Below are 57671 nucleotides of genomic sequence, written 5' to 3' on the forward strand. Positions count from 1 at the left end.
AATCTCGAACACTCGATGATACGCTCGTAAATATCAATAGTTACTTCCGCAAGACTCACGGCGTGAAGCTTTTTGAGCAAGATGCATTCAAAGCGTTTGGTGCTCGTAAAGCCGAACATGTCAAAGCCATAAATACCTACGACTTTCTAACCGATGTCGGGAAGCAATTCGGGAAACAAGCCGAAATGGTCACCAAAGAATACAAACATCCGATCAGCGGACAGATGGTGAAAAAAGAGACTGCAAAACCAATCTTCGACAATGGAATGCGGTATATCGAAAGTACTGTGCCTCAACTCAAAGGCGTACTTCTGCCCGAGCAGATCGTGAAGCATGTTGAGGAAACTTATAAGGTGCTGACAAGCGATGAAGCGACAAAGGGATTCCTTAAAATCTACGACAAAGCTCTCGGATTCTGGAAAGGGTCAGTGACCGGATGGTTTCCAGCATTCCATGTTCGAAACTCAATTGGTGGAATTTTCAATAACTTTATAGCCGGAGTCAAAAACCCTGCTCGGTATCTCCAGGGCGATCAGATTGCTCGAGGAGTCAAAGGAACGATCACAACCAAGCTGGGTACGAAATACACCTATCAGCAAATAAAAGAAATTGCCGAAAGGCTGGGAGTGGTAAACCAGCCAGGTTACTTGGATGTGATGCGTGAGGTCGAAAAAGATGTCAACAAAGGTGCTGTCGGTAAACTTATGGATTTGCCTAAAAACGCAATGGAGATCACTGAGAACCGATTGCGTCTGCCTCTATTTGTGGATCGTTTAGTCAAAGGTGATGCACCAGAGCAAGCCGCGAAGTCAGTATTCCAATTCCACTTCGACTACGCACCGGAAGCACTCGCACCTTTCGAGCAAAACATTATGAAGCGACTGTTGCCATTCTACCGATGGACTCGTGGCAACATCCCACTTCAGCTTGAGCAAATAGTAAAGCAACCCGGTAAGTACGCTTCAATCGGCAAGCTTGTAGACAACCTTCAAGTCGACAAAGAAAAAGCCAAAGAGGAATTCCAATATCTACCTCCATACATGAGAGAGGGATTGCCGGTCCGACTTGGTGAGAAAAACGGATTCTCACAATATCTATACGGTCTCGGTCTGCCAGTCGAGGATATAAACCGCCTCTACAAAGGAAGCCCACAGAGAACCTTGGCGAGCATGGTCGGTGAACTATCACCAATTCTGAAGTACCCGATTGAGGCGGCCACAGGACAGAACCTATTCACTGGTGAGCCGATCAAAGAAGGAAGCCGTGTCTATCCATTCGTGAATGCGATTCCCGGACTGCGTGACTGGTTAGAGGTTAACGAACATAAAGATAAAAGCGGAAATGTCAGCTATCGAGCGAATGCTTATAAACTTCATTTCTTGAACACAGCTCTTGGTCGCTTCTACACCACAGCCGGAAAACTCTCCGATGACAACACATCAGGAGTCGTGAAGTTTCTGTATGGACTCGTCGGTGCAAAAGCAAAATCAGTCGATATGGAAAAAGAAAAATTCTGGCGTGATCGTGATGTCCAAGACCGAATCGAGGAAAAATTGGAGGGTAGAGGTCTCATCAACAGATTCGACTCGGTATATGTACCGAAATAATTATATGGAAAGAACAGCCTACCAAAACAAAATACAAGACGAGCGTCTCGACCGTGTAGAAAAGACGGTGAATGAAATCAAAGACAACCATCTCATTCACATTAAATCTGACCTCACTAAAGTCGGAACTGATGTTGATTGGCTTAAGCGTTTCTTTTGGATTATCGCCACCGCATCGATCGGCGGTCTCATTACAGCTGTCGTCAATTTATTACTAACCATTAACAAATAACAACATGAACATCATTCAAAAAAAGTCTCCTAACTGCTGGGCTGGTCGCAATGGTTACCGGCCGGAAGCGATAGTCATTCACATTATGGACGGCACGCTGGCCGGAACCGATGCGTGGTTTACAAACCCAGCATCGCAAGTAAGTGCTCACTATGGCATCGGGAAAAACGGCGAAGTTCATCAGTATGTCAAAGAGGAGGATACTGCTTGGCACGCTGGTCGTGTCGATGCACCAGTTTGGAAGTTTATAAAACCAAAGATCAATCCTAACCTCTATACGATTGGGATCGAACACGATGGAAAACCAAACGACATCTGGACTGAGGCAATGAAACAAGCGAGTGCGATGATGATCCACGAGATATGCCAACGCTGGCAAATTCCGGTCGACCGTGATCACATTGTTGGCCACTTTGAGATTTATTCTAAAAAGCCCAATTGCCCGGCAACCGACAAAAGAATATTGGACGAACTTGTTGCCCTTGCCGGAGGCCACACACCAAACACTTCAGTCGAGGAGGGTGTGAGAAAAATTGAGGAAGGACTGGCAATCATTAAAAAGATAATTTATTAAACCACTATGACAACACCACAAAAAGAAGCTTTAAAGCACCTAGCGATCGTTTTTCTTTATTCCGGAGTATCGGCAATTCTGCCGATCATTTTGGCCTATGTAGAGAATGATCCTCGATGGACATTACTAATACCGATCATAAACTCGGCTTGGTATGCTGTCAGCCGATACCTTAAGGAAAGGAAGCTGATTGAGGAAATGGATATGAAGGGTGACGCTTTTTAGCTAAATTAAGCAATTTTGAATTAGTAGACCTTTTGAGCAAAAGCCGGAACCTCAAAGGAGGCTGGATTTTCCTTGTAAAATAACCTTAAACGGCGTATAATTTTATCAATACGGCCATAAGATAAGGCCTTTAAGGCGAATACCGGTTCAAACTTCCGGACATCGCCACCGCATAGTGAGATTTTCGTAATTGTCAGGAAGATTTTTCAGAATTCGCCAACCGGTTTTGGCCTGAAATTCAAATTTTTTGGCTTCCAAAATGAAGTTCGAGCCGATATTTTTTAGAAATGCTCGGATTTGCGAATTGTCGCCCCGCGACAATAGAATTTTGGCTTGGCTACTTGCTAAAATCATTTCTTTCATGGGTTCGAGCCAATTATTTCCTTTTTGGGCAAAATCTTTGATTTGTTGATTTAACTCAAGCTTCTCAATGAGAAGTTTTTGTTTTTTAGTGTGGTATTCCTCTGGCTCGATATTCTTGCCTTCAATAAACAAATCAAGCAGGCGCTCCATGGTTTGCTCGATTTCTGTTTTTCTCACCTCAAGTTTTTGCCCAAAAATATCGCCATCTTTTCTGGCTTGCTCTTTTTCCAACTCAATCTCGGCCAGCATATTTTTTGCCCAATCATCAGGCAAAGAAACTTTTTGAATCATCTCTTTCATTTGTTCAACAAGTGATTCTTCACGCAAGTATTTTTCATCGCAAGCTTGCTTTTTCTTGGTACAGCGATAATAGTTGTGGCCTTTCTGTTTTTCCGCAGTGATGAGGCAATCGCACTTGCCACACTTCATCAGTCCAGAAAAAGCAAACTCGTGCTTTCGTTTTCTTTTCTTCTTGCCTCGGTTGCTCATCACTTGTTGAGCTTCATCAAAAAGTTTCTTGGAAATAATCGGCTCATGCGTTCCCTCATGTATTTCGTCGTTAAACTTGAATAGTCCGTAGTAAATTGAGTTCTTGAGCATTCTTTGGACACAGGCCACGGCCAGAATATTGCCTCGGTAGCTTCTTAGTCCCGCTTGGCTAACGACATCTCTTAAGGCCTTTAGAGTGTATTCACCCGTAGCGTAGAGCTCAAAGCATTTCTTGACCAAAGGCGCCCTTTCTCGGTCAAGATCAATGCCTTTGGTCTGGTGGTTGTTCAGATAGCCAAGCGGGGCAAAGACTGGCCAAATCCCTTTCCTTAGCTTAGCCCGATGACCTCGCCGTATATTCTCACTTAGATTGTCGATGTAATACTTGCTTTGGCCAAAGGCAATGTTCATCATGAATTTTCCTTGCGGCGTGCTGTCAAACCAAAAGGTGGGGAATTTGAGGTCTTTAATCTGGCCTGTGTCCAAAAGATAAATGATTTTGCCCCCGTCGATTGAATTCCTAGCGAGTCGGTCCGGGTGCCAAGCCAAAATTCCTCCGGCTTCGCCGGCGCAAATCCGATCCAGCATTCCCCCGAACACCGTTCGGCCAGGTTCTTTGGCGGTTTTCGCTTCGCAGAGCGAAGCGGCGATTTCCAGTTTTTCCTTGGCGGCAAATTCCTTTAATTCAGCAATCTGGGATTCAATGCTTAAGACCTGTCGTTCTTCGCTATCGGTGGACTTGCGAGCGTAAATAAAGTACTTCATATTATTTGAGATTAGACTAATAATTTTTTAAAGCCCGCTTTTGGCAATTCTTTAAGAATTAGAAGCCAAAAAATTTGAATTTCAGGCCAAAACCGGTTGGCGAATTATGAAACTTCTGCCCGAAAACTGGGCAAATACCGATTGGCGGAGTGTTTACGAAAAAATTCGAACCGATTTCACCCCCAAAAATTGATGAGCGGGCGGATTTCCTCCCCCACCCCCTCCATCCGCCCGCCCTTTCGGATTGAAAACCGCCAAAGAACCTGGAAAAAATATCGGCTCGAACTTCATTTTGGCCAAAAGCGGGCTTAAAAAAATTAAAGACAAATGCCATAGTTGTATTATACATCAACGTTGATATATCACGCAAGAAAAGAGTATAATATACCCATACCTTATGAAAGACATCCATCAAAAATTCGTTCAAAACTTCAAAAAATACCGCGAGTTAAAGGGCTGGTCGCAAGGCGAGGTGTCGCGCAGATTAGGCGTTGACAAGAGTTACATTTGTCGCATAGAAAAAGGCGAAGTCAATCCGACTTTGGATAGTATTAATAAATTAGCTCATGTCTTAGGCGTTGAGGCGTGGGAGATGTTAAAATAAATATATGCTGGAAAAATACAGGACGAACGAATCTAATATGATCAATGAAGCTGAAAAGTTTTCGTCTGCACAGGAAGAAAATATTCATATCGTAGAAAATAAGGAATTGGGTATTTCTTATCAAGACACTCTTCAAGAGTTGCCTTCTGAAATACAAGAAAAAACTGGGGTTAAGAGAATAAGAAGGAGAGAAGTGTTAACTTATCCTGAGGGATTTTGCTCTGACGGCTCTTGGACGGCTGAAAATTCTCTTTGGCTGTTTTTAACAGATGGGAGATTCCCGTCATATAAAACATGGAATCATGTCATGTCTGCTGATTGGCAAAATCCCAATGGGGAGGCTGCTATTAGAAGATTTAATGAGCGAGAAGATGGAATCTTTGATGAATTCTTTCCGGCTCAAGAATTTCGAACCAACCGAGCCCAAAGTTTTTTTGAGAGAACGGAGGGTAAAATTGAAATGATTGATCGTGACGTACAAATTGAAGACGCAAGAGAAATGCCTTCATATTTCCCAATGAGTATTATGGACGGAGGAGAAATATGGGGTTCTGTTATTAATGCACCAGTTTTTGTCTTTGGTGGTCAAAATAAGTTATTTGTTGATTACATTAATTCCATAACTAATAATTCAGAAACGAGAAAAATGTTAGAGTTAAGTGGATGGGTTGCTGGTTCACCAAGGGAGTTGATTACCAGAGACTCCCCAGATTTTGAGAAATATAAAAGGTTGTTTCGTGGTCATGAAGCCATTATTCGACCTAAAATTGATTTTCCCCAGGAATATCTTTCTGATGGATGGGTTAATTATCCTGAATTTGATACTGAAAACGATAGAAGAGAATTCAAAAGAATTAAAAACGCGGTAAGAGTTGCGATAGAAAGTTGTAAACCCTATGATATTGAGATTAGTTCATGTAGATGGCTTTTTGAAGAAAAAGATGTTCTGTATTATCAGAGTTTCCCTCCGCATATTCCCGTAATAAGACACCCAGATATAAAACCGCTAAGATGGAGTCATTCAGAATTAGCCGTAATTCCAAAAGAAAAGAAGTTAGAAATAGCATTTTTTGAAACGGAATAAAAGAATTTCCCGCCAAAGAAAAACTGGAAATCGCTAATTCGAAAGGACGGGCGGATGGAGGGGTTGGGGGAGGAAATTCGCCCGCTCATCAATTTTTGGGGGTGAAATCGGTTCGAATTTTTTTGTAAACACACCGAAAAAAAAATAAAACATCCGTCGTAGCGGATGTTTTTGGTTAAGGTTCGATGGTTATAGTCTATCTTCCGGATTCTTGGTACTATTGCGTGGTTTTTTTTGAAAGGCTTCAGATAGTAATTTATCAACATCCACCCTCTCGGGTAGGGCGGTTTCCATCTCATAATTAATGTTTTCTTGCAATAGCGGATCAGTTTCTTCTATTTCTCCCGGTTCAACTAGTTGGTCTTCTTTCATGAGCCGTTTTATATCATCCTCAATAGCCTCATTTAATTCTCTATAAGCATCTTCCATGATTGTTTCGATTGAGATGATAACCTTTTCTCCTTCGTCGCCATTTTTATAATCCGTTCCTTCCGGTAGCTCCTTGCCTTGTTCTTGATTTTCTATAACCTCTCCGGTTAACTGTATGATATGATCAAGAATATTAAGCCAAAAGCCTAGGGCCGAAATAATAGCTAAAGACGGATCGACGTGGTTAGCATGTATGAAGATACTCTCCTCAACCAGTGGCGTTGTAATGGCGGTGGCAAAGAATGATTGGGAGTTTTTTAACCCCGGCAGTTGAGTGACGCTAATGGCAATTTGGATAGCAGTAAGATTATAACGATCCGTAAAAAGAGGACCAAAATTATCAACAACTTGCTTCATTACCTGGGCATTCAAGCCGTTGTGCGTAACCGCAGTTATTAACACTCCCGTCTGTCCCCAGGCAAACCGTGTTTCCTCCATCTTCATATCCCTACCTCCTATTTTTGTTTGATTTTTCGTTTTAAAGGGCGTTATTGATTTGTAATATTATATCCTTCTCAGTAATATTTTGTCAATAATTTTCAAAAGTGTTATAATAAACTAAGACGACTAAGCTTAAACTCCAAACATATGATCTGTTTTAATTGTAAACGCCAAATACCGGATAACGTACCTAACTGTCCTAACTGTGGCGCGCCCGTAGTGCCTCAAGTTCAAGTGGGTAAGGAAATAAGATTCAGACGTTGGCAAAGATGGTTTTTTTACGGCGTGATCATTGTTTTATTTATCGCCGAGACTGCTTATGCGGCTAAAATTTATACCGATAACGCCGCCTTGCTGTCTGCTTCGGTGCAGTTGCAGTCATCACTAAGGCAATCTCAAACCGAATTGGAAACAGTTAATCAGACTCTGGCCAGCAAGGATGCCCAGCTGACTAAGAGCTTGACTGATCTGGCTAAAATGCAAGAAGACGTTAATGCCAGCCAGAGCGCCATTGCCTTGCAGACCCAGAAAGTTCAGGACTTAATCCAGCAAAAAGATGAGGCCGTTAGGATTTATAATACTTTCAAGTCGGCCTTGGCTAATATTGATCCCGATGCTTTTTATACGATTTTAAATCGTGGTGTGGCTATTAGCGCCAAGGATTTGGTGCGTATTCCTTTAGGTCAGGCCGGAACCAGTGGCGAAGATGTCAGTATCAAACAGCCAGTTGATTTGAAATTCGCGGCGAATTTTAAAGGCAAGATCCTTCTGCTTGATGGCGGTAAAACTGGTGCCTGGTATGTTTCGCCGGTTGACGGCAAACGTTATTTCTTGGGTCGAGCCGCCATTGATTTGCAAGCGCTTAAAGGCATCAGCGAGATAATCTCCCCTGCCGTATCCGCGGCTGCCGCTAACAGCGCCTTGACGCCTTCTTCTGCTGTATCTGTTACCGCAACTTCTACCCGTTAATTGGATTATGCCGGGAGACGTTGCGTATCTCAGCAGCGTCTCTTTTTATTTGAATTTTATTCATTTTATGCCCTATGAAAGATAACACCAAAAAAACTTTACGCCATTATTGGCAAGCTTCCAAAAAACATCCCTGGACCATGTCCTTGGCTTTTGGCGGCATTATCGGCGGCACTATTTTAGAGGTGGTCTCGCCCCTGTATTATAAACAATTATTTGATTTATTGACTTTGCCGGCGGAGAAAACTGATATTTTTCCCGGCATTGTTTGGGTTCTTGTTATTATTGCCGTTATTTCTTTGGTCCGTTGGTTATTGAAGCGAATTAATGTTTTTTCCGCCAATCATTTTGAGGCTAAGGTAATAACCGAGCTGAATAATTCTTGCTTTGAATATCTGCATAGGAATTCCTTCAGTTATTTTAATAATAATTTCGTTGGTTCGTTGACTAAGAAAGTCAAATGGTTCGTCTCTTCTTATGAGAGTATTGCTGACCGCATAATTTGGAGTTTTGCCCCTCTGGTCGTTATGCTTGTTTTTATCACTATTGTTTTATTCGGCGTTAATACTTGGTTGGGCATATTGGTTATCGTCTGGTTGGTGGTTTTTCTGGCCATCAATTGGTTTTTTACTAAATTCAAACTCAAGTATGATATCAAGCGAGCGGAATTAGACACTAAGAGCACCGGCATCTTGGCTGATACCATTACCAATAACGCCAATGTTAAATTATTCAACGGCTATAAGCGCGAGGTCAAAGCTTATGCTCAAGCCAATGAAGAATTGCGTCGGGCTAAGGTTTGGGCTTGGGATTTGGGCGCAGTATTTGATTCGGTTCAGGGGTTTTTAGTAAACGGCCTGCAAATCGGCATCTTGGCCTATGCTGTTTACTTGTGGTACCATGGCGAATTCACTATTGGTGATTTTGTTTTGGTTCAGTCTTACTTTAATAGCATTACCGATCGTATTTGGGATTTCGGCAATAATATCAGGCGTATTTACGAAAATCTTTCCGATGCCGAGGAAATGACTATTGTTTTGGATACGCCTCATGAGATAGTGGATATTCCCAAAGCTAGAAAATTGCAGGTTGACAAGGGGCAGATTATTTTTGATCATGTGTCTTTCGGTTATAGTGATGGCGCCGGAGTGCTTAAAGATTTTGATTTGCATATAGCGGCGCATCAACGTCTGGCAGTGATTGGGCCGTCCGGCTCAGGCAAATCAACTATTGCCAAGCTGATTTTACGTATGCATGACATTAACGGCGGCGAGATTCTAATTGATGGTCAAAATATTTTTCGCGTAATGCAGGAAAGCTTGTGGCAGAATGTCTCATTAGTGCCTCAAGAGCCCATGTTGTTCCATCGTTCGCTTATGGAAAACATCCGCTATGGCCGGCCGGAAGCGACTGATGCCGAGGCGATAAAGGCGGCTAAGGCCGCGCATTGCCATGAATTTATCGCTAAAATGCCCCAAGGTTATGAAACTTTAGTGGGGGAACGCGGGATTAAACTGTCCGGCGGTGAACGCCAGCGCGTTGCCATTGCCCGAGCCATCTTAAAAGATGCTCCAATTTTGGTAATGGATGAAGCCACTTCCTCGCTGGATTCGGAATCGGAAATGTTTATCCAAGATGCTTTGAGTAAATTAATGAAGAATAAGACTGTGATTGTCATTGCGCATCGCTTATCTACTATTCGTAAAATGGACAGGATTATTGTAATTGAAAATGGTCGGATCATTGAAGATGGCAGTCATGATGATTTATTAAAAAAATCCCATGGGGTTTATGGCAAGCTGTGGGGCCTGCAAGCCGGCGGTTTCATCGGCGGTAACGATTAAAGGCGTTATGACTAATTGAAATCATTATTTTTCATCCCATTCGCTGAATTGCGATTGGGATGTTTTTATTTTTAAATATTTTTTTGATTGATTTTGAGAAGCAAGTTGTTTTGTGTTATAATATAGGCAGACAATATTATTACAAAACATTTTTTATCATGAAGAGCAAGAACAAAAAATCTAAAACTGTTTTACAGCCGTCGACGAAAGTTGAAAAGGGGATTGATGGTTATTTAACTGATGATAATTGGCATAATCTGGAAGCGAAGGCTTGTTTTAAGCTTTTGAATTCAGCTATTGACGGATTATCGGCTGAAGAGGCGCAAAAACGATTGGATCAGTTTGGCAAGAATGAGTTGAGTCGGGCCAAATCAGCTTCATCTTTGATGATTTTTTTGTCTCAATTTAAATCACCCTTGGTTTATATTTTACTTGTCGCTGTCGTTATTTCTGTTCTATTGCAAAAATGGCCCGATGCCGTAGTTATTGCGGTAGTAGTGGGTATCAATGCCTGGTTCGGCTGGTTTCAAGAAAATAAAGCCAATCGGGCGTTGGAAAAATTGCGAGCTATGGTTGTTTATTATGCTACGGTTTTTCGCGATGGACGGCCATTAGTGTTGCCAGCTACCGGGCTTGTCCCTGGTGATGTCGTCGCTTTAAAAAGCGGGGATAAAGTTCCGGCTGATTGCCGTCTACTGGAGATTTTTGATTTGCAGACCTCGGAAGCAACCTTAACCGGTGAATCGAATCCCGTAAGCAAAGAAATAAAAAAATTAAATCAGCAGACAACTCTGGCCGACAGAAAGAATATGGTTTATTTGGGTACGACTGTGGCGCGAGGCAAGGGGCTGGCTGTTGTTTGCGCTACCGGTGGTAGAACGGAGTTTGGGAAAATTGGTAAAATGCTAGAGGGGATCAAGGAAGAAAAGACATTGCTTTTTAAACAATTGGAGCAATTCAGTCGCTTATTAGCTTTGGCAGTCGTTGTTATCTGTTTGATTATATTGGTTATGGGATTGTTCAGGGGATACGGAATCGGGCAGATGCTTATTATTGCTGCCGCTCTTGCCGTCGCCGCCATTCCTGAGGGATTACTGATTTCTTTGACTATTGTTTCTGCTTTGGGTATGCAACGGATTTTACAGCACCATGCTTTAGTACGTCATTTGTCGGCCACAGAGACCCTGGGTCGTATCTCAGTGATTCTAACGGATAAGACCGGAACTCTAACCGAGGGACGCATGAAAGTAGCCCGTTTGCTTACAGCTGAAAGAGAGTTTTCTATTACACCGCTTCAAGAGTCGTTGGAGGGAGGGGATGAAGCTAAAGAACTGGCATTATTAGCTAAAATTTCCCTATTATGCAGTTCTGCTCGGATTGTTAATCCGGAAGCCGCATTAGCCGAGTTACAGATTATAGCCGATCCCACTGAACAGGCACTGGTTTTGTCCGGCTTGGCCGCCGGTTTCAATAAAGAGGAATTGGATAGCGAATATCCTAAAATGGCGGAAATACCCTTTGATTCTTCGCGTAAGTATATGGCCACCTTGCATCGGCATAAAATTGACGGGCATAGTCATATCTTTGCTAAAGGTGCGCCGGAAAAGATTTTGCCTTTTTGCAACCGAGTCCTGATCGGCGGAGATAAACGGAAAATGTCTCCAGAGCAGACGAAACTTCTGAAGGTCAAAGTTGAAGAATTAGCCAAAGAAGGTTTACGTATCTTGGCTTTGGCCTATGATACAGCCAATCATTTTAATCGGTTGGATGAAAAATTACATGATCTGGTTTTTGTCGGCTTTGTCGCTCTAAAAGATCCCCTGCGGGCAAATGCCGCTAAGGCTGTGATTGATTGTCGCAATGCCGGTATTAGGACGGTTATTGTAACTGGCGATCATAAAATTACAGCGCAGGCGATTTACGCTGAATTGGGATTGGGGCGAGGTCGGATTTTGACTGGTGAAGGAGTGGATAAATTGACTGAAGTGCAATTGATGCGGCAATTGCCGGAGATTGATGTTTATGCTCGGGTGGAGCCGCGGCATAAGTTACGCTTAGTTAACGCTTGGCGCAATTTTGGGAAGGTAGTGGCGATGACCGGCGATGGCATTAATGATGCGCCCGCCCTAAAAGCCGCTGATGTGGGCATTGCTTTAGGTGGTGGCACTGACGTGGCCAAGGAAGCCGCTGATGTGGTTTTACTGAATAATGGTTTTGACGTGATAGTGGAAGCGATCAAGGAGGGGAGGAACATTTTTGATAATATAAAAAAAGTCACTCTATATCTTTTTTTAGGCAGTTTTTCAGAAATTATTTTGTTGGTCGGAGCTTTATTTTTAGGATTACCCTTACCGTTAATCGCCATACAAATGTTGTGGATTAATTTAATTGATCATGGCTTGCCTAACTTGACTTTGGCGGCTGAAGCCGGCAATGGCGATGCGATGGCCTATCCTCCAGCCCCGCGAGAACAGCCGATTTTGGATAATAAAATGAAGTGGATGATTATTGTAGCGGCGTTGATGACTGATGTTTTACTTTTATTGATTTATATTGTTCTAGAGATGCAAGGAGCGCCCTTGGCTCATATCAGGACGATAATTTTGGCTACTTTGAGCGCTGACGCCCTGCTTTACGCTTTCAGTTTGCGCAGTTTGTATCAGCCGGTTTGGCGGCAAAATCCTTTGGGCAATCAACCGTTGTTTTGGAGCGTCGTCGTATCTTTTGTTCTGTTATTTGTTGTTATTTATACGCCGTTTTTTTCCAGTATCTTCGGATTAACCCCATTAGATCTTAATGATTGGCTGATAATTATGCCCTTAGCTGTCTTCAAGTTAATTATGGTGGAGATTATGAAAGATTTATTATTTCACCGAGAACCAAATGGCAACATCATTAAGTTTGCGGCTTAGAAGAGCTTTATGTTATAATAACTATGTCGTTAGAAAATTCTGAAGCAAAACAAAAATTGTTTTTTAGATTTTTGTCGATTGTCGGCATCGTTATTATTTTACTTTTAGTTGTTTCTTTAATTCGCGAGGTAATTAATCGGAATAAGATTTCTTCGCGGATTAGTGATTTACAAACTCAAACTGATGATTTGAGAAGGCAGAATGACGATTTGCAATATAGGATAGATAATTGGAATTCCACCAGCGAGTTGGAAACCAGCGCTCGCATTCAGTTGGGATTAAAGAAAGCAGGGGAGAAAGCTTTTGTAGTCATGCGGCCGGAGAATCTTGGTGTTTCAACCACTTCAATCGAGGAAGTAGTTATCAGGGATAATCAGGATTTATTGGAGTTGGTTGAAAATTCCAGTCAAGTTAAAGAATCAAATCCGGAGAAATGGTGGAGATATTTTTTTAACTAATCTTAACAAATATTCTTTATAATATTATATGCCTAAAAAATCTAACCTTTCCCCGGCAAAAAAGGCGCAACTGAAGCAAGAAATAATGACTGCTTTAGAACCCAAGACCAGCCGGGCATCCAGTGAAAAAAATCCCACATCGGAGTCGGCGCCGACCAAAGCATTTGTTCTGGGGTCAATTAAGCCTAAGCCGATTTACCAAGTTAAGAGCGGGTTAGCTCAAATTAAAGCGACAGCAAAGCCTGTCTCGCCGATTGGCAGTCAGCCGGCAATAACAGCAGAAAAGATCCTGGCAGGTCAAACAGCATCCGTAAAAGCCAAGCCACTGTCCAAGGCCAAAGCCCAGAACGTCGTAATCGCAAAAACAAAAATCAAACCGGCCAAAATAAAGAGAAATCCAGCTAAGTCGATTAAGCGAAAATCAAAAATCAAGCCAATAAAGCCGGCAGAGCCGGTAAGTGCTGTTTCTGCCATAAAAACTCCGGCTATTGCAAAAATTGTTACCAAGCCGGAAAAACACGCTTTTTCTTTCGGACCGCGTGTCGCCCCCGATTTATCTTGGGCTAAACCGAAGAAAGAAGAATCGTTAGAAAGCTTATTTAAACGTCCAGTGTCGCGATCAATGCAACCGGCTAAGGAGAAAGCCTTCTCAGTCGGCAAGGATGCGAGGAAAAAATCCCATCGCTGGATCAAATTATTAGTTTTTTTCCTTTTAGCCGTTGTTCTAGTAACAATTATTGATTTAATCGGCATTTATCGTTTCGGTTTTAATGATTCAGTCAGCGTCGAGGCGGCTAAAGTTTTGCATTTGCCGGCAGGCAATGTGGACGGTCAGATGATTTCCTTGAGTGATTATTACAGTGATGCCAAACTGTTAGACGCCGCCTTAGCCCAGAAGCGTGAAGGTTTGGATGTGTCATTATGGACTCAAGAAAATGACAAGATCTTTTATCGTTTAGCAGTAGAAGAATTAATGGCTAAGGAACTCAAACGTTATAACAAATCAATTACCGATAAGGAATTAAATGAGAATTTGGACGCTCTGATTGCCCAAGCCGGATCGCGTGAACAGGCCGAATCCATGGTACAAAGTAACTGGAATCTCACCCTGGAGCAATTTAAGGATAAAATCCTTAAACCGGTGATGATGCGGGAGTATCTGCGTGAGGCCATAGTAGGCGACGAGTCTTTACCGATAAGCCAAACGGCCAAGCAAGAAGCGGAGCAGGTGTTGAAATTAGCTTTAACCACGACCACTGCCACTACTACTGATTTTGCCGCCTTAGCCAAACAATATACCGATGATGAAGCGGGAGTGAATACGGGCGGAGAATTTGGCTGGGTGGTCAGAGGCCAACTTGATCCTCAATGGGAGGACGTTTTATTCGGCGTCGCCACTAATACGGTTTATAAGCAATTGGTTAAAAGCCGCTACGGCTATCATATAATTAAAATTGAAGGCAAACTGATAGACAAGACGACCGGCAAGGAAAGTATCAATTTGCGTCATATTTTGATTGAAGTCAATGTTGACCAGTATATCAAGAGTTTATTAGATAAAGCCAAGGTCGTTAGATATATCAAATAAAAAAGAAACGCCCGATCAGGCGAATCTTATTCAATCTTTATCTAAGCCAAGAGGGAGATTCGAACTCCCGACCCACGGTTTACGATACCGTTGCTCTACCAACTGAGCTATCTTGGCAAATTTATTTTTTATTTTTAGCGGGTAACGAGAATCGAACTCGTGCCTCAACCTTGGGAAGGTCACATTCTACCACTAAACCATACCCGCAATAACAATATTATTATAGCAAATTTACTTAAAAAATCAACTATGGGAAAAATCGGAAATCATTGTTTTAGCCGGAGGGAAGGATTACTTTTTATTTTATTGATTGTCAGTTGCACCGTGTTTGGTTTAACCTGTCACTTTGCCCAAGCCGAGGATTTGACCGTAATTGATTTAATACCGGCTGTCAGAAAAAGCAATTATATCGTTAAGTCGCCGGACGGCGTTTTGACTTTCCAGGTGGCTAAGGGCACTAGTACGGCGAGCGTCTCTTTTAAACTATTATCTTTGGTTTCGCAAACAGCTATCGCTAGCTCGACTTACGTTTTGCCGGAAAAAACCGAAGCAGCGTCAGACATTTATTTTTTGGATATTTCCACTTCCTCCGATTGGAGTTTTATACCGCGAGTAATAATGTCGTATCCGGGCGATAGCAACTTACGTAATATTTATTATTGGAATGATGCTGATAATCAATTCAGGAAGCTTGATTCAATTAAAGATTTAAAGAAATATACGGCTACCGCCGATATTGCTTTTCCCGGCAAGTTGATTTTTGTTCTGCTTAAAGAAGTGGAATCAGTCGGACGCGCTTCCTGGTACGTGCATCCCAAATATCGTCAGGAGTTGATGGCCGCTTCCACTCAGTTTTCTTGGGGCGCTAAGGTGCTCGTGACTAATTTAGCCAATGGCAAGCAGGTCGTAGTAACAATTAAGGATTGGGGGCCGGATCCGGCCGTTCATCCCGATCGGGTAATTGACTTGGGTAAAGAAGCTTTCAAGAAAATTGCTTCTACCAGAATGGGAGTTATTGATGTGAAGGTTGAACCGTACCAAAATCCGACTGCAACCGTAGCAGTCAATAAACAATAATACGGTTTTGTCTTGTGTCGAAAACTGATAACCAAAATTAATTTCCATGATCCATCTTGTAGACGTCTCAAAAAAATTTCCACCTACCACTGAAGCGCTCAAAAGTGCCAATATTCATATTGAACCAGGAGAATTTGTTTCTATTGTCGGTCAATCCGGCTCGGGCAAGACTACTATAGTCCGTCTGCTTATTGCCGAACTCCCGCCCGATAGCGGTCAGGTGGTAATCGGCGGTTGGGATATCACTAATATTAAAAAGCGCAATATATCGTCATTGCGTCGGCAAATCGGCGTGGTGTTTCAAGATTTCAAGCTGTTACCCAAGAAAACTGTTTTTGAAAATGTGGCTTTCGCTTTGCAAGTCGCCGGCGCCACTAAGAGCCGTATTCAGACGGTGGTGCCGCAGGTTTTGTCCATTGTTGACCTGCAGGACAAATTGGCGCGTTATCCGTATGAATTATCCGGCGGAGAAAAACAACGCGTGGCTATCGCTCGCGCCTTGATCCATCGTCCCAAAGTGCTTTTAGCCGATGAACCGACAGGCAATCTGGACGCCCTAAATACCAAAGATATTATTGATCTGCTATTAAAAATCAATGAATTCGGCACCACGGTTGTGATGGTGACCCACAATAAAGAAATTGTTAATTCCCTTAAACGACGCGTTATTACTTTGGACGACGGCCTAGTGGTCGGAGATCAAAAAGTAGGGAAATACGTAATTTAATTTATGTTTCTTCTGACTTTAAATCGCTCTATTCTCTTTGCTCTGCAATCTTTTTGGCGTAATATCTGGCTATCTTTAGCTACGGTTTTTGTTATCTTTTTGACTTTGATTTCGGTTAATTTGCTTTTGGTAGTTAATGTTATTTCCGACTCAGCCATCGTGGCAGTCAAAGATCGTATTGATGTTTCGGTTTATTTTAGACCGGAGGTTAGGGAAAGCAAAGTCGCCGAAGTCAAATCTCATTTGGAGGGGTTGCCTCAGGTTAAAAGCATTATTTATCGTTCGTCCGAAGATAATTTGGAGGCGTTTAAAGAAAAGCATGCCGGTGACGTCAAAATCCAAGAAACGCTTAAGGAGTTATCCACTAATCCCATGAGCGCCACCCTGGTAATCAAAGCCAAGGATCTCAAGGATTATCCGGAAATCCTGAAAGCGATTGATGACCCGTCTTTCGCTGGATTGATCGAGGAAAAAAATTATGATGATAATCAATTGGTTATTTCGCGCATCAACGGCATCGCCGATACGGTGCGCCGCGCCGCTTATTTTGTTATCGGCATTTTTGCCCTTATTTCTATTTTGATAATTTTTAATACGGTTCGCGTGGCCATTTTTACTCATCAGAACGAAATCGGCATTATGAAATTGGTTGGGGCTTCCAATTGGTTTATCCGTTCGCCCTTTGTCCTGGAGAGCGTTATTGCCGGAATTGTCGCAGTCTTTATTACTATAATCTTTTTCTACCCCTTACTATCAGTATTACAACCGTATGTTTCCAGTTTTTTTGTCGGCGCCACTTTTGATTTGACCGGTTATTTTAATACTTATTTTGTTTATATTTTCGGTACGGAATTGCTGGCCATAACCGCAGTAAATATTATTTCTTCTTCAATCGCTATCGGTAAGTATTTAAACGTCTGAATTCAGCCGAGGTTCAGTCGTATTGCTGTCGGAATTTTTCGACAGTTTTTTATTTGACAGGCGGGATTTTTTATGTTAGGATGATTTGAACTGTACATTTATAGTTTTAAGGGTAACAATCGGAATAAGGAGAAAATCAATGAGTTTGTATAAATGGTGGTCTAAGCTTATTGCCGCTTACAGTGGTAGCGGTCTTAGCTACGTACCGTGTATTGAGTCAGGCCGGCAAAGGCGGAGAGCGGCTAAGCGCCATAAGCATGGGGATAGTTAATATGTGGCCGGTAGTTTGTAAGCTGATTATGGAGCTTCTATGCATTTTGTTCGCGCTTTTTGTCTTTGTCTTTTTTGTCGGTATCAAAGTCAAATGCGCGGAATGCCATACCGAATTTTACAGTTATTTATCGCGTTGCCCGTCCTGCGGTCTGAAGGCAGGCGATTTGCCCGAGGAAACACCGCCTCCTCCGTCCGATAAAGCGGAACAGCGAGGCGAATAATAGCAATAGCACTTTATTGGGATCAGTTTGACTGGTCCTTTTGTTTTTCTTGAATTTTAGCCAAGATTTTTGTATAATTATGGCATGAACGATAATGATTTCATCATTTATTTTGGCGCTATTTTGCTGTCTTTCTTGTTGGCTGTCGGCCTGACTCCGTTAGTCAAACTGGTGGCCCGGCGTTTTGATATTATGGATAAACCGCAGACAGCCGAACGCAAGATCCATCATAATCCGGTGCCTTTTATGGGCGGTTGGGCGATATTTTTGTCGGTTTTTGTCGGCGTTTTTGTTTTTCAATTTTTTAATTTGGCGGATTTTTCTTTAATTAATGACCGCCTGTTATGGGGGATTTTTATTTCTTGCTTAATATTGATGATCGGTGGCACAATTGACGACAAATACAGTCTCAAACCGGAACAGCAGATATTTTTCCCCATTATCGCTGTTGTTGTTGTCTTATTGTCGGGGTTGCATATAACTTTTATCACTAACCCCTTAAGCCAATCCGGAGCCATTCTGTTTATCGGTAAATATCTGGGCATAGCCATTGTATTCTTTTGGCTTTTGGGCATGGCTTATACTACTAAATTTTTGGACGGTTTGGACGGTTTGGTGGCCGGTATTGCCACTATCGCCGCCTTATTTATATTCTTAGTTTCTCTGCGTTGGGATACGGCTTTATCGGCGACAGGCATTTGGGCTTTGTTGCTTTTGGGGGCATCGCTTGGTTTTTTGATTTATAATTGGCGTCCGGCTTCAATTTTTTTGGGCGAAGGAGGATCTGTATTTATCGGTTTTTTGTTGGGTATTTTATCCATCGTTTCCGGTTCTAAAATTATTACCACATTACTGGTGATGGGTTTGCCGGCCTTGGATGTTTTATTGGTGATTGTCCGTCGCTTGATTTCCGGCAAATCGCCGTTTGCCGGCGATCGCAATCATTTGCATTATCGTTTGCTTAATTTAGGTTTGTCGCACACCCAGGCGGTTTGGCTTCTGTGGCTGATCGCTTTGGCTTTTGGTTCGTTAGGCATTATTTCTACCAGTTACGGCAAAATGATTTTAATCATCTGCTTGATGCTGGTGATGGCTATAATTTCCACCGCTTTATGGGTCAAGTCAAAAAAATCTTAGCCGGTTCATTTCTATTTGCCATTGGCCTTGTTTTAGCCGGTTGCGTGTTTGATTCTCCTGACAAATCTTTGACTCTCGGCGGACATGAAATTAAAGTGGAGATAGTAGATACTGCCGTTAGTCGAGTTAATGGTTTATCCGGGCGCGAATCTTTGTGCGCTTCTTGCGGTATGTTGTTTGTTTATGACAATTCCGCCAAGCGCGCCTTTTGGATGAAGAATATGAATTTCCCCCTGGATATTATCTGGTTGAATGATAATAGGGCTGTGGGTTTCAGCGAGGCGCTGGAGCCGGAAGGGGAGGAACCGTCAAGAACCTACGCTTCGCCCGAACCAGTTGATATGGTTCTTGAGGTTAATGCCGGCTTCGTCGCCAAAAATGGGATTAAAGCAGGCGATCCAGTTCAATTAGGCAATTGATGATTGATTATAATTTGCTCTCAATAGAAAAATACTATGTTAAAGATTTACAACACCTTAACTAAGTCGCAGGAAGAATTCAAACCGCTCAAGAATAAACAGGTCGCTTTTTATCAATGCGGGCCGACCGTTTATTGGATTCAGCATATCGGCAATATGCGCGCCATGGTACTGGCCGACTTGATTTGTCGGTCGCTGGTTTATCTTGGCTATAAAGTGAAGTTTGCCCGGAACTATACTGATGTCGGTCACTTGACCAGTGACGAGGACGAGGGCGAGGACAAGATGATTAAAGCGTCTAAGCGCGAAGGACTAACGCCGGAGCAGATAGCCGATAAGTATATCGCGCAGTTTGAAACTGATGTGACTGACTTGAATTGCTTGCCTCCTGATTATAAACCACGAGCTACGGAATATATTAAGCAAATGCAAAAAATGGTGCAAGTGTTTTTGGATAAGGATTATGCTTACGCCACTGATTTGGCAATTTATTTTGATATTACCAAGGCCCGGGATTATACCAGGTTGTCCGGTCAGAAATTGGAAGAAAATCAGGCTGAAGCCGGTAGGGGCGAAGTGGGTGATTCGGGGAAGAAAAATTCGGCGGATTTTGCCGTGTGGTTTTTTAAGGCGGGCGCGCACCAAAATGCCTTGCAGACTTGGCCGTACAAATTTAGTGTTCAAGATAAAATAATAGAGGGTGAGGGGTTTCCCGGTTGGCATCTGGAATGTTCGGCCATGAACTACAAGATTTTTGGTTCGACGATTGATTTGCATATGGGCGGTATCGAGCATGTGCCCGTGCATCATACCAACGAGATTGCCCAAAGCGAAGCTTTTTCCGGCAAAAAATTTGTGGATTATTGGTTGCATAACGAGCATCTTAATGTTGATGGCGGCAAGATGAGCAAATCTGACGGCACGGCCTATTCGGTAGCCGATGTCAAAGCCAAAGGCTATGATCCGCTGGCCTTGCGTTATTTTTTCTTAGGCGCACATTATCGCAGTAAGCAGAATTTTACCTGGGAGGCGCTTGATGCCGCTCAATCCGCTTTGAATAATCTTCGCACGCAATTATTGTCATTCCGACCGAGCCGGCCGGACGGCGGGCGAGTGGATAAACCGCTTAAAAACAGATTCATCGCCGCTTTGGAAGACGATTTTAATATTCCTCAAGCCTTAGCGTTGGTTTGGGAAATACTCAAGGACGACCTGCCTGATGCGGAAAAACATGCAACGATAATTGACTTTGATCAAGTTTTAGGTTTGGATTTATCGCAACTTAAAGCGGAAGAAATTCCCGCTGAAATAAAAACTCTCGCCGAGGCGCGTTGGCAGGCTCGACAAAGTAAAAATTGGGCAGAATCTGATCGTTTGCGTGACGAGTTATTGCAAGCTGGTTGGCAAATGGAAGACGGCAAGAATGATTATAAGTTAAAAAAATCTAAATAAAAAACACGGCTAAATCGTCGTGTTTGGTTAAAGTGCCTTCTAGCTTAACTTTTTCTTTTTCTCTTAATAGTTCTTTTAGCGGCTAACAGTGAATCACCGCGAAAACCAAGGAGCCTCAAACCGAAAATTATATTGCCATGGATTATATCTTCAATACTTCTAAAAGGGGTGACAGGCTCCCCAAAAAATCCCCTTTTATTATAGCAGTAATCAAGCCAGGTTTTTTCGCCATGCAAATTGATGAATTCTTCCTTAGTCATCAGTAGCCTCCTTTCCGTAGCGTTTTTAAAATTCAATTAATCCTTTCCTTGAATCAAATAATGTTTCAAGACCTCTTCACTCCTAATTCAGTAAGTATTCTCCAGAGATCGGCGGCAGATAAGAATATTTGCTCACCCCTCAACGATCGGGAATTAATTGATAGGGAATAAGCCGGCTGTGACCTGCCATCGACTACTTCTAAGGTGTTTCTAATGAATCCGGCAATAATAGCTGTATCGCCAAAAAATCCCCCCTCAATTCCCTTATTGGCTCGGACAAATTGGAATTCAATTTTCCAATTACCGCCGGCAGTCTCCGCTTCCTTACCGACATTATTTCCTGTAGTGGCAATAAATTGCCGTACAGGAGCTTCTTCGTAGGTTACCTCCCACATTAAGACAGATGGTTCGGCTTCGCACCATGCTTCAAATTTTCTAAATAACATGCTTCCCGATACGGTATTGTTAGTGACTTCAACCTTAGTAAAAGCTCTTTTGGAGATCTTGGAGTTCATTATTAACCTCCCTTCGCTTATTCTTATTATCGGTTAGTGTTTATTCCAAGTTTTTTAAGTTTTAAGGTTCTTTTTGCTGATTATTCAGTTTACTTAATAATAGTGAAAAAGTCAAGCCTGCGGTTAGCGGTAATTTTTGTCAATCTGCCTTATTAATCTTGCCAGCAATGCTGGCATGTTTTGGTATTTTAGTTCTGATTTACAGGTTATTTTTATCTTCTTTTATGCCCATAATTATTGCGCCCGCCACTATCAGGATAATTAAAATTATAATTATGATATTTATCATATTTTGCAAGTTAAAAAGTAATAGTTGACGCCGAATTATATTTTACAGAGAAAAGCGAATCTGGGAAAAACTCGAGCTGAGAGTTTTTCCGCATACTTGGTGTTAAACGATCCAAGCCCTGCCTACGTTATATGTTTTCAAAAGAAAAAGGCAGAGCGAGAGCGCAGCGTGGCTTTAGCGTATTTTTGAGATTTTTTACATCGATTAAAGAAAAATTTCTATTCATTAATAAGTCTCTTTTAGATACTCCTCTAACTTTTCCAATGCTTCTGGCATGTTTTTACGGGCAAAACCAATTCTAAAGTAATTACCTTTGAAGTCATAAACTTTGGAGGGGAGCAACATTACTCCTTTCTTTTCAACAAGATCAAGGCAGAAGTCTGAAATATCAATATTTGCTTTTAACGTCGGAAAGCCAATCGGCCCAGCCTTTGGTCTATGCCACTCAAAAAGTTTTGCGTGTTTGGCAAAAAATTCATCCAGTATTTTGAGATTGTTTTCAATAATCCCTATGTTTCTTTTGAGAATTTTATCTTTTGCTCTCAAAGCCATAATAGCCAAAATTTCACTCGGCGCGCTACTGCAAATAGTTGTGTAATCTTTGTAAGTAGCAAAACTTTTGAGTAAATCAGAATTTTTTGTAGTCAGCCAGCCAATTCTCAACCCAGCTAAAGCAAAACTTTTTGACATCCCGAATAGAGAAATGGCGTTATCATATAGGTCGCATGCTGATGAAGTCCGATTGGCTTGATCGTGTTCAAGAAATCTGTACATTTCATCAGAAAACACGATGATATTTTTTTGCCTTGCTAAATCAATAATCTCTTTCAATTCTTTTTCTTGTAATGCTACTCCCGTTGGATTATGGGGAAAGTTTATGACGATGAGTTTTGTGTCATCTCTAATCAGGCTTTTGAGGTCGTCAATATCGAAAATCCAACCATTTTCATTTTTCGGTGTCCATTTTGATACTTTGCAACCGAGAGAATTCGCGATTTCATACAAAGATTGATAGCCCGGAAATGTGGTAACAACATGATCGTCTTTTTTAAGGAGATTATTCATGGCAATAAAAATTCCTTCTTCTGGTGTTATCACTAACACCTGTTCAGGTTTGATGTTTTGATGAAGCTTGGCAATCTCCTTGCGCAAAAGTGGATGTCCTTGAGATTCTGTGTAGCCGAGCTTGAGTTCGTTCCATAGTTTGAGCGAATTCTCGTCAGCCATTGCCAGAAGTTCTTTTTGGGTAAGAGCTTCGCAATCAGAACAAGACAATAAATAAGGAGCTGAAAACTCATATTTTGCGAAGTATCTTTCTAATTTGAATGGTTGGATTTTCATTATCATAAAGTCAGAGGAGTGTATATAAAAATTTTTCTTAATTTCATATAACTAGTGATTATACGAATTGTTTTCGCATAATATGTATATATTGATTATTTTACGAATAGTTGATATAATCAATTAGTATATAATAGTATATAAATTATAACCTTTTTGTCTTATTTATGCAAAATTATTTGGATAAAACAATAATTGAGCTAAAAATCAGGAATTATAGTCAAAAAACCATCAAGAGTTATATCCATTATTTGGGTGACTTTCTAAATTTTGTTAATAGTGATCCTGTAGCGGTAAATTCTGCTAAAATTAAAGAATTTATTTTACTTAAGCAGGGGAGCGGCTATTCCTCCCAGACAGTTAATTTGTGCCTTAATGCCATTAAGTTTTTTTATCGCGAAATTCTAAAAAAACCTCAATATATTGATTTGAAATTAGCCAAAAAAAATAAGCGGTTGCCGGTGGTCTTGAGTCGGGGGGAAATAGATTTAATGATAAATAATACTGATAATGAAAAACATAAGTTGATCTTAGCTCTGGCATATGGCGCCGGTCTTAGGGTTAGCGAGGCGGTTAATTTAAAAATCAAAGACGTTTTTCTTGATGAATTGACGATTAAAGTGGATCAGGGCAAGGGCAGGAAAGACCGCCTGACGATTATGCCGGAAAAAATTAAAGGTAAATTGGCCGCACTTATCGGCAATCGCTCAGGCAACGAGTATCTGTTTGAGAGCGAACGCGGCGGCAAATTGGCGGAAAGAACTTTGCAGGCGATTTTTGCTAAAGTGCTTGAAAAATCAAACATCAAGAAAGAAGCCACCTTTCATAGTTTGCGTCATAGTTTCGCCACTCATTTGTTAGAAAACAGCACCGATGTCCGTTATGTGCAAGAACTTTTAGGGCATCAGAATATTCGCACTACGCAGATCTACACTCATGTTACTAATCCAAGTATTAGGAATATCAAGAGTCCCTTGGTATAACGCAAAAAATAATTAATTTAAAAAATGACTGAAGATAAAATTATCATTCGCAATGCGCGAGTGCACAACTTAAAGAATATCTCGTTGGAAATACCGCATAACAAACTGACGGTAATGACCGGCGTATCCGGCAGCGGCAAGTCGTCGTTGGCTTTTGATACGATTTTTGCCGAAGGTCAAAGGCGTTATATTGAATCGCTATCGCCTTATGCTCGGCAGTTTTTGGGTCAGATGAAGCCGGCTGATGTGGATGAAATTATCGGTTTGGCGCCGGCCATCAGCATTGACCAAAAAGCCTTGTCGCATAATCCTCGCTCTACTGTTGGCACTTTGACTGAGATTTACGATTATTTGCGTGTCCTATACGCTCGCTTAGGTGAAGTATTTTGCCCTGTTTGTGGCACCAAGATCGCTAAAATGTCTTTAGATGAAATGATAGAAATCATCAAGAATAAAGCCGAAGAATCAGGCACGGACAACGTTAGGATTTTGTCGCCAGTGGTGGTGGATAGAAAAGGTGAATACTATCAGATGCTTTATGACTTTCTGGCCTTAGGCTTCAGTGAAGCGCGCGTTGACGGCAAGATTTATCCGTTACGCGAGCGTATTAATCTGGCTAAAAATAAAAAACACTCCATTGATGTCGTTATTGACAAGGTCAGGATAGCGGATGAGTCGCGCCTGACTGAGGCCGTGGAAAGCGCTCTGGATCATGCTAAGGGTTTGGTGCGCGTGATGTTTGATCAGAAAGATGAAGAATCAATAGAAATCCTATTGTCTTCCAATTGGACCTGTCCCAATGACGGTTTTGCTTTTCCCGAAGTAGAACCGCGCCTGTTTTCGTTCAATAGCCCGCATGGCGCTTGTCCCGAATGCCACGGCTTGGGCCGGAAGGAAAAATGGGTGGAGAGGGAAAGGACCGATGAAGATGATGATGGCAATAAATACGAACGTATAGTGGAGGAGTGCCTGACTTGCCACGGTTTGCGTTTAAATGAAAACGCCTTGTCGGTGCGGGTTAACAGCAAGAACATCGCCGAGACCTCGGCTTTATCGCTGGATAAGGCCCATAAGTTTTTTTCCGAGTATTACAATAAGATGAGTGAACGGCAGAAAACCATCGGCGAGACCGTAGTCTATGAAATCAGCGCTCGCTTGGATTTTTTGCTTAAGGTCGGTTTGAATTATTTGACATTGGATCGCGAGGCGGAAACATTGTCCGGCGGTGAGGCTCAGAGAATCCGTCTGGCCTCCCAGATCGGCTCGCATTTGTCGCATACTTTATATGTACTTGATGAGCCGACTATCGGCTTGCACGAAAGGGATACGGAAAAACTGATCGAAACCCTAAAATCATTAAAAGATCAAAATAATACCGTTATCGTAGTGGAACATGACGAGCGGACGATCATGGCTTCGGATTATCTGGTAGACTTGGGGCCTTTGGCCGGACGCCATGGCGGGGAAGTGTCGGCTATCGGAGAAACCAAAAAATTACTCAAAGGCAAAGATTACCCTGATTCTTTGACGCTACAATATTTACGCGGTGAAAAAGAAATCAATCTGGATCGCAGTCGCCGGATCAAGGAAGCGGAAGCGATTAAGGTCATCGGCGCCAAGATCAATAATTTGAAAAATATTGATGTGGAGTTTCCTTTGCGGAAATTAATTGTCATTACCGGCGTCTCCGGTAGTGGCAAATCAACTTTGCTCTATGACGCCTTATATGAAAATTTATTGAAAATCAAGCACGGCTTTCGGAAAGAAATCAGGGGTGTGGCCAAAATTATCGGCAGTGAATATGTTAATAAAGTAATCATTGTTAATCAGTCGCCCATCGGCCGGACGCCACGGAGCAATCCCGCCACTTATACCGGAATTTTTACCCCGATTCGCGAATTTTTTGCCCAACTGCCGGCCAGCCGCGAGCGCGCTTATACTGCTTCGCGTTTTTCTTTCAATCGCCCGGGCGGACGTTGCGAGTCCTGCAATGGCGCCGGATTCAATCTAATTGAAATGCATTTTTTGCCGGCTGTACTGGTGGAATGCGAGGTTTGTCGCGGCAAGAGATTCAACCGCGAGACATTGCAAGTCAAATATAAGAACAAAAACATCGCCGAAGTTTTGCAACTGACGATTGATGAGGCGATTGATTATTTTGACGGCCAGTATCTGATTACCGATAAATTGAAAGTTTTGCAAGAAGTCGGCCTGGGTTATTTGCAGTTGGGCCAATCGGCCACCACCCTTTCTGGCGGGGAAGCGCAGAGAATTAAACTGGCTCGCGAATTGACGCACACCTTGGGCGCTAAGACTCTGTATTTGTTGGACGAGCCCTCGGTCGGTTTGCATTATCATGATATAGAGCTGTTGCTTAAAGCTTTGAATAAGCTGATTGATAAAGGCAATAGTGTGGTTTTGATTGAACATAATATGCATATCATCAAAGAAGCGGACTGGGTGATTGACCTGGGTCCGGAAGGCGGGGATAATGGCGGTAAAGTTGTGGCCAAGGGTACGCCGGAACAGCTCACCGGCGCGAAAAACTGTTTGACCGGGGATTATTTAAGGAAGTATTTGAAATAAGTTTATTCATTTATCATCTTGGCATTACTTGCAATATTTAGTTTGAATTAGTTATTTTAATGGCAGTTGTTTTTGGACGTTATTAAATTTTACGTTTTTTTGTTATAATATAAACAGCTGCAGTTCCTGATTGTTTTCATGACATTAAAAGGCGCAGCCTAAAAAAATTATGAAAAACATCGTAACCTTAACTATAATTTTTTTGTGCGTTCTAATGATCGGCTTTGGAGTTTATCAAAAATTCAAACCAACGGATTTGACCGTTGCCGGCACTGGACAGCAACCCGTCGCAACCACTCCTGCTTCGGCAGTAACGGCGCCGGCAGTCGGATCGCCGGCAATTAATCAGCCGGTCGCGACAGCGTCCGCCCTTGATCCAGGCGCGCCGACGCCGGCCGAAGTCAAACGCTATTACCCCGATCAGAGTCTTACTCAGACATTGGCCGGCAGTTCCGGTTCGGCCTCCGCTCCGGCTGACAGCAAATTTGTGATCACTCCGCAACTGATTGCCAAAATGCATCTGGTTGATAAGTATAAGCCTGGCATTTGTTATGGTTCAGCCATAACCATACCGGAAGTAGCGATTCAGAGTATGATCACGGACAATAAGTCTTTGGCTGAATTCTTACGGCAAAAATATTCACTTAAGACTGATTTGGAAGTTTATAATAAAATTAAACAGCTTAACGGCGTCATGTTGACGGAAACCGCCAGCAGTAAATACGATTTTCGTTTTATGGATGGGCAATGTTGCACTGAAACGCTTTATCTGGGCACGGTGCAAGTTTCCGGCAGTACAGCGACTGATATTATCACCTCGCAAGAAAGCCATACCGAGCAATGTTAAACTTATGAAGAAAAATATTTTAAATTTTTATGTTTTTGTTTTCGGCATTATCGGCTTGATGATTTTTGGTTTGGCCGGTTGTGGCAGACAGGCACTGCCGGCCACAACAGCCTCTCCGACGGCACTGCCGGCAACGGCTGTTTCGGCTAGTCCGAATCTTCTCGTCCCAGCGAATCAAAGTGTCCAGCCCGCCGTTCAACCTGTCACTCAGCCGCCCGCAACTAAACCGACTCAAACCGAAACGATTGCTACGCCGGCTCAGTCAATGCCTAGGAGTTACCAGTTGGACGTCAGCTTTGCCCAGCAAGCCCCTTTCGCCAATTGGGATGCTTTACATGAAGAGGCCTGCGAGGAAGCATCCATGATTATGGCGGATAAGTTTTATAAGACTCAGCCCCTGGATGAAAGCATTATGGAGGAGGAAATACAGAAATTAATTAAATGGGAGTCAGGCAAAGGTTATCAGCTTGATTTGACTGCTGAGGAAACCGTTTCCGTATTGCAATTGTATTTCGGCTTAAAGGCCGAGCTCGTCTCCGAGGTGACGGTTGAACGCATTAAAACGGAAATTTTTAAGGGACGCTTGGTTATAATCCCGGCCGCCGGGCGTTTACTGGGCAATCCAAACTTCAAATCTCCCGGTCCGATTTATCATATGTTAGTGATCAAGGGCTGGACCGGCAGCGAATTTGTCACCAATGATCCCGGCACTCGAAAGGGCGACGGTTATCGTTATAATTATGCTACATTATTAAACGCCGTGCACGACTGGAATCCGATTTTAGCTGACGGCGGCATGACTGATACAGAAATGGCCCAAGGAAGAAAAGTAATGATTGCTGTCAGTAGGTAATTATCCCTAACCGGCTCTTGACAGCCGGTTTTTGTATTGGTATAATACTAATACCAAGTAATTTAGTAGGAGTTATGTTGTTTACCACCAAAACCGAATACGGTCTGAAGGCCCTGGTAATTTTGGCCAAAAATAAATCAAAAGCCCTGGTATCGCTGGCGGAAATCAGCCGGCAGACGGGCATTTCCTTGTCTTACCTGGAGCAGATTTTTGCCAAACTGAAACGGGCTAAACTGATTAGGAGCATTAAAGGCGCTGAAGGGGGATATGCTTTAACTCGGCCGGCCAAGGAGATTGACTTGCTTTCGGTGATTGAGGCGTTAGAAGGCGATTTGGCCATATTCTATTGCATGGCTGACGGCGGCTGTTCCTCTCGCGGTTGCTTGACTAAGAAGGTTTGGGCGGAGGTACAGGGCGGTGTGGTTAAGATATTGAAGAAATACAAGTTAAGCAATTTAGTATAAGGTTTTGAAATAAAATTAATTCTTAATTATTAATTTGTAAACGATTATCATATGTATACAGAAAAAGTCATGGATCATTTCTCTCATCCGCGCAATCAGGGCGTCATCAAGGACGCCGACGGCATCGGTCAAGTCGGCAATCCGGTTTGCGGTGATGTGATGAAAGTTTATATCAAAGTAGAGCCTGATAAAAAAGGCGAAGACGCCATTGGGGATATTAAGTTTGAAACTCTCGGTTGCGGCGCCGCGATTGCCACCTCGTCTATGTTGACTGAGATGGTCAAGGGTAAAACCATTGCCGAAGCCCTGAAAGTCGGCAAGTTGGATATTGCCAATGAGTTGGGTGGCTTGCCCGAAGCCAAGTTACATTGTTCTATTTTGGCTCACGATGCTTTGGCGGCGGCGGTTAAAGATTACGAAAGCAAGAAATAATAAATTATAATATGTTAGAACAAAAAATCAAAACAGTGTTGGATGAGGTCAGACCGCATTTGCAAATGGACGGCGGTGATGTGGAGTTTGTTTCTTTTGATGAAGAATCAGGCAAATTAACAGTGCGTCTGCAAGGCGCTTGCCACAGCTGTCCCATGTCGGCGATTACTTTGAAAGAGGGAATCGGCAAAGTGGTGATGGAACGCGTGCCTGAGGTCAAAGAAATTGAAAATGTTTAACTTTTGCTTTTAATCTAAGCCATTAGCCAAGTACTATAGGTTATAAATTTATGCCTCAAAAACAAATCTATCTTGATTATGCCGCGACTGCGCCGGTTGATCCGAAAGTCGCCAGGGCCATGGCGCCATATTTTAGCATCAATTTTGGCAATGCCAGTTCCTTGCATCAAGCCGGAATTTCTGCCGCTAAAGCCGTTGATTCTGCCAGAGCCACAGTGGCTAAGTTTTTGAATTGCTTGGCTGACGAGGTTTATTTTACTTCCGGCGCGACCGAGAGCGATAATTTGGCTGTTCTGGGAGTAATCAAAGGCGTGCTGTCCCAGGGATTTGTTGAAAAGTCAGGCCGGAAACCCCACGTAATCGTCTCGGCCATTGAACACGATGCCATCTTAGAGCCGGCCAAACATTTGGAAAAAGCCGGCGTGGAAGTGACTTTTTTGACGGTTGGTGAAAATGGAATAATTGATCCGCTGGAATTGCAAAAGGCCATTAAAGACAATACGATTTTTGTTTCCCTTATGCTGGCCAATAATGAAATCGGTGTAATCCAGCCGATAGAGGAGATCGGTCGGATAATCAGCGAGTTAAATGAGAAGCGTCGACAGAAGATTTATTTCCATACCGATGCTACTCAGGCTCCGGCTTATCTTGATTGTGATGTGGCTAAACTGCGGGTTGACTTGCTTTCTTTTTCCGCTCATAAGATTTATGGCCCTAAAGGAATGGGAGTATTGTTTGTTAAGAAGGGCACGCCATTAAAACCATTGTTTTATGGCGGCGGCCAGCAAGGCCAAGTCCGTTCCGGCACTTATAACGTTCCGGGTATCGTCGGCTTAGGCAAAGCTGTTGAGCTTATCGCTGACAAAAAGATTAGAGTTAAGGAAATTAAGGAAATAAAGAAGCTAAGGGATTATCTGCTGAAGAGTTTGCCGAAGAAAATTAAAAAGTGCCGAGTTACCGGAGACCCGGTTAAGCGTTTACCCAATAACGCCAGTTTTGTAATTGAGGGCGTGGAAGGGGAGAGCGTCTTATTGATGTTGTCGCAAAAAGGCATTTGCGTTTCTACGGGCTCGGCCTGTTCGTCCGGATCACTGGAACCCAGCCATGTGCTTCTGGCTATTAGTTTGCGACCGGAGGTTGCCCATGGCTCACTCAGGGTTACTTTGGGCCGTTATTCCAAAAAGGCTGACATTGACGCTTTACTCAAAGAGTTGCCGCCGATTGTGGACAAGCTCCGCGCCATGTCGCCGTTAAAATAGCCTTAAAGTAGCCCGTTATATTTAATATGTAGCCTATTTTAGCTAAGATAAAAGAAAAAAAGACGCCGGAATTTCGGCGTCTTTTTGTGCGATTTATATGTCCCCCGGCTGATAATCTGTTTGATTAATTTTTAATTCTTAATGGTAGTGGTAGTTTTGGTGGTGGAAGAAGCCGCAGTAGAAGAAACAGTACTGGTGTTAATCAGGTTATTAATAACAGTTAAAGACCAAGAATCATTTGATGGTCGTAGAGGCGGATCAATTTGCGAAAAAACAAAAGGGTTTTTGAAGGGCCAAACAGCCGGCGTAGAAGTTTTGCGGCATAACAGTTCTTTGATTTGGTTTAAGGAATTGCCATTGATTTGGACTTCTATAACTTTGCTTTTTAATCCGGCTAACATATCCATTTGGGTCGCTGTCTGGTAGACCTCTTGATACAAGAAAGACATGACAGCAAACAGAATAATAATAATAGCGACTATGGTCAGGGGGTACATTAATCTGGCCAGCCAGAACCAATCCAACTTGATTTTGTTGGTTTTGGCTTTATTTGAAACCGGCAGACCAGCTTCTCCTGTTTCAGTCTTTACTTGGGTTATATTTTTTATTTTTTCCATTAAGCCCATATTATTTGGTGGTGGCGATTTTGTTTTCTTGCCGATAGATATTGCCGCTGACGGCGGCGGCTACTAAGCCGTCGTTTTGCGCCGTTAAGCTTAAGACGTCAATTATAAAATAAGTTTCTCGCCGTTCCAGTTCATTCAGAGCCGTCAAAACACTTTCAAATTTTCCGGAAATGATAAGTTCGATTGGCAGACGGGTAACTTCCGGAGAAAGAGCTTTGCCGGTGAAGTCAGGTTTAATGTCTATGATCAAACTGTTTTTGGCAGCCAAATTATCTAGATAGTTAAGAAATTCCAATTCTTGTCCCGGTTTGATATAAACCTGGCGCAACCTGGGCATTATTTTTTCTACAGCATCGGTTTCTTCTTTTATTTTATTGGCGTTAAGGCCCATGGCCAGCTTTTTTTCCAGATCTTGGCGTTCCTTGAGTATTTCTTGGCGGATGGTGATGATCTTGTTGGCTGTGGGATAAATAATAACAATAATCAAAGTCGTCCCAGCCAAGAATAGGACAAACGCCCAAATTATTTTTTTGTTTATTTTGATTCGGGACATACGTTAGTAGGTGTTAACGCCTGATAGTTGACATTGGCCTTGATACTGAAAGCGTTGTTTTCTTTGGGCACCAGGGCGGACAAAGGAATTTCGGCATCGCTAAGCCAATCGGCTTTGTCTAAATAACTTTTGAATTTCATCAGATTATCCCGAGTTTTGGTACTGCCGGAGAATTCTATTCGGCTTTCTTGGCGGAAGAAGCGCAAACTGCTGATGGCGACGTTGGCCGGTAGGGTATAAGAGATGGCTGAAATGATCGGGGTTACCGGTTGGTAGTTTTTTTGTATGCCTAAGGAGGCGTTGATCTCCTGATTCAAGGCATTAATTTTTTTGGCGACCAATTGGTTGGAATAGATATTGGCGGCATTCTGGGTGATCATTTCATTTAGTTGCTGTTCTAAGAAATAACGTGAGACTAAAAGCAAAATACTGATAATAGCGGCGAATAAAAACAGCAAAGTCAACGACTCCTGGACGGCTTGGTAGAGACGGCTGTTTTTTAATTGGTCTTTTTGCTTGGGCGGGACCAAGTTAAGCCTGATTGTGATCATAAAAAGTTTTGGGAGACAAACCCCTTAGTGCTAGGCCGATGGCCGGAACAAAAGATTGGTATTTCTCGGCCGTGAAGTAATGAGGGTCGGGGTTGACGATGTTTTTGAATGGTTCGGCGATAACGACCGGAGTATTGAGGCGGTTTTGGATTTCCCGATTCAAGCCGGTTAATCCGGATAATCCGCCACAGAGCTGAATCTGTTCAATCAGGCCAGGAGAAGAGAAATTATTTTGGTAGAAATCAACGGCGTGAAGTATTTGGGTCGCTAATTCGTCAATCAGTGGTGTGAGCAGTTCCAGGACGGCACCATGGCACTTGTCTCGGCTTAGGCCGCAAATAATCTTGGCCTGCTCGGCTTTTTCCAGATCCAACTCTAATGATTCGGCGATATATTGATCAATCTGTTTGCCCGATAGAGCCAGGGTGACGTTGAATTTGACATCAGCTCCTTCGCAAAGGATTAAACTGCTACGATTAGCTCCCAAATCAGCGATAATTTGTGGCCGAATATCGCTAGCGTTTTCAATCAGTAGTCTAGCGATGGCAATGGCTTCGATTTCGAACACGACTGGCAAGATACCCAGACTGTTAAGGGCGGAAGAATATGAATCAACCAAAGCTCGCGGGGCGGCTCCGACTAATATAGTGTAGACTCCTTCCTGGTTTTTGATGACTTGCCAATCATAATAAATTTCTTCCAGTGCCAGAGGCAGGCTTTGCGGTAAGAGCTCTTCAATTTTAGGTAAGAGTTCTTCCTCGTTGGTGGCGGCGATTTCCAGAGTTTTTAGGAAGGTGCCGGCTTGAGGTAGGGCTACGACGGCTTCATTGCTTAATCCGCCCAGCCCGCGCTTGGTGCCAACGAGTTGTTTTAGTGTTTGGACAAAATATTGGCTATTGACAACATTTCCGCTCACCACGGTTTGCGGCGGCAGTTTAACTTCGTTGAACAATTGGATTTTGATTTTTTTGCCGAAACGCTTAAGCTGGATCAGTCGCAAGAAATGGTCAGAGACATCCAAGCCGAAAGCTAATTCGTTAGTGGAAAAAAAAGACATGGTTAATTAATTACGAGCTTGTTTATCGGCAAGCAGGTTTCAAATTGCTAATTACTAATTAAAATAATATTGTATTAATTATAACATTTTTTTGATAATTATAATAATTCATTGTTGATAATCAATATAATTTTTCAAGAATACTGCAATCAGCAGTATTAGCAGTTAGATTTATAATTCGTAATTTTTAATTCGTAATTGGTTTTAGTATTCTTCCTCCCAGTGTTCAACGGTTACGATCGGCGAGAATTGCGGGTCGCCCAAAGTATAATTGACGACGCTGTTGTCATAGACAATAGTCATGGCTTGCCAGATACTGGTCAGAGTGATTTTGCGCGAGACCAAGCCGCCGGTTACGGCAATACTGTATGGTAAACTTAGGATATTTATTTTATCATTGGCATAAATCAGTCCATTACCGGAAAAACTGTCTAAACAAAGTTCAAAGCTAATATTCCTTTTACTTAAAATTCCGGCCGGAGTAGTGGAGCCGACGCGGTTAATGGTAATGTGGCTGCGGCCGCAGTTAAGTCCCCAACAACATAACAGAGTGTTGGCGCCTAATTCAATATCGCCGTCGGCGATTAAGACGCCGTTAATGATTAAATTATTGTTGCCTCGGATAGAAACATCGCCGGTAACATAAGTGATGCCGTTTAAAGTCAGGGTACCGCCTCGGTTGTTCCAGAGCAGGGTGTCAAATTGGCTGGCGGTATAGATGTTATTAGCTCGAGCCTTATAAGAATCGGGATCGCTGGGGTTATCAAAGGATACTGCCGGCATAGCCAGCGGGTCAGGTTCCGGCGGGTTGATGTTATGGGAATGGATTTCCGTGGCGTTAAGCATGGATTTACTGCCGATATTTATATTACCGACAGCCTGGACTTGCTTATCGGCATTAATAGTGCTCCAGAAATTAATGATAACATTCAGGTTGGAGAAAAAACCGCCGTTAACAATTGCCAGGTTGGATCCGGACATGTCAATATTACCGTCGGCGTATTCGCCATTGTTGCCGACCAAACTCTCGCCCAGAGCTTTGTAGATCAGGGTTTTAATGACCCGCCGGGAAGAACCGCCGCTTAGGGCCAAGGTACTGGTAACGTTTACTTCCCCGCGACCGCGGGAACTGTTTTTGATATTGATGGCGTAACTGCCGTTATCATATAGAGCCGCGGGCCGAGTATAGGTTATATTCCAATCATCAGTGCCTTCAAACTGGCTTTTCCAAGTGGCGTCGTTTTTGATTCGCCAAACCGCTTCGGCCACGCCGCTTTCCGCCAAATAATAGTTTTGGACCGAGGCCGCTTGACTGTTAGCGATATGCAATTCGGTCAGAACAAAGGAAGCGACAAATATACCCAACGATAACAGCAGTAGCATGACAAAAATCGAGGTTACCAAAACAAACCCACTGGAGCAATGGTGATTGATTCGCTGACTGGCAGATTTAAGATTAAATATTTTTTTCATAAGTTCCGGCCGAATACCGCCGTGTATATCACTTGGCTGGTGTTATCTTTAGATAAGTAAAGATTGATATTTATCAGCTTGTTTCCCCAGAATTCAACGTCATCAACGAACTCGCCGATGATTTTGTCTTCCGTGGTTGTCGCCAAGGGGGGATTATGAGGCTCGTCCACGTCAGTATCCGTATCCAAGACGTAGTAAGTGGTGGAAGCCGGGAAATAATAGACGATAACTTGCCGTTTGAGCGTGTTGTCTTCCTGGTAATAGCGGATGTAATGCTTATAAGAAATATCATGACCGTCCAGGAACTTTATTTCGTTGGGCAGAGCTTCGGGATCAGAGGTGTCAGTAGGTAGAACATTAGATAAGCGTTGGGCTTGGCGGATTTCTCGCACCAGGCGATCCAGCATGACTCGGCCGTTTTGGGTCAGTTCAGCCGTAACGTCGGTTTGGCTGTAAGCGTTCTGGCTAATAACATAAGTGGAAGTAATCAATAAAAAAATTATTATGGCGATCGTTATTGATACCACAATTTCTACAATTGTAAAACCGGAATTGTCAGTTGGAAGTTGGCGCATTATTTTTCGCTGATTAAAAAGATTAATGGGAAGGTTATTTCTTTGCCCAAATAAGGGGACAGCCAATAGATCGTAATGGAAATTTTTTTTAATCCGACATCAATAGCCGAGTTGTTTAGATTGCCGTCAACATAATTTACCGTTGTCTGCCTCTCGTATTTGTAAAAAGGGTTGGCCGGATCGCTGGCTAAACGATGCCTGGCTTCAATTATGCCGGTATTGATCCCGTTGTAATCCAAAGAGTATATTGTTTCAGCTTGGGCTTGGGCCAAATTGGCTGCTACTGTGGTCTGTTCGGCGATGCGTGACATTTTTAGGGCTAAGGGGAAAATTTGGATAATGCCCAAAATTGCCATAGCCAGAACGGCGATAGCCAGGATAGCTTCTAAAATAGAAATACCTGATTTATTTAGAGAAAGAGATTTGGGCATAACCTGAGGGTTTTATATCAATCGTGGCACGACGGCCGTTAGAATTGGACAGGATGACATTGCCCGAGGAAACAGCCGCTCCCGTGGCATTAAAAATGGCGGTTGAAGAGGCTAAGGTGGTTGACTCCAGTATAATCGGGCTTTTGATGATGCGGGATTTTATTAGTAATCCGGTAGAATCGTTTTCTACGGTGTAGAGGTTTTGGTTGATGTCAAAAACCAACCGGTAGTTGGCTTGAGTGGTAACGGCTTGCTGTTGGGCGTAACGCAAATCAGAAGTCAAATCGCGCGCCGCGCCTTGCAACTGTAGGCTGACAGTGAAACTTTGATAGTAAGGCAAACCGACCCCGGTAATAATGCCAAGCAGAGCGATTACCACTACCAATTCCAATAAAGAAAAGCCGGCCAGATTGGACCGGACGGCTAAAGAACCGGTAGGGCAGGATTTTTTTTCTAGTTTACTCATATTGCATAATGTGCCCGTCATCTTCGCGTTCGGGCGATGATGCGGGAGTATAGGGGGCTGGGTTAGAATTGCGAGGTCATGGAATAGATTGGCAGAATAATGGCGATAGCCAAACCGCCGACACCGAAACCCATTAAGATCATTAGTAACGGCTCGATTATGGTCGGTAGCGATTCCATGGTTTGTTCCACTTCCTCCTGATAAAATTCCGCCAGGTTTTTTAATACCGCATCCAGCGAACCGGTTTCTTCTCCGACCGCCACCATTTGGATGATAATAACCGGAAAAACTTTGTATTGTTTAAAAACGTCAGCCAGTTTGATGCCCTTTTTTATTTTCTCTGACGCCTCCATCAGCGCTTGCCGGTAAACCGCGTTGGACATTATCCTGGCGGTAATTTTTAAGCTGTCAGGAATGGGGATATCGGTTTGGATCAGGGAGCTTAAAGCCGAGGACATTCTGGCGATGTTGATTTTGACGGAAATCGGGCCGACGATGGGCGTTCTAAGTATCAGTTGATGCCACATCAGGCGTAATGGCCCGGAACGGGTGAGGCGCCAGAAGAGAATAAAAATCAGAATAATTAGCGGTCCCAGGATTAAGCCATTGGTTGTAACAAAGTTGCTGATGGTTATGAGTATTTTGGTGGGCAAGGGCAAGCCGGCTTCAAGATCTTTAAACATCAAGGTAATGTTGGGCAGGACATAAATCATGACAAAAATGCTTAGGGCGATCATGGCGCAGACGATGATGATCGGGTAGATCATGGCGTTTTTAATTTTGCTTTTGATGGTGTGATCTTTTTTGAGCTGGATGTATAGATTATTCAGTACGCCTTCCAGATTACCAGAGGCTTCGCCGGCGGCAATCATATTGACGAACATTTCTCCGAAATCGCGCTGATAGGGCAACAAAGCGTCGGCAAAGCTTTTGCCCCCGCGGATTTGCTGTTGTATTTCACCCAGAACCGTTTTCAATTTGGCGCTCTTGCCTTGCTCTGAGAGAATATTTAAGGCGTCAGCCAACGGCAGGCCGGCTTTGATCATAACAAACAGGTTTTGCAACATGAAGATTTTCGCCGTTTCCGGCACGCGTTGCAGATTGATGAACATTTGATTTAAGTTCGCCATAGGTGTTTGTTATTCTTTGGTTACCCTCAGCACTTCCTCAATGGAAGTGACGCCTGTTTTAGCCTTGATAAAGCCGTCCAGCATGATTGTTGCCATGCCGTTTTCAATTGCGGCTTTCTGTAATTCATCACGTGTCGCTTTGCTTAGGATCATGGCCGATATCTTGTCGCTTATCTCCAATGTTTCATAAATGCCGATGCGTCCTTTGTAACCGGAATTATCGCATTGTTGGCAGCCGCGGCCACGGAAAAACAAAGTATCTTTGAGTTTTTGTTTCTTGCCTAGCATGCCCAAATTCGACAGGCTTTTTTCCACCTCGCTTAGATTGAATTCCTTTTCCAATTCCATAACGCCTTTTTTGTCCAAGTTGTAGCTTTCAATGCAGTTTTTACAGATTTTTCGGACCAGGCGTTGGGCGATAATCAAGTTCAGGGTTGAAGAAATTAAAAATGTCGGCACATTCATATCAGTCAAGCGGGGGATGGAAGTAGCCGCGTCATTGGTGTGCAGGGTGGATAAGACCAAATGGCCGGTCATGGCGGCATTTATGGCGATGTCGGCGGTTTCATTATCACGGATTTCTCCGACCAGGATGATATTCGGATCTTGGCGCAAGAAAGAACGCAAAGCCGCAGCAAAAGTGAAGCCGATTTTGGGCTGGACCTGGCATTGGTTGATGCCGGGCATTTTGTATTCAATCGGGTCTTCAACCGTGGAAATATTTACTTCCGGCTTATTCAAAACTTGCAACATGGTGTACAGGGTGGTGGTTTTGCCGGAACCGGTCGGACCGGTAACCAAAATCATGCCATGCGGTTTGGCGATGTTGCGTTTAACTACATCTAATGATTGAGGTTGAAAGCCTAGCTGTTCCAAAGTCATTTGCTGAGCCGTATCGGGTAGGAGGCGCAAGACGGCTTTTTCGCCGTCAAAAGTCGGAACAATGGAGACACGGAAAGAGACTTGGTAGTCTTGGCTTTTTATTTTGAAACGGCCGTCTTGGGGTAGGCGGTGTTCGTCTAATTTTAAGTTAGACAGGATTTTGATTCTGGCGATAATGCCGGCGTGGGCGGTCTTGGGCAGGGTCATGACTTTGCGTAACATACCGTCAATGCGGTAGCGTACGGCTACGTCCTGGTCGGACGGTTCAATGTGGATGTCCGAGGCCTTTTCCAGAATGGCGTATTCCAGTAGCGTGTCTACGATGCGTACCACCGGCAGATCTTGGGCCAAGGATTTGAGATTCTCCGGCTTTTCTTCGCTTCCTTCTTCTTCAATTGTTTTAATATCGGCCGATAGCCCTTTGTGGTATTGCTTGAGAGCATCTTTAATGTTGTCCGGGGAAGTCAGATGAAGCAGAACCTCTAAACCGGTCTTTTTAGCCAAAAAGTCAAACAGTTCAATGTTAGAAATATCTAACGTAGCGACTTTGAGTTCTTTGGTGGTCTTGTCAAAAGCTATTGTTTTGTGGGCGCTGGCCGTCACCTCGGGAATAGTAAAGAGGATATCCTTGCGGATGGTTTGGTTTTTGAGGTCAATATAGGGCAGATCGTAATATTTGGCCGCCGATTCGTATAACAAGTTGGGGGCGATGATTTTTTTATCAACCAAAAAATCCTCCAGCTTTTTATTGGCTTGTCTGGCTTTGTCGGAGTATTCTTTGATTTGCTTGGTTTCTAAAATTTTGCTTTGAAGCAAAATTTCTTCCAAATCTTTTTGGTTAAGCATAGTTTGTCACCTTCCAGGTGGATTAGCTAATGTTATTATAACATAAAATCATAAGAAGAACAAAATAAAACTCCGCGTCAGCAAATCGCTGCGCGGAGCAAGTAAGGTTCTAATAGGTAGGTATTTCAGTAAGTTTGCCATTATCGTCTAAGATCAATGTGGAACTTTTAATGTCGTCATCAAACCGTTCGACTTGATCCTCAGCGTAATTATTCGCTTCTTCCATTGTATTGAAGAAAAAAGTCGATGCGCTGCCATCGCCGTTTTTTCGGATAAAAACAAAAAGTTCAACTTTCATTTTTTTCTCCTTATAATTTTGGTGTAGGCCTTTTTACCTGTTACAGACAGCTATCGTTCCACTATAAATTCTTCAACCGTTTCCGCACCAGTCCAAAAAGATTTTTTGACAACAAATAGCGGCGCGGGGAATGGTTCTTGACGTGTAATTAATCTGAAAGCGTCATTCGGCGTTTTGACGGTAGTAATAAATTCGCCGTCTTTGTATTGGTATTGGTTTATAACCCGATAAACGACATTGGATTCGAGCTTACCCATCCCTGCTGGTTTACCGATAAATGTCGTTGCCCCAAAAAAGAAAAAAATTACTACAGTCAGCGTCATGAACACAATAGTAAGAATCTTAGCATTTTTTTCCAATTGAGCGAGGATCGCCGCGATGACAAACGTAATGATTCCTAACAACAGTAAAATATCCACAATGTCTCCTTTTTTGTCTCGCCGTATTCTTGGCGTAGACAGGTTGATCTGAGTTGTAACGTCCAAGCCTTGAATTATTTGTCCCAAAATAAACCGCCCCGGCTTAATCTTTAGCCGTTATGCTTATATTTGGCAGTTAATAATTCAAGTTGTTTTTCTTTGATCAGTTCGCGATACAGGATGGAAGTCTGTTGCGTGATATCTTGCCAATCATATTCAGTGGTCGCGCGTTTTTGAGCTAAGTCGGCGAAGTGTTTTATTTCTAATGGATTAGCTAAAGCGAATTCCAGTTGTCTGGCCAGGCTCTCCCAGGATTTGTTGATGAATTCTAAGGCTAAGCTTTCAGCCGGTTCTTGATTTTCCTCAATATTAGAAATAATAGCCGGAACGCCATAAGCCATGGCTTCCAGTAAAGCAATAGACAAACCCTCGGCTTCCGAAGGCTGGACGAATAAGTAAGCATTTTTAAATATAGCCGTTAATTCGTTGCCTGACTTTAGTCCGGCCAAAATAATATTGGGGTTATTTTTGGCTAGATTTTTGATTTTGGCCACGTAGGCATCAGTGTTGGCACCATCCCCGATAATGACTAATTTTTTGTCAGTCGCAATGGAATTGTAAGCTTTGATCAAAGTGTGGATGCCTTTATGGGGCACCAGGCGGGAAACGGCGATAATGTATTCGCCGGCGACTAAGCCGTTTTTGATCAAGTTATATTGTTCATCTTCCGGTGGCATTACGGCCACGCCATTAGGAATATACCGGCATTCCTTATCAAAGCGGTAAAGGCAATATTTTTTTAAGATGTTGGAGATGACGATGGTTTTATGAGGGAAGGTAACGGCAGTCCATTCGCCGATGGCTAAAATCAAACGGGCGAAGCGGCCCCATTTCTGATGGGTGCGATCAATACAATGGAAGGTAACGATTACTTTGGTGCGCGGTTTTAAGAGTCGAGGAATAAAAGATAAAAGCGAAGGGCCGACGCCGTGGTAATGAATGATGTCATAGTTCTGAAATAAGGCATGAATAGTAGCGATAAAGGTGTGAGTGATGGCATCTAAGTGTTTAGTAGCCAAAGAGGGGAGTTGGATGATTTTGACTCCGCGGTAATCATACTCTTTACAGTTGTCACCGGTATAGCTCGGTCGACCATAAACGGTAACGTTAAAACCCTGCTCAACCAGTCTGGTGGAGAGTTCCTCAACATGTTTTTCGATTCCACCCTGGCGGGTAGGAATGCCTTTTTGACCGATAAAAGCTATACGCATAGGTTTCTTTAGGATATGTAATTATATCAAATATAAAGTGTTTTGTCAATAGCTAAAACAAAGGTGATTATTGTTTAAATTTAGGTAAAAGTAAGAGGCGGCGGAACATGAGAGTTCCGCCGCCCGGTAGTCAAAGGTACTTTATGCTTTATGCTGGGATTTCCAGTTCGAAGGCTCCGTCCACTATTGGGACGAAAGCGCCCTGCCAGACTACTCTGACCAGATCGGCGTCAGCGTATTGAATCCCGTTTGGATGCTGAGAGTTAATCGGAACATCGCCGATTAACACGAAACGCAAGTTTGGGGCACGGAATTTACTCAACTCAATGGTTGAAATGGAATCATCCACCGGCGCCCAATCCTGGTCAATCCAAGGTGCTCCGCCGGCGATGAAGTAGTACTCCACGCCGACTTGATTGACGTCATGATTGAAAAGCGTAGGAAACAAGGATGGCGGACAGAACATTCGAGCAGTCAGACTGGAATCGGAATTCTGGCTGATCACCAAATAGGCTAGCGGCTCATCGCTTACTACCAGCACTCGCTGAACGGCGACGGTTTGATTACCGGCCGCATCGCTGACTTGATAATTGATGACGTAATGCCCAAAACCGCCGGTATCAATATCGGCCACCTCGCTGTTGCCGCCTTGACCGTCATATTGGTAGGTATGGCGAATGACAGCGCCGGTCAGATCGCCATCAACATCGTCGCTGGCCGAGTAAGGTGTTCCTGCAAAGCCGGGGTCGCCGATTTGGAAGAATACTGTTTCACCGTAAAGCGACAAGTCAATCACTGGTGGCGTCGTATCCGTGCCGTCCGATACCGATAAAAAGGCATGATCGGTCTCGGCAGTGCCATAGGCGTTACTGATAACGAAATAGTAGCTCCAGCCGTCATCAGTCAAGGTAACTGCCGCGGATAAGCCGAATTCCAATGGCAATTGGTCAAGGGGGCCGGATTGCGTTCCAATCTCTTCAATCGTTGCGCCCTTGGATCGGTATGAGCGGTAAGCGAAGGGCGGTGAGCCCAACACTTGGCAATTGAAGGAAGCGATCGTTCCCGCAATCGCATTTACCGCTTGGGGTTGTTGAGTTACTTGCGGTATGCAAGTATTGACTGTTAAAAAAGCACTGTTACTGATTGCTTCTCCGGCCCCATTACTCACAACGCAAAAGTACGTCCGAGCGTCAGTCATGAGGGGGTACTGGATTTCAAAAGTCGGCAGAGTAGCGCCATCAATCGGCGGCTCTAAGACACTTTTTTCCTCGCAATCCTCTCCACCCTTGCATTTTTCTTTTTTATACCACTGGTAATGCAGATTTTCACCGGTGGTGACAACGGTAAAAGAGGCCTTATTAAACCCCTCACTAACCGTTGCCGATTTTGGGTGTTCAATAATCGTCGGCGGCGCTTCCTCGCCTTCGCCTTCACCCTCGCCTTCACCCTCGCCTTCACCCTCGCCTTCAGCGGGGTTCCCCACGCAGAAACCGTCTTCGGTTCCGGCGCCTGGGCAGGCGTAGTAACTGCCGATATTAAAGATCTGGATCACGCGCAGAAGTTCCGACAGGGAAATCGCGTTGTCCTGATTGACGTCGGCCGAGTGATACGGGCCGGTGGCGAAGGCCGGCAATGGCAACATAACAATCATAGTGAGGATTAGGGGAAGAGCATACTTTTTCATCTCTAGGTTCTCCTTGCCTTGCGGCTTTGTCTGTTGTTTTTTTGTTTTTAAGGGACTTTTAATCTAAGCAGTGTTGCTCAAACTAATATATAATTATAGCAAATTACTATAATATTGTCAATAGCTAATAATTATTTTATCTAATTTTAGATAAAAAAAGAGTGGCAACGGGTTTAATCGTGGCCACTCCGTGGTGGAAAGTGCTACTGACTTAGACGGTCTTAGACGGTGGCTTGGAAAGCCCAATTGCCGTTCCCGTCATTGACGAGCGGTATGGTCGCTCCGTCTAGGGTAACCGTTACCGTGTCATTGGCGACGAATCCGCCACTGGAAGCGTTGGTGACCACCGAGAACCGGATGGTTCGGCTGACACCGACTCGAAACTTGGCGACGGTTCCATTGGCTATCCCCGCGGACGAAACAGAGAAACATTCCCGTTCAATCCAGGGACTGCTGGGCTGGTAGAGTTCCAGTCCAATAAGTCCGTTGGCCGGCGCGTTCGTGGCCGAAAAATACAGGTAACTGCCATTCCACGTCAAGGCGATTTTCAAATCGCTGGTGGGAGCGACACTGCCAACAATGATCGTCCGCGTAACCGACGCCTGATTGCCGCTGTTGTCGCTAGCGGAGTAGGTGACATAGTAAGTTCCGGTAATCGTCGTATTGACGCTGCCGGACACCATGATTTTGTAGATGGGACCGTCTACAGCGTCTATGGCCGTGGCCCCAGGATCAATCCAGGAACCGCCCACCGACAAATAGATCGTGGAAGCGCCGTTAAGCGTAATGACCGGCGGCGTGATGTCGCCGGTTGAACCGCCGGTAACGGTCAGAATGGCCGGATTGGAATAAACCGATCCCTGGCTATTCCAGACCTTGCAGCGATAGGCGCCCTCGTTGATTTCTCCGACGGAGTAAATCGTCAGACTTGCCGAATTGACTCCGCCCGAATACTGGTTGGGCGTGATATCAATCCCGTTATCCTGCCAGCAGTATTTCAGATTACCGCCGGTGGCGCCAACCGTGAATTGTACTTGCTGGCCGATATTGGCCGACAAAGAATCGGGCTGATCGGTGATAACGGGAGCAGTTTCGCCCTCGCCTTCTCCTTCGCCCTCGCCGGACCAATCGGTTGCCATCAGGCAGGACTTTTGCGCCGTCCAAGTCGTAATGCCGACGCCCTCGCTATTGCGATAGCCGACGCCGGCATCAAAGATCAGGCCGAAGCGCGAACCGTCCAGAGTCATCTTAACGCTGGCACGATTGGAACCCTTCTGCCAGACTCGCGGGGCCGAAGTTTCGGGATCGGCGCCGGTCTTGCTGATCGTCCAGTCGAACGGGATTGTCCTACCGCTACCAAAAACGGTGTCCACATTCCATATGGCATAGTCCGCCTCGACGTAATCAATGGGCATATTGGCCTCATTGGTCAAATCGACGGACCCCAAGTAGTAATCCTCATCTCGCGCGTCATCCGCGCGGACGTAGAAGTCGCCGGAAACGATCAGTTTATCCGGCATACAACCGGTGAGACCGATGGCCGACAGGGCCAGCAAAGCAACCAGAAACAATGATACCTTACGCATGGGACGCATGGGCTTAACTCCTTTTTGTTTTCCCGCCTTAGCGGTACGAATTTGCCCTAAGATTGGGGGCGACAACATTGCCGCTTACCCGTTTACTTGAGTTAGCGGCACACAGTGTCGCCTTCTCCTTTTCCAAGCTTACTCCCTATTTTCAACGTTCTTGCATCAATTAGGACTGTCCTAACTTGATATATCAGTATAGCAAACAATAGTACAAATGTCAATAGCTTGATATATAACATCTAAATTTACTTACTTTTTACTATGCCACTCTCAGGTTCTTCAGCCGTGGCTGTAGTGATATCCTTTACGTCCCTTTTTACCGTTTCCTCCGTGAACGAATCAGTAGCGGTCAATTTGATGTTATCAACTAGGGTTGCCGTTTGGCCGACCTGGCTTTGCCAAGGAATGATTTCCACTTCCAGCGAGGCGCCGACGATAGAATAGAAACTGGTAGGTGCTGTTACGTGATCAAGGTGCCAAGTGACCATTCTGTTATTGGGATTATAGCTGATACCTTCTTCACTTAAGGCACTGGAACGGCCGGTGAATCGGACATTGTCTGGCAAATGGCCGGTGACTAATAAATTTTTGACGTTATTATAGTTAGTGTTGGCGGTGAAGAAAATCCAATAGCTGGTTGCTGAGCCGACCAGAGGAGGGTTGGATCCGACGCCGAGCTGTTCCCCCTCAACTGATTGATAGCGGCTGAAGGCCTCCAGTTCAATATCGCTTCTAATTTTTTGGATTGATTTATCGCTGACTACATCCTGTTCTTTAAGACTGTCTTCGGAGTAAAACAGTACTTCGGCGTAAGAAGCGACAATGGGTTGGGTTTGGTTGGCTGTTTGCTGAACAAAATTCTTGTTCAATGTAAAAGAGTAGGTGACCTCTTGTTCAGCGTTAGGTTTCAGTTCTATTAAAGCCGGAGCTTGTTCCGAAGTAAAGGTGAGTTTGTTTTCTCCGGAATAAAGTTCGCTGTCAATATGCAGATTGACAGTAATATTCTTGGCTGAGGCGCGTCCGATGTTTTTGACTTTAACGCGATAAATCAGCTTAGCGCCAGGGCTGACAACGTCGTCTCCGGTTTTCAAGGCGACTGCCAATTTCGGTTGAGAGAAAGCCGAGGTTAGAAAAGCTGAGATGTCGTTGGTATATTGAGGCGGATTGAGCCAGATATAGACATTAAAAACAGTAATAAGGATAACCGCCAGAACCAACAGGCTGTCAATGATAATATGCCACAGCCAGTTGTTATTTTTTTGCGGGTGATAAAATTTATGGAATCTTTTTTTAGCCGGCATCAGGAAAATATTAAGCGTACCGATGGTAATTCGGGTTGCTGGGCGGGGTTTTTTTTCGACCGGCTTTGATTCAACTTTGATTATTTCTTCTGACATATTATTTATTGGTCATGAATACATTAGTGGTTAAAGCGATAATCTCGTCTAGGCCGTCGCCATCAACATCGGCTGCGGTTACTTTGACGCCGGTGCGTTTGTTTGCGTCAAAACCGAACCATTGGCTGATGATTTTATTATTACTGTTCCAGATTCGGATATGTGGTCCGCCGGTCTGGCCGGCGCCGGTGATTATTTCATCCCGGCTGTCGCCGTTAATGTCCCCGGTTGCTACATTCACCCCTCCTCGGAAATTATTGGCATAAGCGAAAAATTCTCTTTTCAGATTGCCGTTTAAATCGAACACTTTGACGTGAGGACCGCCGCCGAATCCGGCGCCGACAATAAGCTCGCTGCGGCCGTCGCCGTCAACATCGCCGGCCGCTACATTGGCACCTAAAGAAGGCCACCGGCTGCCGTAAGCATTGAAGGGCTTGCCCGCGTCGCTTAAATTCCAATCATAAAACTTAATCAGATTGGATCCGCCCTTTTCCGGGCTAACCGCTAGCCAGTATTTGTTGTCTTCCATTTTGACTGGTGCCAGGCTTAGACCGCCGACAAACCGATCGCCGTAAGGATAAATTGTCTTGACTCCTAAGCCGCGCTTGTCGTATAAAGTGATGGAATTCAGGCCCGCGACTATAGTCTCTCTTTCACCGTCATTATTCAAATCCAGTTTGAGGATTTTGTTGCTACCTTTGAAATTATTGTCGTAGGAAAAAAAGCCATTGCGTTTGACTTTGCCCTGGCCGTCAAAAATCCTGGCAAACGAACCATTGATATAAGTCGCATCCGTAATAGTGTTAAGCGGGCGCATCATGATTATACCATCGCCGGCAGCTAGAGTCAGGCGATTGATGATGGCGCCGTCATTAGTTAGTTTGTCTTGAGTGCCTCGCAGTTTTTCGTATTCACCGTCGAAATAAATCGTTTGCGGTTTGTCCGTGGAATTGACGACTACTGTACCGAATTCAAAATCCCTCTGCCAGACTCCAGCTTTCCACTGTTTGGAGTTCCGATCCAATAAGTTGTAAGGGTCGGAAACGGGCTGGCCTATTTGGGCGTCATACTCGTCATACCACCAGAGCTGTTCGCGCAGGTTGGTGCCGTAGCCGAAGGCGTAGTAACCGTCAAACATCAAAGACGAAGTCAGACCGTAGCGCATGGACTGGTAGTCATAGCGGTTGCCGGTGTTAGCCGTATTGGATTCAATTATATTCAGGCGCGGGGCATAGCCGTTATCATTAACTTCATTATAGCTCTTGAGTGATCCGGACCAACCGCCTTGCCAGTAGTCGGGAAAGGACTCAAACATTCGGCCATTGATCAGTTGGTGGTAGGCGCCGTCGCCGTTGCCGATAATCAAATATTGAGAGCCGAAACGGTCGCGTAATTTTTGAAAAAAATCGCGGTAGTAATTTTGCCATTGCCAGTCAATTTCTGCTGTCGGCCGCTGTCGGCCATTGTTGTCAATGTCAGTATTCTTATTGAACCAGGTCACATTTTGCCAGACGTTATCAAAGAATAAGCCGTCCCATAAACCAGTGGACAGGATCTTATTCTGATAAAAGTCGGCCAGGTAGTCGGCGTAGGTTTTGCCGGTTTCATCTTTGGTGCCTAGATTCATCATGACATTGCCCGGCCAGAAAACTATGCTGTCGCCGGATATGGTCTTAAGCCGCCAAGCTGATTTATTGCCTTGGGCCAGTTCATGCCATAAACCCGAACCGGAAGGTTCCACTTGGTTTAATCGTTCCACCGGCATTTCATTAGCCGTAGTGTAAGCCAAAATAACCGCTTTGGGATTGAGTCGTTTGATTTCTTTGATGGCTGAAGCGCTATTGGTTTGCGCTTGCATATCCAGAACGATTATATCCCACTTGGCCAATTGTTTGGCGTCATCCAGAGTGATCGGATTTTTCCAATACAAATTAGCCAGACGGGGATAATCATGCTGAGGCGTAATAAAAGCCCGGCTGCGATTTACATCAATGTAGTAAATCGGCCAAATAATCAGTAAAGCGCAAATAGCCAGGATTATTGAGAGAGCAATTTTTTTGATTTTTCGTTTGGCGGCGCTGCCCGGTTTAATTAATTGATTATAAATCTCCTCTAATTGCTTGTAGTGTCTTTCCGGGGAGTACTCCTTGGCCTTGACTTGGCCCGCCTGTCCCAGTTTTCGGCGCAGTTTGTCGTCGCGTAAAAGCAAAGACATTTTTTCTTTGAGTTCGCCGATATCGGCTGCGGCAAATAATAAACCGGTTTGTCCGTCCTCTATTAGTTCCGGGATGGCGCCGACTTTGGAAGCGATAACAGCTTTCCCTAGCGCTAGTGATTCCAAGACGGTTAGCCCGAAAGTTTCATGGACGCGGGAAGCAAAGACCACGGCTAAAGAATTACCGATTAAGTCCAGCAGTTCCTGTCCTTGTTTAAAACCTATCAGTTCAATGCGATTCTCCGCCTTGAATTCTTTAATTAGTCGGTGTAAATTTTCTTCTTCCGGGCCACTGCCGGCGATTTTCAGTTTTAAGCCGTTTTCCGGCAAAGCGGCAAAAGCGCGAATGATGTCATCCGTGCCCTTGCTTTCATCTAAGCGACCGAAACTAAAAAAATATTTTTCAGTATTTTTTTGAACACTAAAAGTGTTCAGTTTGATGAAGTGGGGGACGATAATTATTTTTTTCGCTTTGTAGCCGGCCTTAATCAGTTCATCCTTAACGAACTGTGAGGGGGCGATAAAAATATCGATACAATGGTTGTAAACTCCGATTGAGCGATGGAAAGCAAATTCCAGCTTTAATAGCCAGTCAATAATAAAAGAGTCTTTGTGTCGCTTTTTGATGCCGTCGGCGCGCAAGGTGTAGCCCGGGGTTACCAGTTTGAAATCATGTACAGTCATGACCGTAGGCAAACCGTATTCTTTGATGCCGGCCAAAACCGCCGGTGATAGTTGGTGATAGATATTGTGGATATGGGCTAATTCCGGTCGTTCTTTTTTGATTAGTTTTTTGATCTTATAGCGGGATAACGGAGACCAGAAAATCCTGAAAATCAATAAAAGGGCCTTAAAATTTAATCGGCCCAAATCCAGGTCAGTGACAAAGTATTTCTCCTGGTCGTTCTTGATGTTTTTAGAATTTTTTTGGGAAAAATAAATTACCTCATGGCCATGGGCCATCAGCAAATTAGATAGGGCGAAAAGGTAAGTCTCCGCTCCACCCTTGGGGTATAAGAATTTGTTGACTTGCAAGATTTTCATAATTGTCATTGGGCGGTTTCTATTTGTGTTTGTTCGGGTTGTTTAACAGTTTTATTGATAATCGTCGCTGAACGCAATAGGCCTAGCAGTATCCAAAGCCAAATACCCATTAAATTAGTTTCTAAATACGGCTGGAAGCAGCTGGCAAACAGGAAGATCAAAATGGCAACAGCAACGCCCAAATAATAAGGAATCAAATCAAAGTTGGTGTAAGCCGGACGCCAGGCGGAAATGAAAACCGTCAGGATGAATAAGGCGAAAACAATCAGTCCCACCAAGCCCATTTGCACTATAATAGCCAGTGGCGAGTTATGGATATTTCTGATTTCTTCAAAATTCTGATAGTCGCCCGTATCAATCAAGATTGTATGGCCGAAACCGATACCCCAAATGGGGTTGGCTTGCCAAACTTGTTGGGCGTCTTTCCAGAGATCCAGTCGCCAGGAAGCGGAGGTGTCTTCGCTTAAGTCCCTCAATGACAGTAACCGTTCACTAATATTGCGGACATTGCCGGCGGCAGTTTCCGTGGCCGGATTAAAGTAGGCAAGGTTAGCCGCTAAGACGGCGGCTAGGACTAGTGATACGACTAGCAATCCGGCCTTGATCGCTTGGCGGGAAATGAATTTTTTGTTTTGATAGGGCATTAAAATGAATAAAGCGGCGATGCCGATAATCGCGGCCAGCCACAAATGGCGCATTAAAGAAACGATGATGCCCATGGACCATAAGGCGAAAACCAAGAGCCCCAACCACTGGTTGCGCAGGCGGTTAAAAGCTAAAAGTGGCACACCAATCATCATAGCAATCAATAAATAGAAAGCATGAGTGCCGGCCAAGTAGCGTACTCCGGCTGTGGACAGGGGAGTAAATTCAGTCCATAATCCTGCACCGCGGACAAAACCGATCAACAGGAAGGCGATCAAAATAACACCATTAAGCATAATCAGTTGGCTGACTTGTTTTAATCTTTTGGGTGATTGCACCACTAAGACGGTAAAGAAATACAGCAGGGGATAAAAAAAGTAATTTTTGAAGGAGCTGAAAGCCACTTCAAATTTTGCGTTGATATCAAACAGGGAGCGGAAAAGATAAACCGCGACCAGTAGCATGAAGCAGGCCAGAAGGGTTTCCGGCCAGCCCCAGATAAACCGGCGTTTTTTTTGCAGGATAAAATGCCGAACAGCTAAAGCGGCAAAAGACAGCACCATGACAATATCCAGTAAGTAGAATTTATAAATTTCGCGGTCAATGACTAGTCCGGTCAGAGTGAAGAAACGTTCAAATAGCATAGTCAGGGTGATAAGCAAACAAAAACCCAGAAAGTAATGATTAGGCAGGATAAAAAGCGCGGCGATGGCGGCAAACAGCAAATAAAACAAGGGCGAAGGACCGTAAGCGATGATCGCGATAATTAATGCGCCTAAATAAACGTACGCCAGAAGATTAATAGCTGATTTTCTGGCTTGCGAGTATTTGCCAATTTGGTTTTTGATTTTGTTTTTAATCATAGTCCTGGCAAAAGGCCGCTTACCAAAAGTAAACGGCCTTGATCTTATAATTGATTATTGTTGTAGTAGTCCTTCAGCCATTCATTGCTGGTGGCGGGGGGAGTAAAAGAGTTTCCGGGCCGTTGCGGCAAATCGTTTTTTTGTTCCTTAGTCGGTTCTTCCCTAGCCGGTTCTATCGCCGGTAGTGATTGTCCGCTGTTAATCGGCTCGGTGGCGACAGGCGGGTAAAGATATTTTTTCTTGGGAGCAGATTCAAATAAGCGGTGGTTGGGAAAAATAACAATGAAAGTAAAACCTAAAAGCAAACCGACGATAACTCCCAGAGCAGAGTCCTCAATGATTTTGGTTAGAGACCAGCTTTCAAAAATAGCCGGCTGGTCAATCATTTTTATAGTAGCACGATCAGCGGAACCGTCATAGTTGCCGTGATTATTGATAATCACCATGGCAATAGCATTCGCTAGGGCATTGGTTTTCATTTTGTCATTGCCATAAACATCAATGACCATCATTCCCTTATTATCCAAAACCTTGGTTTTGACGGTTTTTTTCCATTGGCGCAAACGGCTTTCACTGCCGTAACCCAGGTCGTCCTTGATGCCTGAAGAAGCATAGACTGTGCTGATGAAGGAATCGGAATAGACTACCTCACCCATGATGCCGGTGATGTAATTGGCAGTTTTGCTGGCAGTGTAGGTATCAATATTGGCCTGATTAAAAACAGTCAACAATTTGAAAGTTGATTTGTATCTGGGGGTAGTCCAAACACTGACAGAGAAGGCGATTAAGCCGGCCAGTATAGCTAGTAAACCGACGGTTAAGATGTTTTTTAGCTGAAAAAGCTTGTAATTAGACATAATTTTGCTAAAATTGGATAATTTTTGGTTATGGACTTTAGTTAATATATAATTATATCACTTAGTTAATAATTTGTCAATACCTATTGATTTTTAGTGATTGACAATGACAGATTATTTATGTTTTGGCAACGTGGACTTTAAGCGCTATAACCGCTATAATTAAATTAGCACTTCTTGGGGATAATTTACATACCTTGATATTTTTTTGAATGAATATCATCTTTTTGAAATTACGGCAATTAGTTGAAGAAAGCCCAGCCAAAAGAGATCGCCTGGTTTCTGGCGTATTCGTAGCGGCTGCGGTTTTTGATTTGCTGTCTTTGGCGGCCATACTTTTGTATTTCTGGCGTTTTAAGGAATTTGTAGTTCTGCAATATAATATTTATTTCGGCATCTCTTCTTTCGGTTCTTGGCAATATTTACTGTTTCTGCCTTTGTTGGGTTGGTTGATTTGTCTGGTGAATTTTTTGCTGGCGCTTAAAGTTTATCTGCGTGATCGGAAGCTGAGTTATTTTTTGTCTTTTGCCGCTCTGGCTTCGTCCTTGATTATTGCCACTCAGATCGGACTGCTGGTTTATATGAATTTATAAAATAATACTACTTAATATTTTAATATTCGCCATTTCTGAATTTTTTGCTTCGCCCCTTACGGTCCTAAGGCAAAAATTCAGGAATCCATAATTTATTTATAAACTATGAGTTTTGATTTCATCGTTATTAAGATTTTTTCTCTGACTTTTATTTCTTTCGCCATGGCCATGGCTTGGACGCCGTTATTGACTCATTTCCTATATAAATACAAGTTGGGCAAACAGATCAGAGATAGTTCCAAAGCGCCGATTTTTTCCGCGTTGCATCAGAAAAAATCCGGCACGCCGACGATGGGCGGAATTTTGGTCTGGGTAACAGTATTGGTTTTGTCTTTGATAATTTTTTATCTGTCGTTATGGTTTGACAGTTTTTTTTCATTCTTGAATTTTTTAACCCGGCCGCAGACTCTTTTGCCTTTAGGGTGCTTAGTGTCAGCTGCTTTGGTGGGGTTGTTTGATGATTATTTAAATGTCAGGAAGATCGGTCCTTACGGTGGCGGGTTGTCGGTTAAGCATCGCTTGGCGGTTTATACCCTTATTGCTATGGCGGCTGCATTTTGGTTTTATTTTCGTCTTGATTGGGATTTGATCCGCGTGCCTTTCATGGGTAATTTTAATTTAGGTTGGTGGTTCATTCCTTTGGTCGTTTTTGTAATTGTCGGTACGGCGTTTTCGGTTAATGAGATTGATGGTCTGGATGGCCTGGCCGGCGGCACACTACTAATCGCTTATACGGCTTTCGGCGTTATTGCTTTTGCCCAGGGCAAGTATGACCTAGCGGCTTTCTGCGGTGTAATCGTCGGCGCTCTGACTGCTTTTCTGTGGTTTAACATTACGCCCGCCAGATTTTTTATGGGCGATACCGGCGCTATGTCGTTGGGCGTCACCTTGGCGGTGATTTCTATTTTGACTAAGTCCGTTTTGTTATTGCCGATCATCGGTTGTTTGTTTGTGATTGAAGCTTTGTCGGTAATCGTTCAAGTTTTGTCCAAGAGGTTACGAGGTAAGAAGGTGTTCTTGTCCACACCTATTCATCATCATTTTGAAGCTAAGGGCTGGCCGGAAGCCAAGGTAGTTATGAGGTTCTGGGTAGTCTCTGGCGTTTTTGCTATTATCGGATTGGTTTTATTCTTGTTGGATAAAGGCGCGTGGCACTAGGTGTTACAATTGCTTTACGAAGGATCATCACTATAATTTATAATGTTAAATTTAAAAAATAAAAAAGCCCTGGTGATGGGTCTAGGATTGTATGAAGACGGTAGTGGAATAGCTGCTACCCGGTTTTTGTTATCCCAAGGCGCCAAGGTGACGGTAACGGATTTAAAAATCAGAAAACAACTTAATGATCAAATAAAGCGTTTGGGCCAATCGGCTCAAAAAGTTGAATGGGTTTTGGGGCGTCATCGTGAACAGGATTTCAAACATCGGGATTTGATCTTAAGAAATCCCGGTGTGCCTCAGTTTTCGCGTTTTTTGAAGATCGCTCGCACCAATAAAATTCCGATTTATACTGATATTTCTTTATTCTTCCAATTGATTGACCGCAAGCGCTTAGTTGGTGTTACGGGTACGCGTGGCAAAAGCACTACCACTACCTTGATTTATGAGTTGGTAAAAACGTCGGACAAACTGGCAGTTTTGGCCGGCAATATTACTAAGTCGCCCTTGGCGCAAATGCCGTTGGTGAATAAGGGCGGCCGAATAATTTTGGAATTGTCGTCTTGGATGGCGGAGAGCTTGGCTGATATTAAGAAGTCGCCGCATATCGCCGTCTTGACTAATATTTATCCCGATCATTTAAATACTTATGAAACCATGGTTGATTATATTGAGGCCAAGAAAAATGTTTTTAGATTCCAGACGCCGCAGGATTATGCCGTTTTAAATCGCGACAACAAGGAAACTTTGGCTGCCGGTAAAAAGGTTAACGCTCAGAGATATTGGTTCTCCTTAAAATTTTTTAGCGAAGAGAATGGCGCCTTTATCAGAAACGGCAGGATTATTTTTCGCCAAAACGGCGTTGAACAAATAATGTGTTCGGTCAGAGATATCAAGCTTTTGGGTGAACACAATTTGTCCAATGTTTTGGCTGCGGTTACTGTGGCGGGAATTATTGGCATTGGCCCCAAAAGCATTAAATCCGTACTGGGTCGTTTTTACGGTATATCCAATCGACTGGAACTGTTAAGGGAGACTGGAGGAGTGAAATATTACAATGACACAACCTCCACTACGCCGGAAGCAACGATCGTCGCCCTAAAGGCATTGGCTGGCAGGAAGAATATCGTGCTGATTGCCGGCGGTTCGGATAAAGGCCTTGATTTTAAAGTGTTAACAAAAGAGATAAAAGAACATTGTCGGGCAGTAGTATTGTTGAAAGGCACGGGAACGGATAGATTAAAAAAGAAAATTGATAATTATACTATTGTAAATTCTATGTCCGATGCCGTCGGCGTTGCCAAGTCATTTTCTAAGACAGGTGACATAATCCTACTGTCGCCGGCTTGCGCCTCCTTCGGCATGTTTATCAATGAGTTTGATCGTGGCGATCAGTTTCGCCGTTTAGTTAAAAAATTGTAACAAATCATGAATCAACCGCCTAAAAAACATAGGGAATTAGCTGGAATCGATTGGTACTTAATCGGCGCCATTTGGCTTTTGGTGATTTTTGGCTTGGTGATGGTTTCTTCCGCCGGCGTGGCTATCGGCTGGCAAAAATACCAGGATGTTTATTGGCATCTCAAGCATCAATTATTATTCGGCGTTTTGCCTGGTGGCGTTTTGTTTTTGATTTTGGCTAAAATTGACTATCATCGCTGGGAAAAATATGCGGCGCCCATGCTGTTTATTTCCATTCTGCTTTTAGTATTGGTGTTTCTTCCTGGCATCGGCGCGGCCTGGGGCACAAGCCATAGTTGGATTAATGTTTTCGGTTATTCGCTCCAACCGTCGGAAATCGTCAAGTTGACTTTTTTGATTTATTTGGCCGCCTGGCTATCCTCTAAGGAAGATCATCATTTGAAGGATTTATCCGCCGGTTTTTTGCCTTTTGTTTTTATTTTGGCTGTTATTACCGCTCTTTTGGTTTTAGAACCGGACACTGGCACCATGATTATTATTGTGGCCATGTCTTTGGCCGTGTATTTTTCTGCGGGCGGCAGATGGTTGCATTTGAGTTGGTTGACTGTCGCCGGTTTGGCCGGCCTCTGGGCGATCGTAAAAATTTCTCCCTATCGCGCCGCTCGCTTTACTACTTTTTTGCACCCCGAACTTGATCCTCAGGGCATTGGCTATCAAGCCAATCAAGCGCTGTTAGCCATCGGCTCCGGCGGTTTATTCGGTCGCGGTTATAATCATAGCCGGCAGAAGTTCGCTTATCTGCCGGAAGTTACCGGTGATTCTATTTTTGCCGTTATTGCCGAAGAGTTGGGATTCATTTTGACCGGAGCCATTATTATTATTTATGCTTTTATTGCCGTGCGCGGTTTTAAATTGGCCGCCAGATGCCCGGATGCCTTTGGGCGTTTGTTGGTTGTCGGTATTGTTACCTGGTTTATCACTCAGGCTTTTATAAATATCGGTGCCATGCTCGGCGTTATGCCGTTGACCGGCATCCCCTTGCCTTTTATTTCTTACGGCGGTACGGCGTTGATGATGTCGCTGGCCGCAGCCGGTATTCTAGCCAATATTTCTAAACAAGCCAATAATTAATTTATGAATAAGCGAGAGACAAATATCATGCCGGATAATCCGGATAACACAGAAAGCCGATCTAATCAAGAGATTACTGATAGGATAGAAAGATTAAAATCAGCTTACCCCGATATTTCCCGGCCAGAGTATTGGCTGTCATTGGAAAATGCTTTGCGAGCGGAGAAATTTTTGTTGGAAAAAATCGAACCGCTCATTGACACCCCCGATCACCCTCGCGCCAATCCTGCCTATCGCCGGCGAATAAATAATTTTTCCGATCGAATAACTGACTATATTATGTTGCACCCCCATGCTGGGACAGAGGAGGTTGGCCGAGCGTGCAATATCAAATTAAAGGAATTAGAGCAAATTAAGCAATTGCAAATCGCCAAGCATTATTTGGCGCGTTGTGTAACCTCTGTTGGCAGGGATGCTTCAATCATAATCAATGAATTTGACGAGATGTGTTTCTTCCGGCCGGCCACGCCAGAACCCGGGGAGGAAAATAAATATTGGAAGACGGAAGAATTGGGCGTGCCGGCGATGCTTTCCGGAGCCTTTGTCTTCAGTGAAGAAGCTTGGTCCAGAATAGAGCCCGACTGGAAGAAAAATGAGTTTGATGAAGCCGGAGAAAATTTTTGCATGTCAATAACGGGACGCAGTATAGATAGGAAATATTTTAGAGGAGAGAGTAATCCTTTGCATTATTTGGGTTTAAGTTATTTTTTAGAAAGGATTAAAAAGGATATAATAAGTTCCAGCAGGCATGAAGTCATTCATCAAATTGATTTTTTAAAGTCCGAAAGACGGGGTGTAAGTCTTATTTTGACGGAAGTTATTGCTTTTCGCATTGATGGTCAGATGGATCAACCGAAAAACAGAAAAAAATTGCGCGACAGGTTCCGAGAGTTTATTAACGATCATATAAAGGGTTACTTGGAAGATTATAAAGCGGCCGATGTAGAAGAAGACAAGAAAACCGTTGACGCTTTTTTGGCGGTATTGGATGAAGCGGAAAAAGCTATCGGTTTTGCCCGAACGACCAGTATTCTGTTAGACTCGCTGACTTTGATGGAAGCGGCGGACAAATTAAATAAAGCAGCAGGAATAAGTTATGAAATATAAATTATTATTATCCGGCGGCGGCACCATGGGTTCGGTTTCTCCGCTTATAGCCGTTTGTCAGGAAATCAAAAAGAGGCAGCCCGAAGCGGAATTCTTGTTTGTCGGTACCGCTGGCGGTCCGGAACGAGCGGCCGTGGAGAGCTATAAAATACCTTTCGCGGTTATTGCTTCAGGTAAATTCCGCCGTTATTTTTCTTGGCAGAATTTTACCGATCCATTCAAGATCGTTAAGGCATTCTGCCAATCAATAAAAATCCTGCTGGCCTTTCGCCCTCAAGCGGTGATGGTAGCCGGCGCTTATGTGGGAGTGCCTTTGGCCTGGGCGGCATGGTTTTTACGCATCCCTGTTTTAATCCATCAGCAAGATATAGAAGTCGGCCTAGCTAACCGTTTAATGTCCCCCGTGGCTAAAAAAGTCACTGTGTCTTTTGATATTTCTTTGCGCGACTTTAAGCGCGGCCGGGCGATTTTAACCGGCAATCCAATTCGGGAGGAATTCAGTCATTGCG

Annotated in this window: 57 protein-coding genes and 2 tRNA genes (1 of these 59 running past the window's edge); 33 read left to right on the top strand and 26 right to left on the bottom strand. The window is 43.7% G+C overall.

Features of this window, described 5'->3' with window-relative positions:
• The 4 genes from WC473_04760 to WC473_04775 form a co-directional block, all read left to right on the top strand.
• Nucleotides 1–1607: hypothetical protein (locus tag WC473_04760; GenBank protein ID MFA5125099.1), on the top strand; the 1607-nt coding region annotated here is incomplete at its 5' end.
• Entirely contained in the window at nt 1594–1839 is a 246-nt protein-coding gene (locus WC473_04765) for a hypothetical protein (GenBank protein ID MFA5125100.1), read from the top strand. The genes WC473_04760 and WC473_04765, both read left to right, overlap by 14 nt.
• Before the next feature lie 4 nt (nt 1840–1843).
• Entirely contained in the window at nt 1844–2413 is a 570-nt protein-coding gene (locus WC473_04770) for a peptidoglycan recognition family protein (protein MFA5125101.1), read from the top strand.
• Between the two features lie 6 nt (nt 2414–2419).
• Entirely contained in the window at nt 2420–2638 is a 219-nt protein-coding gene (locus WC473_04775) for a hypothetical protein (protein MFA5125102.1), read from the top strand.
• 147 nt (nt 2639–2785) lie between these two features.
• Here WC473_04775 and WC473_04780 read toward each other — a convergent pair whose 3' ends face one another.
• Nucleotides 2786–4255: a recombinase family protein gene (locus tag WC473_04780; GenBank protein MFA5125103.1), complete on the bottom strand. Its 1470-nt coding sequence runs from the start codon at nt 4253–4255 to the stop codon at nt 2786–2788.
• 397 nt (nt 4256–4652) lie between these two features.
• On the opposite strand from WC473_04780, the gene WC473_04785 reads away from it, so the two are divergent.
• Nucleotides 4653–4859 carry a helix-turn-helix transcriptional regulator gene (locus tag WC473_04785; GenBank protein MFA5125104.1) on the top strand — a complete coding sequence of 69 codons (207 nt, stop codon included), beginning with the start codon at nt 4653–4655 and terminating at the stop codon, nt 4857–4859.
• 37 nt (nt 4860–4896) lie between these two features.
• Entirely contained in the window at nt 4897–5943 is a 1047-nt protein-coding gene (locus tag WC473_04790) for a hypothetical protein (protein ID MFA5125105.1), read from the top strand.
• Nucleotides 5944–6132: 189 nt separating this feature from the next.
• Here the strand turns inward: WC473_04790 and WC473_04795 are convergent, their stop codons facing one another.
• Nucleotides 6133–6816 carry a hypothetical protein gene (locus tag WC473_04795; GenBank protein ID MFA5125106.1) on the bottom strand — a complete coding sequence of 228 codons (684 nt, stop codon included), beginning with the start codon at nt 6814–6816 and terminating at the stop codon, nt 6133–6135.
• A 144-nt stretch (nt 6817–6960) separates the two neighbouring features.
• On the opposite strand from WC473_04795, the gene WC473_04800 reads away from it, so the two are divergent.
• From WC473_04800 to WC473_04820, 5 genes are all read left to right on the top strand, one after another.
• Nucleotides 6961–7782, top strand: coding sequence for a hypothetical protein (locus WC473_04800; protein ID MFA5125107.1), 822 nt, complete (start codon nt 6961–6963; stop codon nt 7780–7782).
• Between the two features lie 74 nt (nt 7783–7856).
• Nucleotides 7857–9626 carry an ABC transporter ATP-binding protein gene (locus WC473_04805; GenBank protein ID MFA5125108.1) on the top strand — a complete coding sequence of 590 codons (1770 nt, stop codon included), beginning with the start codon at nt 7857–7859 and terminating at the stop codon, nt 9624–9626.
• Between the two features lie 158 nt (nt 9627–9784).
• Nucleotides 9785–12538, top strand: a complete 2754-nt coding sequence (locus tag WC473_04810) for an HAD-IC family P-type ATPase (protein MFA5125109.1) — start codon at nt 9785–9787, stop codon at nt 12536–12538.
• A gap of 23 nt (nt 12539–12561) precedes the next feature.
• Nucleotides 12562–12996: a septum formation initiator family protein gene (locus WC473_04815; protein MFA5125110.1), complete on the top strand. Its 435-nt coding sequence runs from the start codon at nt 12562–12564 to the stop codon at nt 12994–12996.
• Nucleotides 12997–13024: 28 nt separating this feature from the next.
• Entirely contained in the window at nt 13025–14584 is a 1560-nt protein-coding gene (locus tag WC473_04820; protein ID MFA5125111.1) for a peptidylprolyl isomerase, read from the top strand.
• Nucleotides 14585–14628: 44 nt separating this feature from the next.
• On the opposite strand, the gene WC473_04825 is transcribed toward WC473_04820, so the two are convergent.
• Together WC473_04825 and WC473_04830 are read right to left on the bottom strand one after the other, a co-directional pair.
• Nucleotides 14629–14701: transfer RNA gene (locus WC473_04825), tRNA-Thr, on the bottom strand.
• A gap of 19 nt (nt 14702–14720) precedes the next feature.
• Nucleotides 14721–14791 (bottom strand) — tRNA-Gly (locus WC473_04830).
• A 42-nt stretch (nt 14792–14833) separates the two neighbouring features.
• Between WC473_04830 and WC473_04835 the strand changes: the two genes are divergently transcribed.
• The 8 genes from WC473_04835 to cysS all read left to right on the top strand — a co-directional run bounded on the left by WC473_04835 (nt 14834) and on the right by cysS (nt 20811).
• Nucleotides 14834–15661: a septal ring lytic transglycosylase RlpA family protein gene (locus WC473_04835; GenBank protein MFA5125112.1), complete on the top strand. Its 828-nt coding sequence runs from the start codon at nt 14834–14836 to the stop codon at nt 15659–15661.
• Between the two features lie 40 nt (nt 15662–15701).
• The gene (gene ftsE / locus WC473_04840; protein ID MFA5125113.1) at nt 15702–16388 is read left to right on the top strand and encodes a cell division ATP-binding protein FtsE; all 687 of its coding nucleotides are present in this window, start codon (nt 15702–15704) and stop codon (nt 16386–16388) included.
• A gap of 3 nt (nt 16389–16391) precedes the next feature.
• Nucleotides 16392–17309 (top strand): permease-like cell division protein FtsX, encoded by a 918-nt coding sequence (locus WC473_04845; protein MFA5125114.1) that lies wholly within the window; start codon nt 16392–16394, stop codon nt 17307–17309.
• Between the two features lie 139 nt (nt 17310–17448).
• Nucleotides 17449–17580, top strand: a complete 132-nt coding sequence (locus WC473_04850; protein MFA5125115.1) for a hypothetical protein — start codon at nt 17449–17451, stop codon at nt 17578–17580.
• A 1-nt stretch (nt 17581) separates the two neighbouring features.
• Nucleotides 17582–17803, top strand: coding sequence for a hypothetical protein (locus WC473_04855; GenBank protein MFA5125116.1), 222 nt, complete (start codon nt 17582–17584; stop codon nt 17801–17803).
• Between the two features lie 84 nt (nt 17804–17887).
• The gene (locus WC473_04860; GenBank protein MFA5125117.1) at nt 17888–18940 is read left to right on the top strand and encodes an MraY family glycosyltransferase; all 1053 of its coding nucleotides are present in this window, start codon (nt 17888–17890) and stop codon (nt 18938–18940) included.
• Nucleotides 18916–19359, top strand: a complete 444-nt coding sequence (locus WC473_04865) for a DUF192 domain-containing protein (protein ID MFA5125118.1) — start codon at nt 18916–18918, stop codon at nt 19357–19359. Before WC473_04860 ends, WC473_04865 begins: the two co-directional genes overlap by 25 nt.
• Before the next feature lie 36 nt (nt 19360–19395).
• Nucleotides 19396–20811, top strand: coding sequence for a cysteine--tRNA ligase (cysS, locus tag WC473_04870; protein MFA5125119.1), 1416 nt, complete (start codon nt 19396–19398; stop codon nt 20809–20811).
• Nucleotides 20812–20855: 44 nt separating this feature from the next.
• Here the strand turns inward: cysS and WC473_04875 are convergent, their stop codons facing one another.
• The 3 genes from WC473_04875 to WC473_04885 form a co-directional block, all read right to left on the bottom strand.
• On the bottom strand, nt 20856–21071 hold the full coding sequence (locus WC473_04875; protein ID MFA5125120.1) for a hypothetical protein: 216 nt from the start codon (nt 21069–21071) through the stop codon (nt 20856–20858).
• A 65-nt stretch (nt 21072–21136) separates the two neighbouring features.
• Nucleotides 21137–21586, bottom strand: a complete 450-nt coding sequence (locus WC473_04880; GenBank protein ID MFA5125121.1) for a hypothetical protein — start codon at nt 21584–21586, stop codon at nt 21137–21139.
• A 514-nt stretch (nt 21587–22100) separates the two neighbouring features.
• Complete coding sequence (locus tag WC473_04885; GenBank protein ID MFA5125122.1) at nt 22101–23216, bottom strand: aminotransferase class I/II-fold pyridoxal phosphate-dependent enzyme; 1116 nt, start codon at nt 23214–23216, stop codon at nt 22101–22103.
• A 179-nt stretch (nt 23217–23395) separates the two neighbouring features.
• On the opposite strand from WC473_04885, the gene xerA reads away from it, so the two are divergent.
• From xerA to WC473_04925, 8 genes are all read left to right on the top strand, one after another.
• On the top strand, nt 23396–24199 hold the full coding sequence (gene xerA / locus WC473_04890; GenBank protein ID MFA5125123.1) for a site-specific tyrosine recombinase/integron integrase: 804 nt from the start codon (nt 23396–23398) through the stop codon (nt 24197–24199).
• 24 nt (nt 24200–24223) lie between these two features.
• Nucleotides 24224–26785, top strand: a complete 2562-nt coding sequence (gene uvrA / locus WC473_04895) for an excinuclease ABC subunit UvrA (GenBank protein MFA5125124.1) — start codon at nt 24224–24226, stop codon at nt 26783–26785.
• 169 nt (nt 26786–26954) lie between these two features.
• Nucleotides 26955–27632, top strand: a complete 678-nt coding sequence (locus WC473_04900; GenBank protein ID MFA5125125.1) for a hypothetical protein — start codon at nt 26955–26957, stop codon at nt 27630–27632.
• A 4-nt stretch (nt 27633–27636) separates the two neighbouring features.
• On the top strand, nt 27637–28485 hold the full coding sequence (locus WC473_04905) for a C39 family peptidase (protein ID MFA5125126.1): 849 nt from the start codon (nt 27637–27639) through the stop codon (nt 28483–28485).
• Between the two features lie 74 nt (nt 28486–28559).
• A complete protein-coding gene (locus WC473_04910; protein MFA5125127.1) occupies nt 28560–28949 on the top strand; it encodes an Rrf2 family transcriptional regulator in 390 nt (129 codons plus the stop codon).
• Nucleotides 28950–29000: 51 nt separating this feature from the next.
• Nucleotides 29001–29381: an iron-sulfur cluster assembly scaffold protein gene (locus WC473_04915; protein MFA5125128.1), complete on the top strand. Its 381-nt coding sequence runs from the start codon at nt 29001–29003 to the stop codon at nt 29379–29381.
• 11 nt (nt 29382–29392) lie between these two features.
• Nucleotides 29393–29620, top strand: a complete 228-nt coding sequence (locus WC473_04920) for a NifU family protein (GenBank protein MFA5125129.1) — start codon at nt 29393–29395, stop codon at nt 29618–29620.
• A gap of 50 nt (nt 29621–29670) precedes the next feature.
• Nucleotides 29671–30879 (top strand): cysteine desulfurase family protein, encoded by a 1209-nt coding sequence (locus WC473_04925; GenBank protein MFA5125130.1) that lies wholly within the window; start codon nt 29671–29673, stop codon nt 30877–30879.
• 131 nt (nt 30880–31010) lie between these two features.
• Here the strand turns inward: WC473_04925 and WC473_04930 are convergent, their stop codons facing one another.
• From WC473_04930 to WC473_05020, 19 genes are all read right to left on the bottom strand, one after another.
• On the bottom strand, nt 31011–31496 hold the full coding sequence (locus tag WC473_04930) for a hypothetical protein (GenBank protein MFA5125131.1): 486 nt from the start codon (nt 31494–31496) through the stop codon (nt 31011–31013).
• A gap of 10 nt (nt 31497–31506) precedes the next feature.
• Nucleotides 31507–32058 carry a hypothetical protein gene (locus WC473_04935; GenBank protein ID MFA5125132.1) on the bottom strand — a complete coding sequence of 184 codons (552 nt, stop codon included), beginning with the start codon at nt 32056–32058 and terminating at the stop codon, nt 31507–31509.
• Nucleotides 32040–32609, bottom strand: coding sequence for a hypothetical protein (locus WC473_04940; protein ID MFA5125133.1), 570 nt, complete (start codon nt 32607–32609; stop codon nt 32040–32042). Before WC473_04940 ends, WC473_04935 begins: the two co-directional genes overlap by 19 nt.
• Complete coding sequence (gene pilM / locus WC473_04945; protein ID MFA5125134.1) at nt 32590–33666, bottom strand: type IV pilus assembly protein PilM; 1077 nt, start codon at nt 33664–33666, stop codon at nt 32590–32592. The genes WC473_04940 and pilM overlap by 20 nt, the downstream gene beginning before the upstream one ends.
• A 204-nt stretch (nt 33667–33870) precedes the next feature.
• Nucleotides 33871–35139: a hypothetical protein gene (locus WC473_04950; protein ID MFA5125135.1), complete on the bottom strand. Its 1269-nt coding sequence runs from the start codon at nt 35137–35139 to the stop codon at nt 33871–33873.
• Nucleotides 35136–35714, bottom strand: coding sequence for a hypothetical protein (locus tag WC473_04955; protein MFA5125136.1), 579 nt, complete (start codon nt 35712–35714; stop codon nt 35136–35138). The genes WC473_04950 and WC473_04955 overlap by 4 nt, the downstream gene beginning before the upstream one ends.
• Nucleotides 35714–36145: a hypothetical protein gene (locus WC473_04960; GenBank protein MFA5125137.1), complete on the bottom strand. Its 432-nt coding sequence runs from the start codon at nt 36143–36145 to the stop codon at nt 35714–35716. Before WC473_04960 ends, WC473_04955 begins: the two co-directional genes overlap by 1 nt.
• On the bottom strand, nt 36120–36611 hold the full coding sequence (locus WC473_04965) for a GspH/FimT family pseudopilin (GenBank protein MFA5125138.1): 492 nt from the start codon (nt 36609–36611) through the stop codon (nt 36120–36122). The genes WC473_04960 and WC473_04965 overlap by 26 nt, the downstream gene beginning before the upstream one ends.
• A gap of 62 nt (nt 36612–36673) precedes the next feature.
• Nucleotides 36674–37741, bottom strand: coding sequence for a type II secretion system F family protein (locus tag WC473_04970; protein ID MFA5125139.1), 1068 nt, complete (start codon nt 37739–37741; stop codon nt 36674–36676).
• Nucleotides 37742–37750: 9 nt separating this feature from the next.
• Nucleotides 37751–39469, bottom strand: a complete 1719-nt coding sequence (locus WC473_04975) for an ATPase, T2SS/T4P/T4SS family (protein ID MFA5125140.1) — start codon at nt 39467–39469, stop codon at nt 37751–37753.
• A 109-nt stretch (nt 39470–39578) separates the two neighbouring features.
• Complete coding sequence (locus WC473_04980) at nt 39579–39767, bottom strand: hypothetical protein (protein MFA5125141.1); 189 nt, start codon at nt 39765–39767, stop codon at nt 39579–39581.
• A gap of 50 nt (nt 39768–39817) precedes the next feature.
• Nucleotides 39818–40273 (bottom strand): hypothetical protein, encoded by a 456-nt coding sequence (locus WC473_04985; protein ID MFA5125142.1) that lies wholly within the window; start codon nt 40271–40273, stop codon nt 39818–39820.
• Nucleotides 40274–40296: 23 nt separating this feature from the next.
• Nucleotides 40297–41457 (bottom strand): glycosyltransferase family 4 protein, encoded by a 1161-nt coding sequence (locus WC473_04990; protein ID MFA5125143.1) that lies wholly within the window; start codon nt 41455–41457, stop codon nt 40297–40299.
• A gap of 148 nt (nt 41458–41605) precedes the next feature.
• Nucleotides 41606–43141, bottom strand: a complete 1536-nt coding sequence (locus WC473_04995; protein ID MFA5125144.1) for a hypothetical protein — start codon at nt 43139–43141, stop codon at nt 41606–41608.
• Between the two features lie 221 nt (nt 43142–43362).
• A complete protein-coding gene (locus WC473_05000; GenBank protein MFA5125145.1) occupies nt 43363–44805 on the bottom strand; it encodes an immunoglobulin-like domain-containing protein in 1443 nt (480 codons plus the stop codon).
• 170 nt (nt 44806–44975) lie between these two features.
• Nucleotides 44976–46127: a CARDB domain-containing protein gene (locus WC473_05005; GenBank protein MFA5125146.1), complete on the bottom strand. Its 1152-nt coding sequence runs from the start codon at nt 46125–46127 to the stop codon at nt 44976–44978.
• Nucleotide 46128: 1 nt separating this feature from the next.
• On the bottom strand, nt 46129–49386 hold the full coding sequence (locus tag WC473_05010; GenBank protein ID MFA5125147.1) for a glycosyltransferase: 3258 nt from the start codon (nt 49384–49386) through the stop codon (nt 46129–46131).
• A gap of 5 nt (nt 49387–49391) precedes the next feature.
• Nucleotides 49392–50894, bottom strand: coding sequence for an O-antigen ligase family protein (locus WC473_05015; protein MFA5125148.1), 1503 nt, complete (start codon nt 50892–50894; stop codon nt 49392–49394).
• A gap of 44 nt (nt 50895–50938) precedes the next feature.
• Nucleotides 50939–51751 carry a hypothetical protein gene (locus WC473_05020; GenBank protein ID MFA5125149.1) on the bottom strand — a complete coding sequence of 271 codons (813 nt, stop codon included), beginning with the start codon at nt 51749–51751 and terminating at the stop codon, nt 50939–50941.
• Nucleotides 51752–51963: 212 nt separating this feature from the next.
• Here WC473_05020 and WC473_05025 point away from each other — a divergent pair, with 212 nt between their 5' ends.
• The 6 genes from WC473_05025 to murG form a co-directional block, all read left to right on the top strand.
• Nucleotides 51964–52344 (top strand): hypothetical protein, encoded by a 381-nt coding sequence (locus tag WC473_05025; protein ID MFA5125150.1) that lies wholly within the window; start codon nt 51964–51966, stop codon nt 52342–52344.
• A gap of 105 nt (nt 52345–52449) precedes the next feature.
• Complete coding sequence (mraY, locus tag WC473_05030) at nt 52450–53502, top strand: phospho-N-acetylmuramoyl-pentapeptide-transferase (protein ID MFA5125151.1); 1053 nt, start codon at nt 52450–52452, stop codon at nt 53500–53502.
• A 42-nt stretch (nt 53503–53544) separates the two neighbouring features.
• The gene (gene murD / locus WC473_05035; protein ID MFA5125152.1) at nt 53545–54924 is read left to right on the top strand and encodes a UDP-N-acetylmuramoyl-L-alanine--D-glutamate ligase; all 1380 of its coding nucleotides are present in this window, start codon (nt 53545–53547) and stop codon (nt 54922–54924) included.
• A gap of 6 nt (nt 54925–54930) precedes the next feature.
• Nucleotides 54931–56055, top strand: coding sequence for a putative lipid II flippase FtsW (ftsW, locus tag WC473_05040; protein MFA5125153.1), 1125 nt, complete (start codon nt 54931–54933; stop codon nt 56053–56055).
• 3 nt (nt 56056–56058) lie between these two features.
• On the top strand, nt 56059–57162 hold the full coding sequence (locus WC473_05045) for a hypothetical protein (GenBank protein ID MFA5125154.1): 1104 nt from the start codon (nt 56059–56061) through the stop codon (nt 57160–57162).
• Nucleotides 57152–57671: the beginning of an undecaprenyldiphospho-muramoylpentapeptide beta-N-acetylglucosaminyltransferase gene (gene murG / locus WC473_05050; protein MFA5125155.1), read on the top strand. Its footprint extends 554 nt past the window's final position; only the first 520 of its 1074 coding nucleotides appear in the window; the start codon lies at nt 57152–57154; the stop codon falls past the right edge of the window. Before WC473_05045 ends, murG begins: the two co-directional genes overlap by 11 nt.

The sequence above is a fragment of the Patescibacteria group bacterium genome (genome assembly GCA_041650895.1).
Taxonomy (GTDB): Bacteria; Patescibacteriota; Patescibacteriia; order 2-01-FULL-39-33; family 2-01-FULL-39-33; genus CAISTG01.

What these genes read in the sequence shown, in the direction of transcription:
- WC473_04860 (MFA5125117.1), top strand. Translation starts at nt 17,888, where the DNA reads ATGAACGATAATGATTTCATCATTTATTTTGGCGCTATTTTGCTGTCT.
- WC473_05025 (MFA5125150.1), top strand. Translation starts at nt 51,964, where the DNA reads ATGAATATCATCTTTTTGAAATTACGGCAATTAGTTGAAGAAAGCCCA.
- mraY (MFA5125151.1), top strand. Translation starts at nt 52,450, where the DNA reads ATGAGTTTTGATTTCATCGTTATTAAGATTTTTTCTCTGACTTTTATT.
- WC473_04885 (MFA5125122.1), bottom strand. Translation starts at nt 23,216, where the DNA reads ATGAAAATCCAACCATTCAAATTAGAAAGATACTTCGCAAAATATGAG.
- WC473_04815 (MFA5125110.1), top strand. Translation starts at nt 12,562, where the DNA reads ATGTCGTTAGAAAATTCTGAAGCAAAACAAAAATTGTTTTTTAGATTT.
- cysS (MFA5125119.1), top strand. Translation starts at nt 19,396, where the DNA reads ATGTTAAAGATTTACAACACCTTAACTAAGTCGCAGGAAGAATTCAAA.
- WC473_04835 (MFA5125112.1), top strand. Translation starts at nt 14,834, where the DNA reads ATGGGAAAAATCGGAAATCATTGTTTTAGCCGGAGGGAAGGATTACTT.
- WC473_04865 (MFA5125118.1), top strand. Translation starts at nt 18,916, where the DNA reads ATGGGTCAAGTCAAAAAAATCTTAGCCGGTTCATTTCTATTTGCCATT.
- WC473_05020 (MFA5125149.1), bottom strand. Translation starts at nt 51,751, where the DNA reads ATGTCTAATTACAAGCTTTTTCAGCTAAAAAACATCTTAACCGTCGGT.
- WC473_04990 (MFA5125143.1), bottom strand. Translation starts at nt 41,457, where the DNA reads ATGCGTATAGCTTTTATCGGTCAAAAAGGCATTCCTACCCGCCAGGGT.
- WC473_04820 (MFA5125111.1), top strand. Translation starts at nt 13,025, where the DNA reads ATGCCTAAAAAATCTAACCTTTCCCCGGCAAAAAAGGCGCAACTGAAG.
- WC473_05005 (MFA5125146.1), bottom strand. Translation starts at nt 46,127, where the DNA reads ATGTCAGAAGAAATAATCAAAGTTGAATCAAAGCCGGTCGAAAAAAAA.
- WC473_04935 (MFA5125132.1), bottom strand. Translation starts at nt 32,058, where the DNA reads ATGTCCCGAATCAAAATAAACAAAAAAATAATTTGGGCGTTTGTCCTA.
- murD (MFA5125152.1), top strand. Translation starts at nt 53,545, where the DNA reads ATGTTAAATTTAAAAAATAAAAAAGCCCTGGTGATGGGTCTAGGATTG.
- WC473_04785 (MFA5125104.1), top strand. Translation starts at nt 4,653, where the DNA reads ATGAAAGACATCCATCAAAAATTCGTTCAAAACTTCAAAAAATACCGC.
- WC473_04845 (MFA5125114.1), top strand. Translation starts at nt 16,392, where the DNA reads ATGTTTCTTCTGACTTTAAATCGCTCTATTCTCTTTGCTCTGCAATCT.
- WC473_04770 (MFA5125101.1), top strand. Translation starts at nt 1,844, where the DNA reads ATGAACATCATTCAAAAAAAGTCTCCTAACTGCTGGGCTGGTCGCAAT.
- WC473_04950 (MFA5125135.1), bottom strand. Translation starts at nt 35,139, where the DNA reads ATGAAAAAAATATTTAATCTTAAATCTGCCAGTCAGCGAATCAATCAC.
- WC473_05015 (MFA5125148.1), bottom strand. Translation starts at nt 50,894, where the DNA reads ATGATTAAAAACAAAATCAAAAACCAAATTGGCAAATACTCGCAAGCC.
- WC473_04980 (MFA5125141.1), bottom strand. Translation starts at nt 39,767, where the DNA reads ATGAAAGTTGAACTTTTTGTTTTTATCCGAAAAAACGGCGATGGCAGC.
- WC473_04965 (MFA5125138.1), bottom strand. Translation starts at nt 36,611, where the DNA reads ATGAGTAAACTAGAAAAAAAATCCTGCCCTACCGGTTCTTTAGCCGTC.
- WC473_04875 (MFA5125120.1), bottom strand. Translation starts at nt 21,071, where the DNA reads ATGACTAAGGAAGAATTCATCAATTTGCATGGCGAAAAAACCTGGCTT.
- WC473_04925 (MFA5125130.1), top strand. Translation starts at nt 29,671, where the DNA reads ATGCCTCAAAAACAAATCTATCTTGATTATGCCGCGACTGCGCCGGTT.
- WC473_04800 (MFA5125107.1), top strand. Translation starts at nt 6,961, where the DNA reads ATGATCTGTTTTAATTGTAAACGCCAAATACCGGATAACGTACCTAAC.
- ftsW (MFA5125153.1), top strand. Translation starts at nt 54,931, where the DNA reads ATGAATCAACCGCCTAAAAAACATAGGGAATTAGCTGGAATCGATTGG.
- WC473_04970 (MFA5125139.1), bottom strand. Translation starts at nt 37,741, where the DNA reads ATGGCGAACTTAAATCAAATGTTCATCAATCTGCAACGCGTGCCGGAA.
- WC473_04920 (MFA5125129.1), top strand. Translation starts at nt 29,393, where the DNA reads ATGTTAGAACAAAAAATCAAAACAGTGTTGGATGAGGTCAGACCGCAT.
- WC473_04975 (MFA5125140.1), bottom strand. Translation starts at nt 39,469, where the DNA reads ATGCTTAACCAAAAAGATTTGGAAGAAATTTTGCTTCAAAGCAAAATT.
- WC473_04905 (MFA5125126.1), top strand. Translation starts at nt 27,637, where the DNA reads ATGAAGAAAAATATTTTAAATTTTTATGTTTTTGTTTTCGGCATTATC.
- WC473_04900 (MFA5125125.1), top strand. Translation starts at nt 26,955, where the DNA reads ATGAAAAACATCGTAACCTTAACTATAATTTTTTTGTGCGTTCTAATG.
- WC473_04930 (MFA5125131.1), bottom strand. Translation starts at nt 31,496, where the DNA reads ATGGAAAAAATAAAAAATATAACCCAAGTAAAGACTGAAACAGGAGAA.
- WC473_04810 (MFA5125109.1), top strand. Translation starts at nt 9,785, where the DNA reads ATGAAGAGCAAGAACAAAAAATCTAAAACTGTTTTACAGCCGTCGACG.
- WC473_04795 (MFA5125106.1), bottom strand. Translation starts at nt 6,816, where the DNA reads ATGAAGATGGAGGAAACACGGTTTGCCTGGGGACAGACGGGAGTGTTA.
- WC473_04940 (MFA5125133.1), bottom strand. Translation starts at nt 32,609, where the DNA reads ATGATCACAATCAGGCTTAACTTGGTCCCGCCCAAGCAAAAAGACCAA.
- WC473_04805 (MFA5125108.1), top strand. Translation starts at nt 7,857, where the DNA reads ATGAAAGATAACACCAAAAAAACTTTACGCCATTATTGGCAAGCTTCC.
- WC473_04915 (MFA5125128.1), top strand. Translation starts at nt 29,001, where the DNA reads ATGTATACAGAAAAAGTCATGGATCATTTCTCTCATCCGCGCAATCAG.
- WC473_04910 (MFA5125127.1), top strand. Translation starts at nt 28,560, where the DNA reads ATGTTGTTTACCACCAAAACCGAATACGGTCTGAAGGCCCTGGTAATT.
- WC473_04765 (MFA5125100.1), top strand. Translation starts at nt 1,594, where the DNA reads ATGTACCGAAATAATTATATGGAAAGAACAGCCTACCAAAACAAAATA.
- WC473_04780 (MFA5125103.1), bottom strand. Translation starts at nt 4,255, where the DNA reads ATGAAGTACTTTATTTACGCTCGCAAGTCCACCGATAGCGAAGAACGA.
- WC473_04775 (MFA5125102.1), top strand. Translation starts at nt 2,420, where the DNA reads ATGACAACACCACAAAAAGAAGCTTTAAAGCACCTAGCGATCGTTTTT.
- WC473_05010 (MFA5125147.1), bottom strand. Translation starts at nt 49,386, where the DNA reads ATGAAAATCTTGCAAGTCAACAAATTCTTATACCCCAAGGGTGGAGCG.
- WC473_04960 (MFA5125137.1), bottom strand. Translation starts at nt 36,145, where the DNA reads ATGCCCAAATCTCTTTCTCTAAATAAATCAGGTATTTCTATTTTAGAA.
- WC473_04955 (MFA5125136.1), bottom strand. Translation starts at nt 35,714, where the DNA reads ATGCGCCAACTTCCAACTGACAATTCCGGTTTTACAATTGTAGAAATT.
- WC473_04850 (MFA5125115.1), top strand. Translation starts at nt 17,449, where the DNA reads ATGAGTTTGTATAAATGGTGGTCTAAGCTTATTGCCGCTTACAGTGGT.
- WC473_04855 (MFA5125116.1), top strand. Translation starts at nt 17,582, where the DNA reads ATGTGGCCGGTAGTTTGTAAGCTGATTATGGAGCTTCTATGCATTTTG.
- pilM (MFA5125134.1), bottom strand. Translation starts at nt 33,666, where the DNA reads ATGTCTTTTTTTTCCACTAACGAATTAGCTTTCGGCTTGGATGTCTCT.
- WC473_05000 (MFA5125145.1), bottom strand. Translation starts at nt 44,805, where the DNA reads ATGTTGTCGCCCCCAATCTTAGGGCAAATTCGTACCGCTAAGGCGGGA.
- uvrA (MFA5125124.1), top strand. Translation starts at nt 24,224, where the DNA reads ATGACTGAAGATAAAATTATCATTCGCAATGCGCGAGTGCACAACTTA.
- WC473_04880 (MFA5125121.1), bottom strand. Translation starts at nt 21,586, where the DNA reads ATGAACTCCAAGATCTCCAAAAGAGCTTTTACTAAGGTTGAAGTCACT.
- WC473_05045 (MFA5125154.1), top strand. Translation starts at nt 56,059, where the DNA reads ATGAATAAGCGAGAGACAAATATCATGCCGGATAATCCGGATAACACA.
- WC473_04790 (MFA5125105.1), top strand. Translation starts at nt 4,897, where the DNA reads ATGATCAATGAAGCTGAAAAGTTTTCGTCTGCACAGGAAGAAAATATT.
- WC473_04995 (MFA5125144.1), bottom strand. Translation starts at nt 43,141, where the DNA reads ATGAAAAAGTATGCTCTTCCCCTAATCCTCACTATGATTGTTATGTTG.